The sequence below is a fragment of the Streptomyces sp. NPDC127190 genome, from assembly GCF_042672505.1.
Classification (GTDB): domain Bacteria; phylum Actinomycetota; class Actinomycetes; order Streptomycetales; family Streptomycetaceae; genus Streptomyces.
In genome coordinates this window covers 75562-128163 of sequence record NZ_JBHXVE010000002.1, presented here as the reverse complement: position 1 = coordinate 128163, position 52602 = coordinate 75562, and the positions used below count along the sequence as shown (strand labels likewise).

General features: G+C 71.8%; 40 protein-coding genes and 1 riboswitch. Of the genes, 11 read left to right on the top strand and 29 right to left on the bottom strand.

Annotation, left to right across the window (positions count from 1 at the left end; all coding sequences use genetic code 11):
• Positions 1–207: 207 nt before the first annotated feature.
• The 4 genes from ACFVIU_RS03910 to ACFVIU_RS03895 form a co-directional block, all read right to left on the bottom strand.
• The gene (locus ACFVIU_RS03910) at positions 208–894 is read right to left on the bottom strand and encodes a GntR family transcriptional regulator (RefSeq protein WP_385840447.1); all 687 of its coding nucleotides are present in this window, start codon (positions 892–894) and stop codon (positions 208–210) included.
• A 197-nt stretch (positions 895–1091) separates the two neighbouring features.
• The gene (locus ACFVIU_RS03905) at positions 1092–1835 is read right to left on the bottom strand and encodes a M23 family metallopeptidase (protein ID WP_385840446.1); all 744 of its coding nucleotides are present in this window, start codon (positions 1833–1835) and stop codon (positions 1092–1094) included.
• Between the two features lie 12 nt (positions 1836–1847).
• Positions 1848–2011, bottom strand: a riboswitch (cyclic di-AMP (ydaO/yuaA leader).
• A gap of 260 nt (positions 2012–2271) precedes the next feature.
• Positions 2272–3660 carry a M16 family metallopeptidase gene (locus tag ACFVIU_RS03900; protein WP_385840445.1) on the bottom strand — a complete coding sequence of 463 codons (1389 nt, stop codon included), beginning with the start codon at positions 3658–3660 and terminating at the stop codon, positions 2272–2274.
• Positions 3657–5060, bottom strand: coding sequence for a M16 family metallopeptidase (locus tag ACFVIU_RS03895; protein WP_385840444.1), 1404 nt, complete (start codon positions 5058–5060; stop codon positions 3657–3659). The genes ACFVIU_RS03900 and ACFVIU_RS03895 overlap by 4 nt, the downstream gene beginning before the upstream one ends.
• Before the next feature lie 320 nt (positions 5061–5380).
• Between ACFVIU_RS03895 and ACFVIU_RS03890 the strand changes: the two genes are divergently transcribed.
• On the top strand, positions 5381–7840 hold the full coding sequence (locus ACFVIU_RS03890; RefSeq protein WP_385840443.1) for a DNA topoisomerase (ATP-hydrolyzing) subunit A: 2460 nt from the start codon (positions 5381–5383) through the stop codon (positions 7838–7840).
• Here the strand turns inward: ACFVIU_RS03890 and ACFVIU_RS03885 are convergent.
• Both ACFVIU_RS03885 and ACFVIU_RS03880 read right to left on the bottom strand, forming a co-directional pair.
• A complete protein-coding gene (locus tag ACFVIU_RS03885) occupies positions 7837–8940 on the bottom strand; it encodes a CobW family GTP-binding protein (RefSeq protein ID WP_385840830.1) in 1104 nt (367 codons plus the stop codon). The two genes, ACFVIU_RS03890 and ACFVIU_RS03885, sit on opposite strands and share 4 nt — an antisense overlap.
• A 150-nt stretch (positions 8941–9090) precedes the next feature.
• On the bottom strand, positions 9091–10257 hold the full coding sequence (locus tag ACFVIU_RS03880) for a citrate synthase/methylcitrate synthase (protein ID WP_385840442.1): 1167 nt from the start codon (positions 10255–10257) through the stop codon (positions 9091–9093).
• 113 nt (positions 10258–10370) lie between these two features.
• On the opposite strand from ACFVIU_RS03880, the gene ACFVIU_RS03875 reads away from it, so the two are divergent.
• From ACFVIU_RS03875 to ACFVIU_RS03860, 4 genes are all read left to right on the top strand, one after another.
• Positions 10371–11627 carry a citrate synthase gene (locus ACFVIU_RS03875; protein ID WP_385840441.1) on the top strand — a complete coding sequence of 419 codons (1257 nt, stop codon included), beginning with the start codon at positions 10371–10373 and terminating at the stop codon, positions 11625–11627.
• 87 nt (positions 11628–11714) lie between these two features.
• Positions 11715–12656, top strand: a complete 942-nt coding sequence (locus ACFVIU_RS03870; RefSeq protein ID WP_385840440.1) for a sucrase ferredoxin — start codon at positions 11715–11717, stop codon at positions 12654–12656.
• 83 nt (positions 12657–12739) lie between these two features.
• Positions 12740–14416 (top strand): ATP-binding protein, encoded by a 1677-nt coding sequence (locus tag ACFVIU_RS03865; protein ID WP_385840439.1) that lies wholly within the window; start codon positions 12740–12742, stop codon positions 14414–14416.
• Positions 14416–15096, top strand: coding sequence for a response regulator (locus ACFVIU_RS03860; RefSeq protein ID WP_385840438.1), 681 nt, complete (start codon positions 14416–14418; stop codon positions 15094–15096). The genes ACFVIU_RS03865 and ACFVIU_RS03860 overlap by 1 nt, the downstream gene beginning before the upstream one ends.
• 18 nt (positions 15097–15114) lie before the next feature.
• On the opposite strand, the gene ACFVIU_RS03855 is transcribed toward ACFVIU_RS03860, so the two are convergent.
• The 3 genes from ACFVIU_RS03855 to ACFVIU_RS03845 form a co-directional block, all read right to left on the bottom strand.
• Positions 15115–16158 carry an ABC transporter substrate-binding protein gene (locus ACFVIU_RS03855; protein WP_385840437.1) on the bottom strand — a complete coding sequence of 348 codons (1044 nt, stop codon included), beginning with the start codon at positions 16156–16158 and terminating at the stop codon, positions 15115–15117.
• A 62-nt stretch (positions 16159–16220) separates the two neighbouring features.
• Complete coding sequence (locus ACFVIU_RS03850; RefSeq protein WP_385840436.1) at positions 16221–17084, bottom strand: ABC transporter permease; 864 nt, start codon at positions 17082–17084, stop codon at positions 16221–16223.
• Positions 17074–17889, bottom strand: a complete 816-nt coding sequence (locus tag ACFVIU_RS03845; protein ID WP_385840435.1) for an ABC transporter ATP-binding protein — start codon at positions 17887–17889, stop codon at positions 17074–17076. The genes ACFVIU_RS03850 and ACFVIU_RS03845 overlap by 11 nt, the downstream gene beginning before the upstream one ends.
• Before the next feature lie 159 nt (positions 17890–18048).
• Here ACFVIU_RS03845 and ACFVIU_RS03840 point away from each other — a divergent pair, with 159 nt between their 5' ends.
• Positions 18049–18741, top strand: a complete 693-nt coding sequence (locus ACFVIU_RS03840; protein WP_385840434.1) for a response regulator — start codon at positions 18049–18051, stop codon at positions 18739–18741.
• 34 nt (positions 18742–18775) lie between these two features.
• Here the strand turns inward: ACFVIU_RS03840 and ACFVIU_RS03835 are convergent, their stop codons facing one another.
• The 6 genes from ACFVIU_RS03835 to ACFVIU_RS03810 all read right to left on the bottom strand — a co-directional run bounded on the left by ACFVIU_RS03835 (position 18776) and on the right by ACFVIU_RS03810 (position 25781).
• A complete protein-coding gene (locus tag ACFVIU_RS03835; protein ID WP_385840433.1) occupies positions 18776–20368 on the bottom strand; it encodes a cation acetate symporter in 1593 nt (530 codons plus the stop codon).
• On the bottom strand, positions 20365–20925 hold the full coding sequence (locus tag ACFVIU_RS03830; RefSeq protein ID WP_385840432.1) for a DUF485 domain-containing protein: 561 nt from the start codon (positions 20923–20925) through the stop codon (positions 20365–20367). The genes ACFVIU_RS03835 and ACFVIU_RS03830 overlap by 4 nt, the downstream gene beginning before the upstream one ends.
• A gap of 68 nt (positions 20926–20993) precedes the next feature.
• A complete protein-coding gene (locus tag ACFVIU_RS03825; RefSeq protein ID WP_385840431.1) occupies positions 20994–21683 on the bottom strand; it encodes a response regulator in 690 nt (229 codons plus the stop codon).
• Positions 21680–22831 carry a sensor histidine kinase gene (locus ACFVIU_RS03820; protein ID WP_385840430.1) on the bottom strand — a complete coding sequence of 384 codons (1152 nt, stop codon included), beginning with the start codon at positions 22829–22831 and terminating at the stop codon, positions 21680–21682. The genes ACFVIU_RS03825 and ACFVIU_RS03820 overlap by 4 nt, the downstream gene beginning before the upstream one ends.
• A complete protein-coding gene (locus tag ACFVIU_RS03815) occupies positions 22828–23349 on the bottom strand; it encodes a DUF1453 domain-containing protein (RefSeq protein WP_385840429.1) in 522 nt (173 codons plus the stop codon). The genes ACFVIU_RS03820 and ACFVIU_RS03815 overlap by 4 nt, the downstream gene beginning before the upstream one ends.
• A 308-nt stretch (positions 23350–23657) precedes the next feature.
• Positions 23658–25781 (bottom strand): type IIA DNA topoisomerase subunit B, encoded by a 2124-nt coding sequence (locus ACFVIU_RS03810; protein WP_385840428.1) that lies wholly within the window; start codon positions 25779–25781, stop codon positions 23658–23660.
• A 439-nt stretch (positions 25782–26220) separates the two neighbouring features.
• Here ACFVIU_RS03810 and ACFVIU_RS03805 point away from each other — a divergent pair, with 439 nt between their 5' ends.
• On the top strand, positions 26221–26451 hold the full coding sequence (locus ACFVIU_RS03805) for a hypothetical protein (RefSeq protein WP_171114502.1): 231 nt from the start codon (positions 26221–26223) through the stop codon (positions 26449–26451).
• Positions 26452–26560: 109 nt separating this feature from the next.
• On the opposite strand, the gene ACFVIU_RS03800 is transcribed toward ACFVIU_RS03805, so the two are convergent.
• The 7 genes from ACFVIU_RS03800 to ACFVIU_RS03770 all read right to left on the bottom strand — a co-directional run bounded on the left by ACFVIU_RS03800 (position 26561) and on the right by ACFVIU_RS03770 (position 38996).
• Positions 26561–27421: a serine protease gene (locus ACFVIU_RS03800; RefSeq protein ID WP_385840427.1), complete on the bottom strand. Its 861-nt coding sequence runs from the start codon at positions 27419–27421 to the stop codon at positions 26561–26563.
• 122 nt (positions 27422–27543) lie between these two features.
• Complete coding sequence (locus ACFVIU_RS03795; protein ID WP_385840426.1) at positions 27544–29085, bottom strand: RNA polymerase sigma factor; 1542 nt, start codon at positions 29083–29085, stop codon at positions 27544–27546.
• Between the two features lie 436 nt (positions 29086–29521).
• A complete protein-coding gene (locus ACFVIU_RS03790) occupies positions 29522–30409 on the bottom strand; it encodes a FadR/GntR family transcriptional regulator (protein ID WP_385840425.1) in 888 nt (295 codons plus the stop codon).
• Between the two features lie 163 nt (positions 30410–30572).
• A complete protein-coding gene (locus tag ACFVIU_RS03785; RefSeq protein WP_385840424.1) occupies positions 30573–33482 on the bottom strand; it encodes an ATP-binding cassette domain-containing protein in 2910 nt (969 codons plus the stop codon).
• A 149-nt stretch (positions 33483–33631) separates the two neighbouring features.
• Positions 33632–34390 (bottom strand): NUDIX domain-containing protein, encoded by a 759-nt coding sequence (locus ACFVIU_RS03780; RefSeq protein ID WP_385840423.1) that lies wholly within the window; start codon positions 34388–34390, stop codon positions 33632–33634.
• A 140-nt stretch (positions 34391–34530) separates the two neighbouring features.
• The gene (locus ACFVIU_RS03775) at positions 34531–36480 is read right to left on the bottom strand and encodes a glycogen debranching N-terminal domain-containing protein (protein WP_385840422.1); all 1950 of its coding nucleotides are present in this window, start codon (positions 36478–36480) and stop codon (positions 34531–34533) included.
• An 866-nt stretch (positions 36481–37346) separates the two neighbouring features.
• Complete coding sequence (locus tag ACFVIU_RS03770) at positions 37347–38996, bottom strand: DUF4192 domain-containing protein (protein ID WP_385840421.1); 1650 nt, start codon at positions 38994–38996, stop codon at positions 37347–37349.
• Between the two features lie 143 nt (positions 38997–39139).
• Between ACFVIU_RS03770 and ACFVIU_RS03765 the strand changes: the two genes are divergently transcribed.
• A complete protein-coding gene (locus ACFVIU_RS03765; protein WP_385840419.1) occupies positions 39140–41296 on the top strand; it encodes a RecQ family ATP-dependent DNA helicase in 2157 nt (718 codons plus the stop codon).
• Positions 41297–41563: 267 nt separating this feature from the next.
• Positions 41564–42184, top strand: a complete 621-nt coding sequence (locus ACFVIU_RS03760) for a hypothetical protein (protein WP_385840417.1) — start codon at positions 41564–41566, stop codon at positions 42182–42184.
• A 465-nt stretch (positions 42185–42649) separates the two neighbouring features.
• Here ACFVIU_RS03760 and ACFVIU_RS03755 read toward each other — a convergent pair whose 3' ends face one another.
• From ACFVIU_RS03755 to ACFVIU_RS03735, 5 genes are all read right to left on the bottom strand, one after another.
• Positions 42650–43279, bottom strand: a complete 630-nt coding sequence (locus ACFVIU_RS03755; protein ID WP_385840416.1) for a hypothetical protein — start codon at positions 43277–43279, stop codon at positions 42650–42652.
• A 69-nt stretch (positions 43280–43348) separates the two neighbouring features.
• Positions 43349–44050, bottom strand: a complete 702-nt coding sequence (locus tag ACFVIU_RS03750) for a ribonuclease HII (RefSeq protein WP_385840415.1) — start codon at positions 44048–44050, stop codon at positions 43349–43351.
• A gap of 351 nt (positions 44051–44401) precedes the next feature.
• Positions 44402–45313: an ADP-ribosylglycohydrolase family protein gene (locus ACFVIU_RS03745; RefSeq protein ID WP_385840413.1), complete on the bottom strand. Its 912-nt coding sequence runs from the start codon at positions 45311–45313 to the stop codon at positions 44402–44404.
• A 12-nt stretch (positions 45314–45325) separates the two neighbouring features.
• A complete protein-coding gene (locus tag ACFVIU_RS03740; RefSeq protein ID WP_385840412.1) occupies positions 45326–45985 on the bottom strand; it encodes a histidine phosphatase family protein in 660 nt (219 codons plus the stop codon).
• 107 nt (positions 45986–46092) lie between these two features.
• The gene (locus tag ACFVIU_RS03735; RefSeq protein ID WP_385840411.1) at positions 46093–46698 is read right to left on the bottom strand and encodes a YdbC family protein; all 606 of its coding nucleotides are present in this window, start codon (positions 46696–46698) and stop codon (positions 46093–46095) included.
• Positions 46699–46852: 154 nt separating this feature from the next.
• On the opposite strand from ACFVIU_RS03735, the gene ACFVIU_RS03730 reads away from it, so the two are divergent.
• A complete protein-coding gene (locus ACFVIU_RS03730; RefSeq protein WP_385840410.1) occupies positions 46853–47386 on the top strand; it encodes a TerD family protein in 534 nt (177 codons plus the stop codon).
• Positions 47387–47456: 70 nt separating this feature from the next.
• On the opposite strand, the gene ACFVIU_RS03725 is transcribed toward ACFVIU_RS03730, so the two are convergent.
• Positions 47457–50348, bottom strand: coding sequence for a vitamin B12-dependent ribonucleotide reductase (locus tag ACFVIU_RS03725; protein WP_385840408.1), 2892 nt, complete (start codon positions 50346–50348; stop codon positions 47457–47459).
• A 163-nt stretch (positions 50349–50511) separates the two neighbouring features.
• Positions 50512–51063 carry a transcriptional regulator NrdR gene (nrdR, locus tag ACFVIU_RS03720; RefSeq protein ID WP_385840407.1) on the bottom strand — a complete coding sequence of 184 codons (552 nt, stop codon included), beginning with the start codon at positions 51061–51063 and terminating at the stop codon, positions 50512–50514.
• 564 nt (positions 51064–51627) lie between these two features.
• Between nrdR and lexA the strand changes: the two genes are divergently transcribed.
• The gene (gene lexA, locus ACFVIU_RS03715) at positions 51628–52407 is read left to right on the top strand and encodes a transcriptional repressor LexA (RefSeq protein WP_385840406.1); all 780 of its coding nucleotides are present in this window, start codon (positions 51628–51630) and stop codon (positions 52405–52407) included.
• Positions 52408–52602 lie beyond the last annotated feature (195 nt).

Here is a 52602-nt window from a genome sequence, read left to right as displayed (position 1 = left end):
GCCCCCGCCGGCCCAGGCGGGGCCGCTCGGCCCTCCCCCCCCCCCCCCACCCCGGACACCCCCCCCCCCCACCTCCCCCGCCCCCGCCCCCCCCGCCCCCCGGGCGGCGCGGCTCCTTCGTTTTCCGCGACGATGCGAGCACACCGTAATTCGGGCAGCGGAAATCCACTGCCACCGAATTACTCTTCTTTGTATACGGCGTCCGTGTTAATGCCGCAGGCTCGGCGTGTTTACGGCATGTTGCGAAGTCCTCACACGTTCCGCCGCGGCGGAGAAACGGAGGCGGTGCGCGGCCGTGGTGCGTTCGGTGTGCAGGGCGGTGAGCGCACGCGCGCGCTCGCCGTCGCCACGCGCCACCGCGTCCACGATCGCGCCGTGCTCCGCCCAGGAGTCCACCGGGCTCGGCGTGGCGTCCACCGTGTACATCCAGGCGATCTTGTGCCGCAGCTGGGTGAGCATCGAGGTCAGCGAGGGGCTGCCGGAGGCCTGGGCGAGCGTCTCGTGGAACCAGCCCCCCAGCGAGCGCAGATCCTCGCTGTGACCTCGCCGGGCCCGCTCCTGGCCCAGCCGGACGAGGCCGCGCAGCACCTTCAGATGGGCCTCGGTGCGCCGCTGCGCGGCCCGCGCCGCCCCGAGCGGCTCCAGCAGCATCCGCATCTCCAGCAGGTCGGCGGCCTCCTGCTCGGTCGGCTCGGCCACGCACGCGCCCGCGTGCCGGCGGGTCACCACGAAGCCCTCGGCCTCCAGGGTGCGCAGCGCCTCGCGGACCGGGACCCGGGAAACGCCGTAACGGCGGGCCAGGACATCCTCGGTGAGGCGGCCGCCGCGCTCGTAGACACCCGCGACGATGTCGTCCCGGATGGCCGTGCACACCGAGTGCGCCGGAATACGCATGACCGACCTCCGCCTTAATCCCCGTGAAACGTCGACGATGGACGTGTGTTCCGTGACTCTATTGCAATGAGCCGGAATTTCCGACGGCGGGCCGGAATCCAGGGATATTTTTTGGACAGCGGATCAGGCGGACACTGCGAAAAACGGCGAAAGCCCCGGCCGATGGGCCGGGGCCGCCGATGCCGGGCGAGGCCGGGTCAGACGTTCACACCGTGCGTGCGGAGGTAGGCGACGGGGTCGATGTCGGAGCCGTACTCCGGGGTCGTACGGGCCTCGAAGTGCAGGTGCGGTCCGGTGACGTTGCCGGTCGCGCCGGACAGCCCGATGTGCTGGCCCGGGGTGACCTTCTGACCGACCGTGACGCCGATGGACGACAGATGCCCGTACTGGGTGTACATGCCGTCAGCCATCCGGATCACGATCTGGTTGCCGTACGCGCCGCCCCAGCCGGTGGAGACGACGGTGCCGGAGCCGACCGCGAGCACGGGCGTGCCGGTCGCCGCGTGGAAGTCGATGCCGGTGTGCGAGCCGGAGGACCACAGGGAGCTGCTGGCCTTGTAGCCCGTGGAGACGTAGGAGTGCGCTATCGGCGCGACGAAGGCGTTCAGCCGCGCGCGCTCGGCCGCGCGGGCGGCGCGGGCCGCGGCCACGCGCTCCTGCTGGGCCTTCTGCGCCGCCGCCCGCTCGACCGCCTGCTGCTGCGCGGCCTCCTTCTGGGCGGCCGCCTGCGCGTCGATGTGCCGGGCGACGTCGTCGCTGACGGTGAGGACCGGGGTGAGGCCGGTCTGCTCGACGGAGTTCTCCGTGGCGAGCGCCGGAGAGGCCGCGAGGGTGCCGATGACCCCGGTGGTGGTGAGGGCCGCGACACCGGCCGCCTGAGCGGTGGTGCGCTTGACCCGGCCGGGCTTGCGGTGCTTCCCGGTGGCGCACATGAACGCCATGAAGTGGCTGTTCCTTTCCTTCCCTCTCGCCTACCGGGTTAGCTGACGGGTTCGGAGCAGGAAGGTCTCCTACGGACCCCCTCGCTCACGCGCGGGCGTCCGATTCACCCCAGGGACTGCTGTGGGTCCCCGGCTCCCCTGGCTCGCGCCGTACGGGGACTCGGCGATGGCTGTCCGGTGCCGCGGGCGCGGCGCACTGTCTACCGACGAACAGCCCGGACGACGCTAAGGGGCGGCGAAGTCAAACCCCAAACAGATCACCGTTTTTGTAGTGCATCCCACAGGGCAGACGGGCAACCTCCGTCCCAAACCGGGCATCTGGGGAACACGGTGCAACAGCCGGGAATGCCGTGGGGCCCTGACGGCCCGTAGGTCGTCAGGGCCCCACGCCCGTGCACTGCCGCCGGGCCGTGCCCGGCCGCCGCGCGGCGTTCGGCTACTCGGCCGCCACCACGGTGACTTCGCCGATGCCGAGCGCCTCGACCGGCGCCTTGATCTGCGCAGCGTCACCGACGAGCACGGTCACCAGGCGGTCCACCGGGAAGGCGTTCACGACGGCCGCCGTGGCCTCCACCGTGCCCGTCGCGGCCAGCTGCTGGTACAGCGTGGCCTGGAAGTCGTCGGGCAGGTGCTGCTCGACCTGGTCGGCCAGGGTGCTCGCGACGGCCGCCGCCGTCTCGTACTTCAGCGGCGCCACACCGACCAGGTTCTGCACGGCGACGTCCCGCTCGGCGTCGGTCAGGCCCTCCGCCGCGAGGGTGCGCAGCACCTTCCACAGGTCGTCCAGGGCCGGGCCGGTGTTCGGGGTGTCCACCGAGCCGCTGATCGCGAGCATCGACACGCCCGTGCCGTCCGGAGCCGACCTGAGGACCTGTCCGAAGGCGCGCACGCCGTAGGTGTAGCCCTTCTCCTCACGCAGGACGCGGTCCAGGCGGGAGGTGAGGGTGCCGCCCAGGCAGTAGGTGCCGAGCACCTGCGCGGGCCACACCCGGTCGTGCCGGTCGGAGCCGGCCCGGCCGATGAGCAGCTGGGTCTGGACGGCGCCGGGCCGGTCCACGATCACCACGCGCCCGGTGTCGTCGGCGCTCACCGGCGGCACGGGGCGCGGCTCGCCCGGGGTGCCGGTCCAGGCGCCCAGGGTGTCGCCGAGCAGCGCGTCCAGGTCGACACCGGTGAGGTCGCCGACCACCACCGCGGTGGCCGTACCGGGGCGCACATGGCGGTCGTAGAAAGCGCGCACGGCCGCCGCGTCGATCTTCTCGACGGTCTCCTCGGTGCCCTGTCGCGGCCGGGACATGCGCGAGGTCGCCGGGAACAGCTCCTTGGAGAGTTCCTTGGCGGCGCGCCGGGAGGGGTTGGCCAGCTCGTGCGGGATCTCGTCCAGGCGGTTGCGGACCAGCCGCTCGACCTCGCTCTCGGCGAAGGCGGGCGCGCGCAGCGCGTCGGCGAGCAGGCCGAGGCCCTTGGCCAGACGGGAGGCCGGGACCTCCAGGCTGAGCCGGACACCCGGGTGGTCGGCGTGCGTGTCGAGGGTGGCACCCGCGCGCTCCAGCTCGGCCGCGAACTCCTCGGCGGAGTGCTTGTCGGTGCCCTCGGAGAAGGCCCGCGCCATGATCGTGGCCACGCCGTCCAGGCCGGCCGGCTCGGCGTCCAGCGGCGCGTCCAGCAGCACCTCGACGGCGACGACCTGCTGTCCGGGGCGGTGGCAGCGCAGCACGGTCAGGCCGTTGCCCAGCGTGGCGCGCTCCGGGGCCGGGAACGCCCACGGCCTGGCCTCGCCCGGCTGCGGCTGGGGGTGGAACTCCATGGTGGCGAGCTCGGTCACTTGGCCGTCTCCTCGTTCTCGTTACCGGCCTCTACGGTGGCTTCCTGCTCCGGGTCCTCGCCGCGCCCCGCCTCCTCGGTGTGCTCGGCGGACTCGGCGGACAGCGGCTCGTAGACCAGCACCGCGCGGTTGTCGGGGCGCAGCCGGGCCTTGGCGACCTCCTGGACCTCCTCGGCGGTCACCTCCAGGACGCGCTGGACGGCGGTGAGGGCGAGCTGCGGGTCGCCGAACAGGACGGCGTACCGGCACAGTTCGTCGGCGCGGCCGGCGACCGTGCCGAGCCGGTCCAGCCACTCGCGCTCCAGCTGGGCCTGGGCGCGCTCCATCTCCTCCGGCGTGGGGCCCTCCTCGGCGAACCGGGCCAGCTCCTCGTCGATGGCGGCCTCGATGACCGGCACCTCGACGTCACCGGAGGTCTTCACGTCCAGCCAGCCCAGGGAGGGGGCGCCCGCCAGGCGCAGCAGGCCGAAGCCGGCCGCGACGGCCGTACGGTCGCGGCGCACCAGACGGTTGTACAGCCGGGAGGACTCGCCGCCGCCGAGCACGGTCAGGGCCAGGTCGGCCGCGTCGCACGCGCGCGTGCCGTCGTGCGGGAGGCGGTAGGCGGCCATCAGGGCGCGCGCCGGGACCTCCTCGACGACGACCTCGCGCAGCTGCTCGCCGATGATGTCCGGCAGCGAGCCGTCGCGCGGGGCGGGCTTGCCGTCGTGGGACGGGATCGAACCGAAGTACTTCTCGACCCACGCCAGGGTCTGCTCCGGGTCGATGTCGCCGACCACGGAGAGCACCGCGTTGTTCGGCGCGTAGTAGGTGCGGAAGAACTGGCGGGCGTCCTCCAGGGTGGCCGCGTCCAGGTCCGCCATCGAGCCGATCGGCGTGTGGTGGTAGGGGTGGCCCGCGGGGTAGGAGAGGGCGGTCAGCTTCTCGAAGGCGGTGCCGTAGGGCACGTTGTCGTAGCGCTGACGGCGCTCGTTCTTGACGACGTCGCGCTGGTTCTCCATGGACTCGTCGTCCAGGGCGGCCAGCAGGGAGCCCATGCGGTCGGCCTCCAACCACAGGGCCAGCTCCAGCTGGTGGGCGGGCATGGTCTCGAAGTAGTTGGTGCGCTCGAAGCTGGTGGTGCCGTTGAGCGAGCCGCCGGCGCCCTGCACCAGCTCGAAGTGACCGTTGCCCTTGACCTGCGCCGAACCCTGGAACATCAGGTGCTCGAAAAGGTGAGCCAGGCCGGTACGCCCCTTGACCTCGTGGCGGGAGCCGACGTCGTACCAGAGGCAGACCGCCGCCACGGGGGTCAGGTGGTCCTCGGAGAGCACCACGCGCAGACCGTTGGCCAGGCGGTGCTCGGTCGCTGTCAGGCCCCCGGAGCCTGCCTCGGCTGTGGTCGTGTGACCCATGGGCATGTACGTCCCTTCGCGAGCGGAGGCGGTTGTGGAAACCGCGCTTTTCCTGCCGGTCCTGCCACTGTATGCAAAGCGTGCGGGGGCCCGGCGAAGTTCCCGCGGGACGTACGCCCACAGCGGATCACGTAGCCTGCGACACGCGCGCCGCGCAGCGGCTCACCGGCACCGGCCGGGACCGCACGGACCGGGCCGTGCCCGCGTTGTCGGTGGCACGGTCCACAATGGTCCGCGACAGATCCGTCAACCGCTTCAGCAGCACGAGCGAGCCGAGGGGTGCGCGTCCCGTAGGCGAGCGAACCGATCAGGAGGAGCCGGCAGCGATGGCCCGCCGCAGCACGAAGACCCCGCCGCCCGACGATTCGTACGAGGAGAAGATCCTCGACATCGACGTCGTGGACGAGATGCGTGGCTCCTACCTCGAGTACGCCTACTCGGTCATCTACTCGCGCGCCCTGCCGGACGCCCGTGACGGTCTCAAGCCGGTGCACCGCCGGATCGTGTACCAGATGAACGAGATGGGCGTGCGTCCCGACCGCGGCTATGTGAAGTGCGCCCGCGTGGTCGGCGAGGTCATGGGCAAGCTGCACCCGCACGGCGACGCGTCGATCTACGACGCCCTGGTGCGCATGGCGCAGCCGTTCTCCATGCGCCTGCCGCTCGTCGACGGCCACGGCAACTTCGGCTCGCTGGGCAACGACGACCCGCCGGCCGCCATGCGGTACACCGAGTGCCGGATGGCCGAGGCGACGGGCCTGATGACGGAGTCGATCGACGAGGACACCGTCGACTTCACGCCCAACTACGACGGCCAGGAGCAGGAGCCGGTGGCCCTGCCCGCCGCCTTCCCGAACCTGCTGGTCAACGGCGCCTCCGGCATCGCGGTCGGCATGGCGACGAACATGCCGCCGCACAACCTGCGCGAGGTCATCGCCGCCGCCCGGCATCTGATCAAGTACCCGAACGCGGACCTGGACGCGCTGATGCGGCACGTCCCCGGCCCGGACCTGCCCACCGGCGGCCGGATCGTCGGGCTGGCCGGCATCCGCGACGCGTACGCGACCGGCCGTGGCACCTTCAAGATGCGCGCGACCGTCTCGGTCGAGGCGGTCACCGCCCGCCGCAAGGGCCTGGTGATCACCGAACTGCCCTTCGCGGTCGGCCCCGAGAAGGTCATCGCGAAGATCAAGGACCTGGTCAACGCGAAGAAGATCCAGGGCATCGCGGACGTCAAGGACCTCACCGACCGCGAGCACGGGCTGCGCCTGGTCATCGAGATCAAGAACGGCTTCGTGCCCGAGGCGATCCTGGAGCAGCTGTACAAGCTGACCCCCATGGAGGAGTCCTTCGGCATCAACAACGTCGCCCTGGTGGACGGCCAGCCGCTCACCCTGGGCCTGAAGGAGCTGCTGGAGGTCTACCTCGACCACCGCTTCGACGTGGTCCGCCGGCGCAGCGAGTTCCGCCGCGGCAAGAAGCGGGACCGGCTGCACCTGGTCGAGGGCCTGCTGACCGCGCTCGTCGACATCGACGAGGTCATCCGGCTGATCCGGTCCAGCGACAACTCCGCGCAGGCCAAGGAGCGCCTGATGCAGCGGTTCTCGCTGAGCGAGGTGCAGACGCAGTACATCCTCGACACGCCGCTGCGCCGGCTCACCAAGTACGACCGCATCGAGCTGGAGGCGGAGAAGGACAAGCTCACCGCGGAGATCGCGGAGCTGACCCGGATCCTGGATTCCGACGCGGAGCTGCGCAAGCTGGTCTCGGCCGAACTGGCCGCGGTGGCGAAGAAGTTCGGCACCGACCGGCGTACGGTGCTGCTGGAGTCCGCGGGTGCCCCGACGGCCACGGTGCCGCTCCAGGTGGCCGACGACCCGTGCCGGGTGCTGCTGTCCTCGACGGGTCTGCTGGCCCGTACGTCGACCGCCGAGCCGTTCGCGCAGGAGGAGGGCGCCAGGCGGGTCAAGCACGATGTGATCGTCTCGGCGGTCCCGGCGACCGCGCGGGGCGAGATCGGCGCCGTGACCTCGGCGGGCCGGCTGCTGCGGATCAACGTGGTCGACCTGCCGCAGCTGCCGGACACCGCGGCCGCGCCGAACCTCTCGGGCGGTGCGCCGCTGGCGGAGTTCGTCTCCCTGGAGGACGACGAGACGGTGGTCTGCCTGACCACGCTGGACGAGTCCTCCCCGGGCCTCGCGCTCGGCACCGAGCAGGGTGTGGTCAAGCGGGTGGTGCCCGACTATCCGTCCAACAAGGACGAGTTGGAGGTCATCACGCTCAAGGAGGGTGACCGGATCGTCGGCGCGGTGGAGCTGCGCACCGGCGAGGAGGACCTGGTCTTCATCACGGACGACGCCCAGCTGCTGCGCTTCCAGGCCTCCATCGTCCGTCCGCAGGGCCGCCCGGCGGGCGGTATGGCGGGCGTCAAGCTCACCGAGGGCGCGAAGGTCATCTCCTTCACGGCGGTCGACCCGGCCGCCGACGCGGTGGTGTTCACCGTGGCGGGCTCGCGCGGCACGCTGGACGACTCGGTGCAGACGACGGCCAAGCTGACCCCGTTCGACCAGTTCCCGCGCAAGGGCCGGGCCACGGGTGGCGTGCGCTGCCAGCGGTTCCTGAAGGGCGAGGACTGTCTGGCGCTGGCCTGGGCCGGCCCGGCTCCCGCGCGCGCGGCGCAGAAGAACGGTTCCCCGGCGGAGCTGCCGGAGCTGGACCCGCGCCGCGACGGCTCGGGCACCTCGCTGCCGAAGACGGTGTCGGTGGTGGCGGGGCCGGTGTTCTAGTACGCCTCGGCGCCGGCGTTCTGGTACGCGTCGGCGCCTGGCTCCTCCTCGGAGCCCTGCACATAGCGCAGGACGCCCCACATGCCGTGCTCGTCGGCGTGTGGGGCGTCGTTCACGCACCCCTTAAGCTCCTTGCCGAGGGCGTCCGTCTCGATGCCGGAGCCGATCAGCACGAGCTTGCTGCCCCGGGCGTCCCCGGCCGGCCAGGGCTCGGGGTAGAAGCGCAGGAACCGGCCGACGGCGTGTACGGCGTACCGGTTGCGGGTGTCGTACGGCCCGAAGTCGACATAGCCCTTGATCCGGTACAGCCCGTCGGGCCGGCTGTCCAGGAAGCGCATGAGCCGGCGCGGCTCCATCGGCTGCTCGGAGGCGAAGGACAGGCTGTCGTAGCCGGTGTGGAGATGACCTGCGTGCTCCTCGTCACCGGTGTGTTCGTGCAGGTCGTCGAAGGACAGCTGCCCGATCCGCTCCTCACTGGGCCGGCAGTCGAACAGGAACTCGGGGTCGATGCGCCCATAGGTGGCGGGCACGACGGCGGCACGGTCGGTGAGCGAGCGGACGAGGCCGAGGACGCGGTCGGGATCGGTGGCCCGGTCGAGCTTGTTGACCACGACCAGGTCGGCGAGGGCGAGATGCCGGTCGATCTCGGGGTGCTGCGCGCGCGTGCCGTCGAACTCGGCGGCGTCGACGACCTCGACCAGGCCGCCGTAGACCACCCTGGGGTGCTCGCTGGCCAGCACCATCCGCACGAGTTCCTGGGGCTCGGCGAGCCCGCTCGCCTCGATGACGATCACGTCGATACCGGCCGCGGGCGCGGCGAGCCGGTCCAGGTAGACGTCGAGTTCACTCGCGTCGACGGCACAGCACAGGCAGCCGTTGCCGAGCGAGACGGTCGAGTCGCCGAGCGCGCCCGCGACGGCCATCGCGTCGATCTCGATGGCTCCGAAGTCGTTGACGATCGCCCCGATCCGGCTGCCTCCGCTGCGGTGCAGCAGATGGTTGAGGAGGGTGGTCTTGCCGGAGCCGAGGAAACCGGCGAGAACGACGACCGGGATCTGCTGCGGGCTACGGCTCTGCTCCGGGCTGCGGCTGCTGTCCAGGCTGTACGTGCTGTCCGGACTGTGCGCCAACCTGTTCCCCAACGGGCGACCTCTCTCCTGTCTCCTGCGGACCGGCTGCCGGTCCAGGATAGGAGGGCGGTGGGGCACGTGGGGCCTGTGCACCCGGAAGGGGCCTGAGTACCCTGGGCGTCAGCCTGCGGCGGGGACCGCGACCGGCGGCTCCGGGCCCACATACCGCGCCACCGGGCGGATGATCTTCGGGTCGGCGGCCTGTTCCAGGATGTTGGCGCTCCAGCCCACGACGCGACCCGCCGCGAAGGTGGGGGTGAACATCTCCCGTGGCAGGCCGCACAGCTCCATGACGACGCCGGCGTAGAACTCGACGTTGGTGTGGAGTTCGCGGCCCGGCTTCAGCTCGGCGAGGATCGCCTCGACCCGGTGCTCGACCTCGACGGCGAACTCCACCCGCGGCCCGCCGAAGCCCAGGGCGATCTCGCGGAGCATCCGGGAGCGGGGGTCCTCGGTCCGGTAGACGGCGTGGCCGAAGCCCATGATCCGGTCTCCGGCGAGCACCCGCTCGCGGATCCAGGGGTCGATCCGGTCCGGGGTGCCGATGGCGTCCAGGGTGTCCAGGGCCCGGCTGGGCGCGCCTCCGTGCAACGGTCCGGACAGGGCGCCGACGGCACCGGTCAGGCAGGCCGCCACATCGGCGCCGGTGGACGCGATGACACGGGCGGTGAAGGTTGATGCATTGAATCCGTGGTCAATGGTTGAGATGAGGTATTGCTCGACCGCACGGGCCCGTCGCGGCTTGGGTTCCGTCCCCGTCAACATGTACAGGTAGTTGGCCGCGTACGAGAGGTCCGCCCGCGGGTCTACCGGTTCGAGGCCCTGGCCGAGGCGGTACAGCGCGGTGAGGAGCGTGGGTACGGCCGCGCACGCGACCAGGGTGTCGGCCCGGCGCCGGTCGGCGTCGAGGTCGTAGACAGGCCGGAAGCCGTGTGCCGCGCCCAGCAGGGACAGCGCGGTGCGCAGGCCCGCCAGCGGGCCGGAGAGGCGGCTCGCCGCCGCGATCGCGGGCAGCGCCGCCCCGACCTCGTCGGGCAGCCGGCGCAGTGCCGCGGTCTCGGCCGCGAAGGCGGCGCGGCCCTCGGCGTCCGGGAGCCGGCCGTGGACCAGGAGATGCCAGACGTCCTCGAAGCCGCGGCTCTGCGCGAGTTCGACGGCCGAGTACTGGCGGTAGTGGTAGAAGCCCTCGCGTCCGCGGACGTCACCGATCTCGGTGTCGGTGACGACGACGCCGGCGAGGCCGCGCGGTACGTCGACAAGAGGGGTTGCAGCCCTGTTGATGGCCATGATTCTCCTCCCTGAAGTTGATTCGACTGTCCACGCTTGACGCTTTTTCTGTCAATGTTGATTTAATCAACGTACGACTATCAACCCGTGCAGAGGCGACTACGGTGACCCCCATGCGCGATCACGAAACCGCTCCCGGCCGCGTCGGCCGCCGGCTGACCACCAAGGAGACCGCCGAACTGCTCGGCGTGAAGCCCGAGACGGTGTACGCGTACGTGAGCCGCGGGCTGCTCAGCAGCAGACGCGAACCGGGCGGCCGCGCCAGCACCTTCGAGCCCGCGGAGGTCGAGGCCCTCGCCCGGCGCCACCGGCGGGAGAGCGCGGGCACCCCGGGCTCGGGCGGCGACCTCTCCGTCCGGACCCGGATCACGCTGATCGACCAGGACCGGTACTACTTCCGTGGCGTCGACGCCACGGAGCTGGCCGCACACCACACCTACGAAGAGGTCGCGGAGTGGGTCTGGACGGGCCGGCTCACCCCCGGGGTGGCCTTCTCCGCGCCCGAGGCGACCGTCAGGGTCGCCCGCCGCGCGGTGAACGCCCTGTCCGAGCACGCCTCCCCCATCGACCGGCTGCGGGTGGCGGCGATCGCGGCGGCTGCCGAGGACCCGCTGCGCTTCGACCTCTCCGAGGACGCCGTGCTGAACACCGCGCGGACCCTCATTCCCACGCTCGTCGCCGCGCTGCCGCCGGTGCTGCGCGACCACGCGGACGGCGCCCCGCTGGCCCACCGCCTGTGGAGCCGGCTCACCGGCCACGCCCCCGACGAGGCCTCGCTGCGCGTGCTGGACACCGCGCTCGCCCTGCTCATCGACCACGACCTGGCCGCCTCCACGCTCGCCGTACGGGTCGCCGCCTCCGCCCGGGCGCATGCCTACGCGGCCGTCTCGGCCGGGTTCGGCGTCCTGGAGGGCCCGCTGCACGGCGCCGCGAGCGGGCTCGCCCACCGGCTGCTGCTCGACGTGCTCGACCAGGGCACCGCCGTGCCGGTGATCGCCGACGAGCTGCGCGCCGGCCGCCGCGTCCCCGGTCTCGGCCACCGGCTGTACGCGGGCGAGGACCCGCGCGCGCGGGTGCTGTTCGGCCTTCTGGAGCAGCTCCCGCGCGCGGAGCCGGCCCTGCTCGCGGCCCGCGACATCGTCGCCACCACCGCCCGCCACCGGCCGCTGCACGCCAATGTCGACCTGGCCCTGGCCGTCTTCACCGCCTCCTCCGGCATGCCCGCCACGGCCGGCGAGACGATCTTCGCGGTCGCCCGCACGGCAGGCTGGATCGCGCATGCGCTGGAGGAGTACGGCGAGCGCCCGCTGCGCATGCGCCCCGTCGGTCACTACGTCGGGCACCGCCCGCCGCAGCCCCTGCCGGAGTAGGCGTCTCCGCGCCCGCGGGAGCCGCTCGCGCAGGACACGGGCACGGCCGGAAGTCACCGCGGGGAAAGTCAGGTTAGGCTCACCTGTGTGAGTAGGTGTGCGACCGTCTCCCGGAGCCTTGACGAGCCGGTGTCCGGAACGGCGGCCACGGCGACGACGTGGCTGCTGCTGGAACAGCCGGGCCCGTGGGGTGCCAAAGCACTCACTTCGAGCCATCTGGACCCCGCGCTGGGCCGGGCGCTGGAGGCCGCGGCCGAGGGAACGGGCGTGCGTGTCGCCCTGATCCGGCACCCGGGGCGGCACGCCGACCCCGGCACTCCCCCGGTGCGGCAGGTGTTCGCCGCGCACACCGTCCCGGGTCGGGTGTGGGTGCAGAGCGCCACCACCCGTGATCCGGGCCGGCTGCTCGGCCTCGACTTCCGCGCGCTCGGGGCGGGCGACCACCGTTCCTTCGGAGCGGCGCTCGGCGGACGGCCGTACACCGGCGACCCGCTCGCGCTCGTGTGCACCAATGGCAAGCGCGACCGCTGCTGCGCCCTGCTGGGACGTCCGCTCGCCGCCGAACTGGCCGCCTCGGGTGTCCGCGGGGTCTGGGAGGTCACCCATCTGGGTGGACATCGCTTCGCGCCGACGGTGCTCGTCCTGCCGTACGGCTACGCCTACGGCCGCGCCGAGGCGCACACCGTCAAGGCGGCGCTGCACGGCGCCCGGGACGGGCGCGTGGTCCTCGAGGGGTGTCGCGGGTGCTCCGCCTGGGAGCGGCCCGGCCAGGCGGCCGAGCTGGCCGTCCGGTCGGCGGCGGACGAGTACCGGGCGGGCGTGCTGAGCGTCGTACGGACCGAGGGCACCGCCCCGCACTGGGAGGTCACCGTCGAGCACGCGGACGGGCGCCGGTGGCGGGTCACCGTGGCACAGGGCGCCGCGCTGCCGCCCCGTCCGGAGAGCTGCGGAGCGGCGGTGCTCGGCGCTCCCGCGCGGATGGACGTGATGGCGGTACGCGAACTGCGGCCGACCGCGCTGGCGAGCTGACAGGCCGGCTCTTCCCGGCATGGGGCAGGAGATCCACGCCACACCCTCTGGGTGCGTCGGGGCTTGCCACGTACCGTCGTTCCATGAGCCCCACTCCCCCCGTACGCCGGCTGCGTCTCGGTCTGCCCCGGCGGGTGTTCTCGCAGGTGCTGCTGATGCAGGTGGCGATCGCGGCGGGGGTGGCGGTGCTCGCGACCGGGCTGTTCCTCGCGCCGCTGAGCAAACAGCTCGACCACGAGGCGATGCGCCGCGCGCTGGCCATCGCGCAGACGACCGCCCAGGACCCGCAGATCGCCGCCGGCGTACTGACCACCCCGCCGAGCAGAAACGGTCCTGTGCAGCGGGAGGCCGAGCGGATCCGGCATGCCACGCACGCCGAGTACATCGTGGTGATGGACCACCACGGGGTGCGCTGGTCGCACCCGACCCCGGGGCAGATCGGCCACCACGTCTCCACGAGCCCGCATGACGCCCTGGCCGGCCAGGAGGTCATGGAGATCGACAAGGGCACCCTCGGCCGCTCGGCACGCGGCAAGGTGCCGCTGTACGACGCCCGGCACCGCATCGTCGGCGCCGTGTCGGTCGGCATCGCCTACGACAGCGTCCGAGCCCGGCTGATCAGCGCGATACCGGGGCTGTTCGCCTACGCCGGCGGTGCGCTGGCGGTGGGCGCGCTGGCCGCCTGGCTGATCTCCCGCAGGGTCCAACGGCAGACCCGGGACCTGGCCTTCTCCGACATCTCCGCGCTGCTCGCGGAGCGCGAGGCGATGCTGCACGGCATCCGGGAGGGCGTGGTCGCCCTGGACCGCGGCGGCCGTATCCGGCTGCTGAACGACGAGGCCGGACGGCTGCTGGGCATCGGTGACGAGGCGGTCGGGCGGACCCCCGACGAGGCGCTGGGCGCGGGCCGTACGACGGATGTGCTGGCCGGCCGGGTCACCGGCACCGACCTGGTCACCGTGCGCGGCCAGCGCGTGCTGATCGCCAACCGCATGCCCACCGGCGACGGCGGCGCCGTGGCCACCCTGCGCGACCGCACGGAGCTGGAACAGCTCGGGCGTGAACTCGACTCCACGCGCGGGCTGATCGACGCCCTGCGCGCGCAGGACCACGAGCACGCCAACCGGATGCACACCCTGCTCGGGCTGCTGGAACTCGAGATGTACGACGACGCCGTGGAGTTCGTCGGCGAGGTGGTCGGCGACCACCGGGTCACGGCGGAGCAGGTCACCGAGAAGATCCAGGACCCGCTGCTGGCCGCACTGCTGGTCGGCAAGGCCACCGTGGCCGCCGAGCGCGGTGTCGCCCTCTGGGTGACCGACCGGACCCGGCTGCCGGACCGGCTGATCGATCCGCGGGGCCTGGTCACCGTCGTGGGCAACCTCGTGGACAACGCCCTCGACGCGGTCGCGGGCACCCTGCACGCGCGCGTGGAGGTCGAACTGCGCGCACAGGGCCGGACGGTCGTCCTCCGGGTGCGCGACACGGGCCCCGGCATCCCGCCCGAACAGCGGGAACTCGTCTTCACGGAGGGCTGGTCGACCAAGCAGCCGCCGGCCCACGGCAAGCGGGGCATCGGGCTCTCCCTGGTGCACCGGCTCGCCGAGCGGCAGGGCGGGAGCGCGGTGGTGGGCACGGCGGACGGCGGCGGCGCGGAGTTCACCGTGGTCCTGCCCGAGGCACTGGCCGAACCGGAACTGGCACCCGCGGGGCTCGACGAACCCCTCAAGAGTGCCGCCGTCGCCGAGGAGGAGGCGTGATGATCGAGGTCCTGGTCGTGGACGACGACACCCGGGTCGCCCAGGTGAACGCCGCCTATGTGGAGAAGGTGCCCGGCTTCCATGTGGCCGGCGAGGCGCACAACGCGGCCGAGGCGCTGCGCCAGGTGGAGACACTGCCACGGCTCGACCTGGTGCTCATGGACCACTATCTGCCCGACGAGACCGGTCTCGCGGTCGTCCAGGAGATGCGCCGGCGGGGCCACCAGACCGACGTGATCATGGTGACGGCGGCGCGGGACATGTCCACCGTGCAGGCGGCGATGCGGCACGGGGCGGTGCAGTACCTGGTGAAGCCGTTCGCCTTCGCCGGCCTGCGGGCCAAGCTGGAGGCGTACGCCGGGCTGCGGCGCACCCTCGACCGGGGCGGCGAGGCGGAACAGGCGCAGGTGGACCGGATCTTCGGGGCGCTGTCCGCGCCGGCGGAGCCCGACCTGCCCCCGGGGCACTCCCCCACGACGGCCGATCTGGTGCGCCAGGCGCTGATCCATGCCTCCGGGCCGCTGTCCGCGCAGGAGATCGCCGCGCGGACGGGGGTGAGCCGGCAGACCGCCCAGCGCTATCTCAAGCTCCTGGAGCGCACCGGACGGGCCCGGCTGACCCTCAAGTACGGCGACGCGGGCCGCCCGGAACACCGTTACGTGTGGGCGGCCCGCGTCTGAGCGCGGCTCAGGATCCGACTACTTGGCGGCCTTGACGAACTCGGTCGTGTACGTCTTGCTCAGGTCCACCTTGGCGTTCTGGATGTTCGTGTTGAACGCCTTGAGGACCTTCTCGACGGTCTCGGGGCCGTTCTGGGGCATCACGCCGTCGTCGGTGAACATCGGCAGGGTGCTCTTGATGGCCTGTGCGTAGAGCGTCTTGTTGCCCTGGGAGTAGTCGGCGGGCATCTTGGCGGCGATCTCGTCGGCGCTGTGGGTGGACATCCACTTGAGCGTCTTGACGAATGCATTGGCCAACTTCTGGACGGTGTCCTTGTGTCCGTTCACCCAGTCCGTCTGCATGTACAGACTTGACGACGGATACGGTCCGCCGAGCGCCTCCTGCGACCCCTCGGGGGTGCGCATGTCGATGAGGACCTTGCCCGCCTTCTTGTCCAGGATGGTGGCGACGGTCGGGTCGGTGGTCATACCGCCGTCGATCGCCCCGTTCTGGAGGGCGGCGATGAAGGTCGGACCGGCGCCCACCGCGACCGGGGTGAACTCGCTGACCTTCACGCCGTTCTTCACGGCCAGGTACTTGGTGAGGAAGTCGGTCGAGGAGCCGAGCCCCGTCACGCCCAGCTTGCGGCCCTTGAAGTCCTTGGGGCCCTTCAGCTCGCCGGCCGCCTTGCCGGAGACCACCTCGACCTCGCCGGGCGCGTGGGAGAACTGCACCACGGACTCGACCGACTTGCCCTTCGTCTGGAGGTCGAGGGTGTGGTCGTAGAAGCCGACCGCCCCCTGGACCTGGCCGGAGACGAGCGCGGTCTCGGCCTGGACGCCGGCGGGCTCGCTGAGGAGCTGGACGTTCAGGCCCTCGGCCTTGAAGTAGCCGAGCTGCTGGGTGAGCATCGCCGGCAGGTAGATGACCTTGTCCAGGCCGCCGACCATGATCTTGACGGTCTCGCCCTTGCCGCCGCCGGTGTCGGCCGTGGTGCCGGCCGCGTCGTTGGCGCAGGCGGTGAGCGTGGTGAGGGCGAGCAGGCCGGCGGCCAGCGAGGCGTGTCTGGCGGTCTTGCGCATGCGGTTCACGTCCTTGTGAGAGGGCGGTGCGGGGAGGAGGTGGGGGCGGCGATGGGAGCCGGTCAGTCGCCGGAACGGGCGGGCTTCCAGCGGAAGATGCGGCGCTCGGCGAAGGTCAGCAGTCCCTCGGCGACGAGGGCGACGACCGCGAGGATGACCATGGCGGCGTAGACGCCGGCCGCGTTGAAGGTGTTCTGCGACTGCGAGACGAGCAGGCCGATGCCCTTGGTCGCGCCGATGTACTCGCCGACGATGGCGCCGATGAGCGCGAAGCCGAAGCTGACGTGGAGGCTGGTGAAGATCCAGGAGGTGGCCGACGGGATGACCACCTGAAGGGTCACCCGGCGGTCGCTGGCGCCCAGGATGCGGGCGTTGGCCACCAGGTTGCGGTCCACCTCGCGGGCGCCCTGGAAGGCGTTGAAGAACACCGGGAAGAAGACCAGCACCACGGCGGAGGCGACCTTGGAGGAGGGACCGAGCCCGAACCAGATCAGGAAGATGGGTGCAAGGACGATCCTGGGGATCGAGTTGAGCACCTTGATGTACGGACCAAGGACCTCGGCGAGCAATCTGATCCGCCCGAGCGCAATGCCGAGCAGTACACCCGCGATCACACCGATGACCCAGCCGAGCAGTGCCTCGTAGAGCGTGTACCAGACCTGCTCGCCCAGGGAGCCGAGGGCGGTGCCGTGCATCACCCAGGTCCAGATCTGGTCCCAGATCTTCGTGGGCATCGAGAAGTTGAACGGGTCGATGACCTTCGCCCGGGACAGCCCCTCCCACAGTCCGAGGCCGGCCACCAGGAGCAGCACGCGTACCACGGTGACGAGCGCCTTGCGGCGGCGGGCGGCCTGGGCGCGGGTCTGTGCCCGGTCGGGGACCTTGGCCGTTTCGACGACCGCGGGCTTGAGAACCTCAGGCGACACGGGCGGCACCCCTCTCACGGGTGATGCGGACCTCTTCGCCGAGCGACTCCCAGATCTCGCGGTAGATCTCGATGAACCGCGGCTCCAGCCGCACCGACTCAACCTTGCGCGGCCGGGGCAGGTCGATGGAGAAGACCTGCTTGACGGTCGCGGGCCCAGCGGTCATCACGACGACCTTGTCGGCCAGCGCGATGGACTCCTCCAGGTCGTGGGTGACGAAGACGACGGAGGCGCCCGTGCCCTCCCACAGCTCCAGCAGCTCGTCCGACATCAGCGCCCGGGTCTGCACGTCGAGCGCCGAGAAGGGCTCGTCCATCAGCAGGATCTCGGGGTCGTTGACAAAGGTGGCGGCGAGGGCGACGCGCTTGCGCTGACCGCCGGAGAGCTGGTGCGGATAGCGGTCCTCGAAGCCGGCGAGCCCGACCCGGGCCAGCCAGTCGCGTGCCTTCTCCTTCGCCTCCGCCTTGGGCACCCCGCGGAAGCGCAGGCCTGCCATGACATTGGACAGGACCGTACGCCAGGGGAAGGTGGCGTCCTGCTGGAAGACGAAGCCGACCTTGTCGCCGACGCCGTCGACCGGCTCCCCGGCCACCAGCACCTCGCCTTCGCTGGGCTCCTCCAGACCGCTGACCAGCGTCAGCGTGGTGGACTTGCCGCAGCCGGTCGGGCCTACGACGGCCACGAACTCGCCGCGCTCGACGGTGAGGTCCAGACCGCGCACCGCCGTGTGCAGTCCCCCGGACGGGGTTCTGAAGGTCTTGCTAGCGCCCCGCAGCTCGATGGCGGGGCTGGTGTGTGCGCTCATGGCCCGGGACGGTAGGTGTGAGCGCGGCCACGACAGCAGTCTTGTGAGCACAAGCTGTTCTTTTGCTCGCAAGAACCTGTTGTGCTCATTTTGCTCGCGCTACAACTGCGGAGCACGAAACACGGGCTTAACGCTCGCCGGCCTTGAAGGAGAGGCCTGATGATTGACGTCCTGGTGGTGGACGACGACTTCCGCGTCGCTGAGATAAACGCAAAATACGTGGGGAAGGTTCCCGGCTTCCGGGTGGCCGCCCGCGCGCACAGCGCCGCCCAGGCGCTGGCCGCCGTCGAGCGCGGCGCCATCGACCTGGTCCTGCTCGACCACTACCTGCCGGACGGGACCGGCCTCGAACTCGTCCACCGCATGCGTGAGCAGGGCCACGGCACGGATGTCATCATGATCACGGCGGCCAGTGATGTGGCGACCGTCCAGCAGGCGATGCGGCTGGGCGCCCTGCACTACCTGGTCAAACCGTTCACCTTCGCGGCGCTGCGCACCCGCCTGGACTCCTACGCCGCACTACGCCGCACGGTCGACCGCGTGGGCGGCCGGGGCCTGACCGGCCAGGAGCAGGTGGACCGCATCTTCGGCGCGCTGCGCACCGCCCCCGCCCCCTCCGCGCCCGGCCTGCCCAGCGGCCACTCGGAGCCCACGACAGACCTCATCTGCGGCATCCTGCACCGCGCCGGCCATCCGCTGTCGGCCCACGAGGTCGCCGCCCGCACCGGCCTGAGCCGCTCCACGGCCCAGCGCTACCTCCGCCACCTGGAACAGGCCGGCCGCCTCCGCCTCTCCCTGAAGTACGGCGACACCGGCCGCCCCGAGCACCGCTACGCCTGGGTGGCCCCGTAGACCCGGCGTGGGATCGCCTGGGGTGCTTGGTGAGCTACACGGCTCCGGCCCCGGTCAGCGACCGCACCTCCGTCTCGGCGTACTTGGCCTCGTCGGCGACCTCGTCCGAGGTGATCGTGCCCAGCCAGCCGGCGAGGAAGCCCAGCGGGATGGAGACGAGACCCGGGTTCTGCAACGGGAAGTACTGGAAGTCGACCCCCGGGAAGAGCGAGCCCGGACTGCCGGAGACCACCGGGGAGAGCAGCACCAGCCCGAGCGCCGGGACCAGTCCGCCGTATACGGCCCACACGGCGCCGCGGGTGGTGAAGCCGCGCCAGAACAGCGAGTACAGCAGCACCGGAAGGTTTGCGGACGCGGCGACCGCGAAGGCGAGACCGACCAGGAAGGCGACGTTGAGGTCACGGGCGAGCAGACCGAGCGCGATGGCCACGACGCCGATCGCGACCGCCGCCAGCCGGGCCACCGTCACCTCGCTGCGCCGGGTGCCGCGTGAGCGCCGCAGCGACGCGTACAGGTCATGGGCGACCGAGGCCGAGGAGGCGAGCGTGATGCCGGCGACCACCGCGAGGATCGTGGCGAACGCGACCGCCGCGACGATCGCGAACAGCACCGTGCCACCGGTGGAGCCCGCTCCGCCGCCCAGGTCGCGGGCGAGCAGGGCCACCGCGGTGTTCCCGGCCGGGTTCGACGCGCGCACCGCGTTCGTCCCCACCACCGCCGCGGCCGCGAAGCCGAGGACGATCGTCATCAGGTAGAAGCCGCCGATCAGCCCGATCGACCACACCGCGGAGCGCCGGGCGGCCCGCGCGGTCGGCACGGTGTAGAAGCGGGACAGGATGTGCGGCAGCCCCGCCGTGCCCAGCACCAGCGCGAGTCCCAGGCTGATGAAGTCGAGGCGGGCGGTCCAGCTCCCGCCGTACTTCAGCCCCGGCGCCAGAAAGGCTCTGCCGTGGCCGCTGCGCTGCGCGGCGGCGACCAGCAGCCGGTCCACGTCGCCGTGGAAGCGCAGCAGGACCAGCACGGTCAGGGCGACCGTCCCGCACAGCAGCAGGACCGCCTTCACGATCTGGATCCAGGTGGTGGCCCGCATGCCCCCCAACGACACATAGACGACCATGAGCGCGCCGACCCCGATGACCGTCCATGCCTCGGCCGCCCCGCTGGTCCGCCCCAGCAGCAGCGCCACCAGGCTGCCCGCGCCGACCATCTGCGCCACCAGATACACAACGGACACGGTGACGGAGGCGGTTCCCGCGGCGATCCGCACCGGCCGCTCGCTCATCCGGGCGGCGATCACGTCGGCGAGCGTGAACCGTCCGCAGTTGCGCACCAGTTCGGCGACCAGGAACAGCACGACCAGCCACGCCACCAGGAAGCCCACCACGTACAGCATCCCGTCGTACCCGTACAGCGCGATCAGCCCGGTGACGCCGAGGAAGGAGGCCGCTGACATGTAGTCGCCCGCGATGGCAAAACCATTCTCCATCGGCGAGAACAACCGGCCTCCGGCGTAGAACTCGTCCGCCGACCCCTGCCGCCGCCGGCTCACCCAGGTGGTGATGGCCAGGGTGACGGCCACGAAGCCGCTGAACATCAGCAGCGCCAAGGTCTGGTGATCACCGGTCATGAGGCGCCTCCCCGCGCTCCGCCCTGTGCTTCCCGGGTCAGTTCCTGGGTGTCCCAGCGCAGCTCCAGCGCGGCCCGGTCGCGGCGCAGCCGCGCATGCCGGGCGTAGGCCCAGGTGAGCAGGAATGTGGTGAGGAACTGCCCGAGTCCCGCGAGCAGCGCCACGTTCACCGCTCCCGCCACGGGCCGGGCCATGAGCCCGGGAGCGGTGGTCGCGGCGACCACGTAACCCACGTACCAGGTGAGGAAGGCCACGACTCCCGGCACCACGAACCGCCGGTATCTGCCGCGCACTTCCTGGAAGGCGGCGCTGCGCTGCACTTCGAGGTACACCTCGCGTGCGCGGGCCGCCGTCCCGCTCCCCTCCCCACGGGCCGACGGTACGGCCGCTGCCGGCATCCCGGTGCCGTCCAGCTCACCCCAGCCGGTGGCCAGCGCGTCGTACCAGGGGTCCTCGTACGTCATGTCGCGGGCGGGGACACCCTCGTTCTCCCGGTGCTCGGCCGATCTCCCCTGGCCGTCCCCGGCTCCGCGGGAACCACCGTTGCTTGGCTGCATGCCCAAGTGTGGACAGACCCGGAGGAGTTCCGACTATTCTTCCCCGGCTCTTCACCCCATCAGGTGATTCACCGGGTGGGCGGCCGCACCAGTCCCTTCGCATACGCGTAACGCACCGCCTGCGCCCGGTCCTTGAGACCCGTCTTGGTGAAGAGGTTGTTGATGTGTGTCTTCACGGTCGCGGTCGAGACATGGAGTCTGCGGGCGATCTCCTGGTTGGAGAGGCCCTCGGCGATCAGCGTCAGCACCTCGGTCTCCCGCGCGGTCAGTCCGTCGGGCGCGTCGGCGGTCGCCGGGGCGGGCTCGGGTCCGGGCTGTGACAGCCGCTCCAGCAACCGGGCTTGCACGCTCGGCGAGAGCCCCGCTTCCCCCGACAGCACGCTCTGCACGGCCCGCACGATCTCGTCGCCGCCCGCGTCCTTGGTCAGGTACCCCCGCGCTCCCGCGCGCAGCGCCGGGAACAACGACTCGTCGTCCGCGTAGGTGGTGAGCACCACGACCTGGGTTCCCGGGTACTGGGCCCGGATTCTCCGGGTGGCCTCCACGCCGTCGCAACGCGGCATCCGCAGGTCCATCAGGACGACGTCCGGACCGAGTTCCCCGACCAGCCGCACCGCCTCCTCACCGTCTCCCGCGGCACCGACGACCTCGACCCCGGGCAGCAGCCCGAGCAGCATGACGATGCCCTCCCGGACCACCGTCTGGTCGTCCGCGACCACCACGCGGGCCGGCTTCCTCTCCCCCTCCTGCTCCGTCATACGGGCACCTTCAGCGTCACCATGAACCCCTCCTCGTCCGGCCCCGCGTCCAGCGAGCCGCCCAGCAGTTCCGCGCGCTCGCGCATCCCCAGCAGACCGTACCCACCACCGGCTGCGGTGAGTTCACCCGGCCGGCCGCCCGAGTCCCGGACGTTCAGCCTCACTTCGTGCTCGCCGTAGTCGAGGCGGACCTCCACCTTGGCGCCGTGGGCGTGCTTGCGGACGTTGGTCAGAGCTTCCTGCGCGACCCGGCGCACCGCCTGGGACGCCTCGGCCGTCAGTGCTCTGCGCTCACCCGTGACGGTGACCTCCGCGCCGTCGGTGCCGCTGACCAGCTCGCTCAGGAAGTCCTCGAGCGGAGTCAGTTCGCCGCGCAGCGCGGACAGCGCCTGCCGGGTCTCGGCGAGGCCGTCGCGGGCCATGCCCCGGGCCGCCACCACCCGCTCCAGGATCTGTTCTCGGTCCGCGCCCCGCTCGATCAGCAGCCGGGCCGCCTCCAGGTGCACGAGCTGCGCCGAGAGGCTGTGCGCCAGCACGTCGTGGATCTCCCGGGCGATCCGGGCCCGCTCCGCCAGCGCCGCCGACTCCGCCTCGGCCGCCCGGGCGGCCCGCTCCTGGGCGAGCAGCCGCTGTGCGTTGCCGCGGGCTTCGGCGTCCAGCCGGAGGACGTATCCGGCCAGTCCGAGACCGACCATGGTGGCGGCGGTGGTCAGCCACGCGTCGTTGTTCACCGTGGCGTACGCCTGGAAGGAGATCCAGGTCACCGGCAGCGCGGCGGCCATCGGGAGCCGCTCCAGCGACACGACACCGCAGCCGCACCAGATGACCAGCGCCGGGACCCGGAAGCCGGCGACCTGGGCGACGACCGCCAGCGCCACCAGGAGCAGAGCCAGGACCACCGACGGCACAAGCCGGTGCTCGAGGGTGGTGCGGAAGAACGCCACGGCGGCGGCAGCGGCCACGATGACCACCGCGACGGCCGCCACGGTGCCCCAGCCGTGGACCTGACCGCTGGTGAAGGCGCTCCAGAGCAGCAGGCCCAGTGCGAGCCCGCGCGAACCCCAGCCGAGCACCCTCCGGGGCCTGCTGATGCCGGCGTGGCCGAGCGCCTCGCGCGATGGCCAGCGGGTCCAGACGTTCCCCGTCACACGCGCTCCTTCCCGGCCGACCACACACCGTCACCGTACGCCGGGACAGGGCGGGCCACCGGGCCCAGGGACTGCGCCCGCCAGGCCAGGACCGCCCCGCGGACCAGCAGGGTGGCGGCGAAGCCGAGCATCAGGACCGAGCTGTCCTGGTGCAGACCGAGCGCGGTCCCGACGGCGAAGAGACCGATGCGCAGGGCGATGCCCACGCCCCACACGGCGGCGCTCGCCGTGGAGCTCTTGGCCCATACGACGCCGTCCGGCGCCGTCCAGACACGGCTGGTCCAGGCCCAGCCGGCGCCGATGGCCACGCCGAGGAGCAGCTCCACGACGAGCAGCGCGCCGGATTCGATCCGATGGTGGGGGTCGAGGATGCCGGAGTGGCTCAGCGAGAGCGCGGCGAGGACGAGGGGCACTATCCACCAGCGCCGGTCGGTGTCGATCGCGCGGGCACGGAACTGCCGCACGATCACCAGGGCGACCACGGCCACGATCACCAATGCGTTGGCGAGCCCGGACATCAGATCCTCCGTGAGCGAGAAGAGCGGTGCCGGAAGCGAGCGCCGCCGACCCTTCGAAGCTACGGAAATGCGCTGGTCGGCAGATCGGCGCACGGGTGGATCACGGGTGGATTCCCGCAGCGCCGTGTCTCCACCCCCGGGTGGAGACGCCCGGGCTGCGGGCGCCGGACCACCCCAGCGGAGGCGGGGGAAAGCAGACGTCCGCGAGCCGGGGCGCAGCCGAATCCTCGATCAGCTGCGCCCGGTCGGCTCGCGGTCGTCGTCCCGGTCGGGCCCGTCGGGCGGATCCCGGTCGGCTCCGCCCGCGACTACGCGTCGATGCGGGACCGGTCCAGCGTCGCCGCGGAGCTGGAGATGAACTCCTTGCGCGGCGCCACATCGTTGCCCATGAGCAGGTCGAAGACCTGTTCGGCGGCCTCCAGGTCGGAGAGGTTGATGCGGCGCAGGGTGCGGTGACGCGGGTCCATCGTGGTCTCGGCCAGCTGGTCGGCGTCCATCTCGCCCAGACCCTTGTAGCGCTGGATGGAGTCCTTGTACCGGATGCCCTTGCTCTGGAACTCCATGAGCTTGTCGCGCAGCTCCCGGTCCGAGTACGTGTAGACGTACTTGTCCTGGCCCTTCTTCGGCTGGACGATCTCGATGCGGTGCAGCGGAGGCACCGCGGCGAAGACCCGGCCGGCCTCGACCATCGGCCGCATGTAGCGCTGGAACAGCGTGAGCAGCAGGCACCGGATGTGGGAGCCGTCCACATCGGCGTCGGTCATCATGATGATCTTGCCGTAGCGCGCCTGGTCGATGTCGAAGGTACGGCCGGAGCCTGCCCCTATGACCTGGATGATCGCGCCGCACTCGGCGTTCTTCAGCATGTCCGTCACCGACGAGCGCTGGACATTGAGGATCTTGCCGCGGATCGGCAGCAGGGCCTGGAACTCCGAGTTGCGGGCCAGCTTGGCGGTGCCCAGCGCGGAGTCGCCCTCGACGATGAACAGCTCGCTGCGGTCGACGTCGTCGCTGCGACAGTCGGCGAGCTTGGCCGGCAGGGACGAGGACTCCAGGGCGGTCTTGCGCCGCTGGGCGTCCTTGTGCTGGCGGGCGGCGACACGGGTACGGGCGGCGGCGACCACCTTCTCCATGACGACCCGGGACTGGGCGGCGGCATCCCGCTTGGTGGCGGTCAGGAACGCCTTCAGCTCCCTGGACACCACGTTGTTCACGATGCGGCGGGCCGCGGAGGTGCCGAGGACCTCCTTGGTCTGCCCCTCGAACTGGGGCTCGGCCAAACGCACGGTGACGACCGCGGTCAGACCCTCCAGGGCGTCGTCCTTGACGATGTTGTCCTCGGCCACGCGCAGCAGCTTCTTCGCGCGCAGCACGTCGTTCAGCGTCTGGGTGAGGGCCTGCTCGAAACCGGCCACGTGGGTGCCGCCCTTGGGGGTGGCGATGATGTTCACGAAGGACCGGACGGTGGTGTCGTACCCCGTGCCCCAGCGCATCGCGACGTCGACACCCAGCTCGCGGGTGACCTCGGTGGGGGTCATCTGGCCGTGCTCGTCCAGGACCGGGACGGTCTCCTTGAAGGTGCCCTGGCCCGAGAAGCGGAGGACGTCGCAGATCGGCTTGTCGGCCGCGAGGTACTCACAGAACTCGCTGATGCCGCCGTCGAAGCGGAAGGATTCCTCGCCCTTGCTGCCCCCCTCGCCCAGGCCGAACTCGTCACGGACGACGATGGTCAGGCCGGGCACGAGGAACGCGGTCTGCCGGGCACGCTGGTGCAGGTTCTCCAGGGAGAGCTTGGCGTCCCTGAGGAAGATCTGCCGGTCGGCCCAGTACCGCACGCGCGTGCCGGTGCGGGTCTTGGGGATCTTCTTGGCCTTGCGCAGTCCGCTCTTGGCCTCGAACTTCGCATCGGCGCCGTCCGCCGCGAAGGCGCCCGGCACACCGCGCCGGAAGCTGATCGCGTGCGTGTGGCCACCGCGGTCCACCTCGACGTCGAGCCGGGCGGACAGGGCGTTGACCACGGAGGCGCCGACGCCGTGCAGACCGCCGGAGGCGGCGTAGGAACCGCCGCCGAACTTGCCGCCCGCGTGGAGCTTGGTCATGACGACCTCCACGCCGGACAGCCCGGTCTTCGGCTCCACGTCCACGGGGATACCGCGGCCGTTGTCCCGCACCTCCACGGACCCGTCGTCGTGGAGGATCACCTCGATGTGGTCGCAGTATCCGCCGAGGGCCTCGTCCACGGAGTTGTCGATGATCTCCCACAGGCAGTGCATCAGCCCGCGGCTGTCGGTCGATCCGATGTACATACCCGGGCGCTTGCGCACGGCCTCGAGGCCCTCGAGGACGAGCAGGTGCCGCGCGGTGTAGTTGGAACCGTCCCGGTCTGCTCCTGTCAGCAGCGCTGTGGACGGGACGGACGTCTCGGCGGTCACGCGGTTCGCTCCTCGCTGAATTTCAGGTGGGCCCCTTCTGGGTAAGGGGGTGGCTTCGGTTGCCGCTCAGAGGGTACCGAGGCCTGGTAGAGCCGGTGTAACGCCACCCTCGTCGAGAACTCAGACTAGTCCAGCCTCGCATGCATGTTCGATCCCTCGTTGGAGTGAAGTACATATCACGTTCCCTGGGAGGCATGAACCAATTAGGCTCCGGGCACGTCCTCATGAACAACCGGCAACCCGGCCGGGAGGACCGAGACCAAGACCGCGCGAAACCGTAAGCACACAAGAGACGCACTACGGCACATTCGCCGCCAACCGGCAGCAGACAGTCGACCCGGAAAGATTTTTTCGAGAAAGAGCCCCGAGCGGGAACGTTTTCGGGCTGGTTGGATGTTGACCCTGGTACGACAGCTCGTCGAGCTAGAGAAGAGGCGACGTGACTACTGTTCTGACCCCCGCGAGCCCGCTGACGGCCGCTGATCGATGCGACCGCTGCGGCGCCCAGGCGTACCTGCGCGTCGTCTTGCTCAGCGGCGGAGAGCTGCTCTTCTGCGCCCACCACGGTCGCAAGTTCGAGCCGGAACTCAAGAAGATCGCCGCTGAGATACAGGACGAGACGGAGCGGCTCACGGCTGTGCCGAACACCGCTTCCGAAGAAGAGCGCTGAATCTCGCATACACGACGAGCCAGCCCCGGCCCAGGCCGGTGAACGGGCGGCCGCTCCCCTCTGGGAGCGGCCGCCCGTGCTCGTGTCTCCGGATCGCCCTCAGCGGCCCTCAGGAGCGCGTGCGGGGCCGCTGCGGGCTTCCTGGGGCTGGTTCCAGCGCTCGTACGACCTCGGAGACGCGCGTGTAGACGCCGGGACTGCCCGGTTGCCCACAGCCACTCCCCCACGACACGAGCCCGATCAGCCGCCCCCCGGCCACCAGCGGGCCGCCGCTGTCGCCCTGACAGGCGTCCGGGCCCCCGGCGGGCTCTCCGGCGCAGAGCATGGTGCCGGCGCGGTAGGTGCCCTGCGGGCCGCCCGGGTAGGCGCGCGCGCAGAGATCGTCGGCGAGCACGCGCACCCGTGCGGCGTGGAGATGGCTCGCGTAGGCGCCCGTACCGGTCGTGTCGCCCCAGCCGGAGACCAGTGCCTCCGTGCCCGGCGTGTAGGCGGGGTCGCCGGGTCCCGCCATGGCGACGACCGCGCTCTGCGGCAGCGGCTCGACAAGCGTCAGCAGGGCGAAGTCGCCGGAGCTGGCCTCGGCGTCGTACCGCGGGTTGACCTGCACGTTTCGGACGGCGATCTCCTGGCCCTCGCTCGACAGCAGATCCGTGCGGCCCGCGATGACCTTGAGATCGCGCGCGCGGTGCGGCGGCTCCCCGAGGACGTCGTCGGCGAGGCAGTGGGCAGCGGTCAGCACCGTCGTAGGGGCGATCGGCACACCGCCGCAGAACTGACCCGCCCGCGTACCGCCGAACCGGTCACGGCTGGACAGCGCCACGGTCCACGGGGCCTGGGAGACCTCTATCGGGAACCCCCCGACCACGACGCTGTCGGCGGCCACCGGGGCCGCGCCGACCAGGGGTATGACGGTCAGGGCGGCCGCCAGGGCCACCGGCCGGATCAGTGCGCGGGCAACGGAACGGCGCATGCATGCTCCTCACTCCGTGGTTCCGATGGAACACCCAGAGTCAGTCAGGGCGGCTCCGTGCGCAGCACGAAGGCCCGGCTCCCGCGGGGGGAACCGGGCCTTCGCCGTCGTACGGCCGCGACCTAGTCGAGGTAGTCGCGCAGCACCTGGGAACGCGAGGGGTGGCGCAGCTTCGACATGGTCTTGGACTCGATCTGGCGGATGCGCTCACGCGTCACGCCGTACACCTTGCCGATCTCGTCGAGGGTCTTCGGCTGACCGTCGGTGAGACCGAAACGCATGGAGACGACGCCGGCCTCGCGCTCGGACAGGGTGTCCAGAACCGAGTGCAGCTGCTCCTGGAGGAGCGTGAAGCTGACGGCGTCGGCGGGCACGACGGCCTCGGAGTCCTCGATGAGGTCACCGAACTCGCTGTCCCCGTCCTCGCCGAGCGGGGTGTGCAGCGAGATGGGCTCGCGGCCGTACTTCTGGACCTCGATGACCTTCTCCGGGGTCATGTCGAGCTCCTTGGCCAGCTCCTCCGGGGTGGGCTCGCGGCCCAGGTCCTGGAGCATCTGGCGCTGCACGCGCGCGAGCTTGTTGATGACCTCGACCATGTGCACCGGGATACGGATGGTGCGGGCCTGGTCGGCCATGGCGCGGGTGATCGCCTGACGGATCCACCAGGTGGCGTACGTGGAGAACTTGTAGCCCTTGGTGTAGTCGAACTTCTCGACCGCGCGGATCAGACCGAGGTTGCCCTCCTGGATGAGGTCCAGGAAGAGCATGCCGCGGCCGGTGTAGCGCTTGGCCAGGGAGACCACCAGACGGAGGTTGGCCTCCAGGAGGTGGTTCTTGGCGCGGCGGCCGTCCTCGGCGATGATCTCCAGCTCGCGCTTCAGCTTCGGGGCGAGCTTGTCGGCGTTGGCCAGCTTGTCCTCGGCGAACAGACCCGCCTCGATGCGCTTGGCCAGCTCGACCTCCTGCTCGGCGTTGAGCAGGGGGACCTTGCCGATCTGCTTCAGGTAGTCCTTGACCGGGTCGGCGGTGGCGCCGGCGGCGGCGACCTGCTGGGCGGGCGCGTCGTCCTCGTCCTCGTCGGACAGCACGAAGCCCGCGCTCTCGGCACCCTCGGGCTCGTCGCCGACCTTGGTGTCCTCGAGGACCTCTTCCTCGAGAAGCTCGACGTCGTCCTTCTTGGCGCTGGTCTTCTTGGCGGCCGTCTTCTTCGCGACGGCCTTCTTGGCGACCGTCTTCTTTGCGGTCGTCTTCTTTGCGGCGGCCTTCTTGGCGGGTGCGGCTTCCTCGGCGGAATCGGCTGCGGACGCGGCGACGGGCGCCGCGGGGGCGGCCGTGGTGGCGGTGGCCTTGCGGGTGGTCACCGTCTTCGCCGCGACCGTCTTGGTGGCGGTGCGCTTCGCCGGGCTCTTCGCTGCGACGCTCTTTCGGGTGCGCTTGGGCTCTGCTGCACTGACCATCAGCGTCACACCCTCTTCCTCAAGAATCTGGTTGAGGTGGCGCAGTACGTTCTTCCACTGAGTGGCCGGAATCTGGTCAGCTTCGAAGGCCCGACGGACATCGTCGCCGGCGATCTGCCCCTCAGCCTTTCCCCGCTCAATGAGCGCCATGACAGAGACGGACTCGGCGATCTCCGGCGGGAGCGTACGGGATGTGCTGGCCGACACGAACAACCTCTCGGAACGTTGGAAAACGGCTTCCGGCACCGTCCACTTCGGACGGGAGCCGACCACCGGCCTGGGGATGGGCCGACGGGGCGGGCGGGTACCGGGGAAGATGCACAGCGCCTGGCATGGCGTCCGTATTCCCTCCGCGGCTGTCACCTCTTAGGTCATCGCGCTGCCCCCACGAGCGTTACGCCCAATCTGCGTGGCCCGAGTCACACCCCGTAAGCGGTCAAAAGTGGTCGTACATGCACAGATGAGATCACGCAGGGTGTAGCCGCCGATCACACCCGCCGGCGCGGCGGCCCGTCATGGCGCCGGACCCCACCGGATTCCAGGATCCGGGGGGTCCGGCGACGGCCGACGCTCGGCCGGCGCCGCCATGAGACCCATCGAGGACACCGCACACCGGCGACCGCACCGCCCCGCGCGTCGCGGATCAGTGCTCGCGAGGGGCGGGAACCACGCGCTCCACCTCGGGGTGCACCGTGAGCAGCTGGCGCATGGCCGCCTCCGCCGCAGCGCCGTCCCCGGTGCCGAGCGCGTCGACGATCCGTGCGTGCTGCGCGAGGGACGCCTCGTTCGGCCGCTCACAGCCCGTGACGGGGCCACCCGAGACCTGGAGGGCGGCCGAGACGATGCCGGAGAGGTGCTCCAGCATGCGGTTGCCCGCGATCTGGATGAGCAGCCCGTGGAACTCGGTGTCGGCGCGCGAATACGTCAGCGCGTCCCCCTGCGCCATGGCGTGGCTCATGATCTCGACCATGTCGCAGAGCCGCTGCTGCACCTCCTCGCGGCCGTGCCCGGCGGCGAGGCGGGCGGCGAGCGGCTCGATGGTCCAGCGCAGCTCGCTCAGCTCGCGGCGCTGGTCGTCGCGCTGCGGCCCGAAGGCCCGCCACTCGATGATGTCCGGATCGAGGAGGTTCCAGTCACTGACCGGGCGTACTCGTGTGCCGACGTTCGGCCGGGCGCTGACCAGGCCCTTGGCCTCCAGTACACGGAGGGACTCGCGGACGACGGTGCGGGAGACCTCGAAGCGCTGGCCGATCTCCTCGGGCACCAGCGGGCGGTCCGCGCCCAGATCGCCGGAGACGATCATCTGTCCGAGCTGCTGGACGAGTTGGCCGTGCAGGCCGCGGCCACGGCTGCCCGCGGCCCGCCTGCCGACCCGGCCCAGCTCGGGGTCGCCTCCGTCCCAGGCGGGCACTCCGACGCGGTCGGCCACCGGGGCCTCCGCGTAGGGGTAACGGTCGAGTTCGCCCGGGCCGGCCAGGCCGGAATCTGCGGAACGGGCGGCGGTCATCATGGTGTGCGCAAGGGTACTCACGGATCCTTTGTCGGCGCTGCCTCCAACTCCCTTGAGGTCTTTGGTGAAAAGCACACGAAAGGGTGATCGCTCACCCCGTCGCAATTGACGCCTTATCGGAAAGAAATGGGCTTTCTGCGAGGGATTTGCGTACACAGTGAAACCAAACGAGGACGGACGGTCGTCATCGGAACCTGGTGCGCAGTGTCGTGAACAGATACGCGCACAGCAGCGCGGTCAGCGACAACGCCAGTGCGCCGCCCACGGGTTGCGCGAGGATCCGCACGGCGCCGAGGAGGTACCGGTCCCCGCCGAACGGCCACTGCAACAGGAGCACCTCGCGCATGCGCGCCGGGAAGCCGGCGGCCATCCGCACGGCCGGACCCCGCAACACCTGGTGCACCAACGGCACGACAACGACGGGCACGGCGAGGACCGTGGCCAGACCGGCCGTGGTGGACCGGAACACGCCGGCCGCCAGCACGCCGGCCCAGGCGCAGCCGATGACCAGGCAGAACCAGCCGGCGGTCAGCGACAGCCAGTCTCCGGGAACCTGCGTCAGCTCCCGTCCGTAGACGATGTAGAGCACTTCGGCGTCGCAGCCCAGGGTGAGAAAGGCCAGCAGGGCGGCGGTGACTCCGGAGACGAGGAGTTTCGCGGCCAGCAGCCCCAGCCGGCGGGGCACCGTGCCGCGGTCCGCCGCCAGCGCCGGGTGGCGGAACTCGTCCCCGAAGGCCAGCGCCCCGAGCAACCCGGCGCCGAGCGCCGCGGGCGCCAGCGGCAGCTCCCGCGGCCATGCCGCGAACAGCCGCTCCTGCGGGGTGTGCCCGAGCCTGGCCAGGAGTACGGCGGTGAGCGCGGACACCACCAGCACGGCACCGCAGGTGAGGAAGCCGGTGCCGATACCGGCGGCACGCCGGATCTCGTAGCGCAGGGGCCGGAGCGGACTGGGGGCGGGGCGGACGGAGATGGGGGGCGGAAGGGTGGAGAGCGCGTCGAGGGCGCGGACCCCGCCGGGCTGGGCTCCGCCACGGGTCGCGGACTGCCGGGGGCCGGATGCCCCGGCCTCGGGCAGAGGGGTACGGGTGGAGGGGATGCCCTTGCCGCCGGTCCGCGGCCTCGGACCCGCCGACGCGCGATCATGGCCGGGCTGCGATGGCGTGGCCGCGGGAGTGCGGTCACCACCGGACTGCGCCCCCGCCCCGGTGGCGGTCGGACCGGCCTGCGGCTCCGATTCCGCCCGGGCACGTCGACCGTCGGTCTGCGTCTCCGGGCCCGACGCGGCGCGGTTGCCAGTCTGCGCCTCCCGGCCCGACGCAGCACGGTTGCCGCCGGTCTGCGCTTCCACGCCAGAGGCGGCGCGGTTGGCTCCGGACTGCGGCTCCGGATCCAGGGCGGCGCACCCGACCTGCCCGAGCGGTTCGGGCACCGCGGCGGCACTCTCCCCGCCGGTCCGCGGCTCCGGACCCTCGACTGTCGGCCCGGCAGCGCCCGGCGACCGTGAGGGGAAGGAAGGGTGCCTGCCTCCGGCCTCCGGCGCCTGCTCCATGGCCCCCGGGCTGCCGTCGGCCTTCGGTGCCTGGTCCACCGCGGCGGTCCGGTTATCGCCCTGCGGCTCGGGGGCCGTGGGCCGGATGAGGTGCGCGGTGGCGGTCACGGCAGCGGCCGGGACGGTACCAACCCCGGCGAGCACCTCCGCGGACACCGTCGGTACCCCCTCCGCGCTCAGCCTGCCCTCGCTGCTCGGTACGGCCGTGACACAGGCCGCGCCGTCCGGCTCGGCTTCCCTGCCGAGGGCTCCGGCGAGCCCTGCCCGCTCCTCGCCGTCGCTCGGTGCGCGCTCCCCCGGCCGAGTGGCGGACGCGGTTCGCCCCGCCTCGGCCGAGGAGAGACCGGCCACGGTCCGGTCCTGCTGGTGTGACGCGGCGACGGCGGCCGGGTCCGCCACCGAGAAGCCGAACACGATCTGTCCCCGCTCCGCCGGCGGGCGGACCGCCGGGGCCTGCTCCCGCTCCTCCACGGTTGCGGCGGGCGGCGCGTCCCCCTGCTCCGCGGGGCCGGACTCCGCCGCGCCCGCCCGTCCGACCGCCGCCGGAGCACCCGGCTCCGGCGCGCCCGGCACGGCCTGCTGCCGCTCGCCGGCCCGTCGCGTCCGGTCCTGCTCCTGCTTCGCGCCGCCCTCGGCGACCGCGACCGCCGCCACCCCTGCCCCCGCCCCTGGGCCCATGTCACCGACTTCATCGGCGAGTTGGTGGACGAGGATGCCGTGGCGGAATGCCATCTCACCGACGTCGGCGGTCGTACTGCCGTACACCGACAGGCGGTTGCCGCCTTCGTGCACGACCTCCACGGACCGGCGGGAGGTCCGGGCCTCCTTGGTGATAAGCGCGGCGAGGCGGGTGGCGTGCGGGCTGCGCACGGCCACGCGCGGGCGCAGCCGGGTGCGGGCGAACTCCCTGGCGTCCTGGTCGGCGACGAGCCGGCCCCCGTCGAGCGTGACGACCCGGTCGGTCGTGCGCGCGGCCTCCTTGGGGTCGGCCGTGGTGAGCAGGACGGTGCCGCCCTGGTCGGCATGGGCCCGCAACATGCTGTGCAGCCACTGGGCCTCGCGGGCCGAGAGGCCGTCGGACGGCTCGTCCAGGACGAGTGTGTGCGGGTCGGGCAGCAGGGCGCCGGCCAGCCCGAGCCTGCGGTCCATACCGCGGGACAGGCTGCCGAGGCGTTCCTCGCGCAGGCTGACGAGGCCGACCACTTCGAGGACCTCGTCGGCTCGCCGCGCGGGCACTCCGGACGCGGCGCACAGCATGCGCAGATGGCCGCGGACCGAGCGGGCCGGATGCCCGGGCACATCGCCGAGCAGCACGCCGACTTCCCGCGACGGGTGGGCGATCCGGTGCAGGGGCCGGCCTCTGAAGTAGGTGATGCCGCGGCCGGGTTGCAGTTCGAGCATCAGTCTGAGCACCGTCGACTTGCCGGAGCCGGAGGCTCCGAGGAGCGCGGTGACCTGTCCGGCGCGCGCTTCGAAGGAGACGTCGTCGACGACGGGCGGGTGCGCCTTGCGGGGGGCGCTGGTCAGTCCGAAGGCCTGGATCACCCGAAGCAAGATAGCGCGCTATGCCCGATTTTCCTGGTATGGGGCGATCTCTCGACGGGTGCCGTGCGACCGGGCCGCTTCATGTCCACCGTTCGACGCAACCGGCAGCCGGCAACCGACCCGGCACGCGCGGCCGGCCGCCGTCACCCTCAGACCTCGGGACGCAGCATCGGCGGGTTGAGCAGGGTCGCACCGCCGGCGCGGAAGAGCTGGGCCGGCCGGCCGCCCTGCCGGGTGGTCGTACCCCCCGTGGGGACGAGGAACCCGGGTGTACCGGTGACCTTGCGGTGGAAGTTGCGCGGATCGAGGGCCACGCCCCAGACCGCCTCGTAGACCCGGCGCAGCTCGCCGACCGTGAATTCGGGCGGGCAGAACGCGGTGGCCAGCGACGAGTACTCGATCTTGGAGCGGGCCCGCTCGACCCCGTCGGCGAGGATCTGGGCGTGGTCGAAGGCGAGCGGCGCGACGGGCTCTCCGTCACGGCCGTAACCGCCCTGCTGGAGCAGTTCCTCGACCGGTGCCCAGCGTGCGTTGCTGGCGTCGCCTCCCGCGCGCGGTGCGGGCAGGTCGGGCGCGAGCGCGAGGTGCGCGACGCTGACCACACGCATCCGCGGGTCCCGCTTCGGGTCGCCGTAGGTGGCGAGCTGCTCCAGGTGGGCCCCGTTGTCCTGGGCCGGGGCGGCGGGACCGTGAGCGCACAGCCCGGTCTCTTCCGCCAGTTCCCGCGCCGCCGCCTGGGAGAGGTCCTCGTCCGCCCGTACGAAGCCGCCGGGCAGGGCCCACCGCCCCTGGAACGGGGCCTCGCCCCTGCGTACCGCCAGCGCGCACAGGGCATGGCGGCGTACGGTCAGCACGACCAGGTCCACGGTCACGGCGAAGGGCGGAAAGGCTGACGGGTCGTAGGGCATGCCGTGATCATAGTCGTCTTCCTGACGATAAACACACCCTTCGGTGGTGGTTCCGCCGGGTTCCGGTATGAGGTGCAGGGTGGTCTTCTGTTCTCGGGTCGGCTCTCGTCGTACGAGGTGAGGGTCAGGTCGGTGGGTGATCACGCTCCTAGTTGGAGTCCGTCCGCCGCCTCCTCGACCATGGCGAGTCCCAGCCGGCTGATCCGTACGGCGAATGGCGCGCCCGCGACCCGGAGGCCCGCCAGACTGAGTTCGCCGAGCGGAGCGCTGCGCATCGGGCGCAGGGTGACGGTCCGGGCCGGGGTGTCGGGGCGGACACCGGCGTAGGCGGTGAGCATGAGGATCACGGCGGCCGCTGCGGTGGCCGCCGGCCGGCAGGCGGCCGGGTGCGCGACGGGTGCGCTCCCGGCGGTGCGCTGTTCACCGGCGAACATCTCGGGCAGCCGGTGGTCGAAGTGTTCGGCGGCGTCCAGCAGTCCCTTGAGAAGTCCGCCGGCCTCCTTCTCGTAGCCGGCGGCGGCCAGTCCGGCGACCGCGACGGCGGTCTCCTGCACCCGCACGGCCCCGGTCCGGTGGCCGAAGGGATTGTGTCCCGGTTCCTTGGCGCCGAGCCCCTGCAGCCCCCAGCCCGCGTCCAGGGCGGGGCTGCCGAGCAACCGGGCGAGGTGTTCGGTCTGCGCCTTGTCGAGCAGGCCGGGGGCGAGCCGGCCCGAACCGAGCAGGCCGGTGTCGAGGAGGTGTACGGCGGCGGAGCCCAGGTGGGGAGCGGGGCGGCCGTCCGGGGCCAGGGCGGCGGCCGGGCGTCCGCCGCCGTGGTCGTCGACCCAGAACCCGGCCCGGAACACTGTGCGCAGGGCCTCGGCCCACTGCCGTAACTCCGCGGCGCCGGGTCTGTCGTACGCGTCGAGGAGATCGGCGCCGAGTAGGGCCGCGCGATGGGCGTGTGCCTGGGTCTCGCAGCGGATCGGGCCCGCGGGCTGCGGGTCGGGCAGGTAGGGGCCGTCGCCCGCGGCGGTGCGCAGCCAGGTCAGACAGCGTTCGGCCGCGGGCAGCAGTTCTCTCGTCTCCTGTTCGGGAAGCCCCCAGCGGCGGGCCTCGGCGAGCAGGGCGGGGAAGAGGAGCGTGGCCTCCGTGCCTGTGCAGCTCGGCGGCAGGAACGGCCCCGCGTCCCGCCGGGGCCCGGGGATCAGCCCGGCCTGTGGGCCCGGCCCGGTGAGCTGGGTGCGGGCCAGGGCGCGCAGAGTGCCCGCGGCGAGCCGGGTGCCGAGGGGCAGGGCCATGCGGGCTGCGGCGAGGGCCTCGGCGGGTGCCATGCCGCAGCGCCAGGGGGCGCCCGCGGCGAGATGGGTGTCGGCGGGGTGTGCGGGGTCCCGCAGGAGCAGGGCTCTGAGGTCGGCGATCGCCGTGTGCAGCAACGAGCCCGCCCGAGGGTCGTCGCCCGCCGCGCGTGCCTCGGCGAGCGGGCTGGTCGCGGCCTGCCCCGCGGCCCGCAGCGGGCCCGCGCCGTCGGGTCGCACCCGGAGTTCCACGGTGGCCGTGGCGCCCGGGGGCAGGTCCAGTTCCCAGCGCAGCAGGCCGGCCGAGGCCAGGGCGTCGGCGGGCGGCGGGGCGCTCGTGACGCAAGCGGCGACACCGCCCGAGGCCCAGCGCAGGCCCGAGTCGTGGACGCTGGCGGGGAGCTCGGGGCCTGCCCTGCCGGAGGCGATGGCCCCGAGGTCGGCGAGGTCCGTGCCGAGGGCGACCTCGACGGGCAGCCGCAGAGGGCGCAGGGCGGCGTTGCGCAGCGTGATCCGTTCGGTGCCGTCCGCGTGGCGCGTCCGCTCCACCACGACGTCCGGGTCGGGACCGGCTGCCGGGGAGACCCGGAGCGTTCCCAGGAAACGGGCGCTGTCGGCACCGGCCATCCTGGCCTGCACCGCGAGCGGCTCGCGGCCGGCCACGCGGACCTGGCACCGGGAGAGCAGCCGCCTTCCGCCTCGGTAGAACCCGTCCAGACCCCGGCCGTCCAACTGGCCCGACTCACCGGAGACGGCGAGGCCGGGCAGGGCGACGCAGATCAGCGCGGTGTGTGTGGGCGGCAGCGCGGGCACCGCGCGGGTGCCCGGTGCGGGGTGGGCCGACGGGGCTTGGGCGGGCTTGCGGAGTCCGCCGGGGGGTGTGGGCCCGGGCCCGGTGTGTGCTGCCCGGCTGTCGGAGCGGGGTCCCGGCCACGGTTGCGGGGGCGGCCGGAGCGGGGCGCCGCTGCTCTGCGGAGCGGTGGTCTCCGGCGCGGTGCCGGCACCGTCCGCGGGGAATGGCGCCCGCCTGCCCGGAGGCGGGCGTCCGTCGTCGGCGGAGGGCCGCGTCGGCTGCTGGTGCATGAGTTGGCTTCTTCTGCGCTCGGTCCGCTGCGGACGTGCCGGGCGGCCGGTGGGACGCCCCGGGGGACAAGGGTCGTACGGCGGCAGAGGCCGTCCAGGCGTTCCGCCACTCAGGTGAACGGCAGGGGACTCGTCCGGGTCACGGCTCGGGCGAAGGAAGCCGGCCGCATGGCGGGGTGCGGGGAGCACACAGGCAGCGCGGCACGAGGGGAGCACGGAGGCGCTGAGCCGGTGCGCGCGGGCGACCGATGGGGCGCCCGGGAGCCGGGGGTTGCACGCGACCAGCAGAGCGTCCAAGAAGCGGCGGGGGGCGATCAGCAGAGCGCCCAAGAAGCGGCGGCTGCGGGAGGTCTGTGGCGAGGTGACGCCCCGACGGCACGGCAGCACCGTCGGCAGGGTCTCCGGCATATGGGGGTTGTGCCCGGCCGACAGGATCCTCGGGACGCGCAGGCTTCGGACGGCCGACAGGAGCCCAGAGGCGCGGGCTCCGCCGGCGGCCGACAGGAGCCCAGGGGCTGGGGCTGCGCCGACGGCCTGCCCGTGCGGGCCGGCCTTCCTCAGCGTGCTCCGGATTCCGTCCTTGCCCCACCGGACCCTCATCCGTCCCCCTCCGGCGTGCGGCGGCCATCGCCGTCCGCCGAGGGGGCGATGTCGGTCGTGCCCTCGCTCCTGCCCACCGCACGCGTGTGTGTACCGCCGAGACGCCGGGTGCCGAGGCGCGAGGGCGCGGTCGGAGACGGCCGGGGGTGGGTGCCGGCCGGGCGGCGGCCGTCCGCCTCCCGGGACCGGTGGAGGCCGTCACCGCTGCCGGTGGCTCGAGCGCGGCGCCGTCGGACGGTGCCCGGTGCGCCGGCCTGCCCCTTCCGGTCGGCCCCGCCTCGTCCGCCCTGGGCGGCGGCCGGAGCGATCGGTCCCGTCAGTTCTGCCGGGCCGTTGGCCAGGTCCGGCTCGGCACCCGTGTCGGCGGCCCGGATGTCCGCCCCGGACGCGGTGTCCTCGGGCGCCGGCGGCTCCAGGCGGGCCCGGTCCATGGCCGGCTCGGGCTCCGCGCCGTCGGCCGGTGTGTGCTCCTGGCGTTCGGCGCGCAGGCAGCGGCGGACGGACTCGGGGTCGAGGCCTTCGTTGCAGGCCTGGTGCAGCAGGCGGGCGAAGAGATAGTCGGGGTCCGCGCCCAGTGCCATGGCCAGGGCTTCGCGTGCCTCCAGTTCGTCGCCCGTCGACCAGGCGACCCAGCCGGCGAGGGTCAGCGGAGCGGCGGCGTGCTCGCCGTACGGGCCGACACAGCGGCGGGCGAGGGCGCGCCAGAGCCGCAGGGCCGGGGCCGCCTCCTCGCCCTCCATCCACGCGGCCGCCTTGTCGCGGGTGGTGCGGTCCTGGAGGCCGAGGATCAGCGTCGCCGCCTCGTCGTCCGAGAGCAGGTCGTCGTCGCGCAGGTCCGCCGGGTGGATACCGGACACGGGTGTGGCCGAGGCGTAGCGGTGGATGATCCGTTCGGCCAGGGCGAGGGTCTGCGCGGCGACGGCCGGGCGGGTCGCTTCGTCGAGGATGCGGGGGACGAGGGTCAGGCCGGCCGCGTCCAGGGCGATCTCCTGCTCCAGGGCGGCGCTGCTCTGCCAGGGTTGCAGCCGGGCATGCAACTCCTTGAGAGTGCCGCGCACTTGGATGCCGGCGTAGGTGGCGGCCGCCGCGAGGACGGAGGTGCCGGGGAGGCCCATCGGCGAGCCGTCCTCGGGGCAGCAGCCCGGGATCGGGCAGCAGTACGACCAGAAGCGGCCGTCGGAGATGCAAAGCGCCTCGGCGACGGGCACGTCGAGGTCTCCGCACGCGGTACGCATGAGGTCGGCCAGCTTCCCGAGTCGTCGCTTGACGTCCCGGCCCGACTCGCCGGGGCCCGGTTCCTGGCAGACATAGGCCACCATCTGCTCGGGCCTGGCGCCTCGCCGCTCGCTGCCGGTGACCAGGCCGTGGGCGAGCTGCCGGGCCGCCGCCGGCCAGTCGGCCTCGTCGGCGGGGATGCCGAGCCTGGCCCGGCCGCCGAGCGTGCCGCGGCCGCCGCGGTCGTGCAGGGCGACCAGCACCATGCTGTCCTCCGGGCGGTAGCCGAGGAGGTAGGGGAGGGCGTCGGCCAGTTCGGCCGGGGTGCGCAGGGTGACCTGTGTCTCGTGCGTGGAGGGTCCGGCCAGCGGCTCGGAGCCCGGGATGTCGCTGTTTCCGAGGGGTCCGGTGGTTTCGCCGTGATTCGTCATGCGCCGACAATCTCGCGGATCTTGAGATTCCGCTTGGGCCTGTGGATAAGTCGAATCAGGGACACGACAAGCGCCGGGCGGTTGTCCACAGCCGTGACCGGGCCTGGTGGCTGATTGTCGGTGGCATCGGGTTGCATGGAGCCATGGACGACCTGGAACTGCGCGCCGAAGCCGATGCCATCCTCGCCGAACTCGTCGGGGACCCGGGAGGCTCGGCGCGGCTGCGGGAAGATCAGTGGCAGGCGGTGGCGGCCCTGGTGAAGGAGCACCGGCGAGCCCTGGTGGTGCAGCGCACCGGCTGGGGCAAGTCCGCGGTGTACTTCGTCGCCACCGCCCTGCTGCGCCGGCGCGGCAGCGGCCCGACCGTGATCGTCTCGCCCCTGCTGGCCCTGATGCGCAACCAGGTCGACTCGGCCGCCCGCGCCGGGATCCGGGCACGCACCATCAACTCGGCCAACCCGGAGGAGTGGGGCTCCATCCACGCGGAGGTCGAGCGCGGTGACGTGGACGTTCTGCTGGTGAGCCCGGAGCGCCTGAACAACCCCGAGTTCCGCGACCAGGTCCTGCCCAAGCTGTCCGCGGCGACCGGGCTGCTGGTGGTGGACGAGGCCCACTGCATCTCCGACTGGGGCCACGACTTCCGGCCCGACTACCGGCGGCTGCGGACGATGCTGAATGAACTCCCGCCGGGCGTCCCCGTGCTGGCCACGACCGCCACGGCCAACGCACGCGTCACCGCGGACGTCGCCGACCAGCTCGGCACGGGCGGTACGTCGGGCGCCCTGGTGCTGCGCGGACCGCTGGACCGGGAGAGTCTGAGTCTCGGTGTGCTGCGGCTGCCGGACGCGGCACACCGGATGGCGTGGCTGGCCGACCACCTGGACGAGCTGCCGGGCTCCGGCATCATCTACACCCTGACCGTCGCGGCCGCCGAGGAGGTCACGGCCTTCCTGCGGCAGCGCGGGCACACGGTCGCCTCGTACACCGGCAGGACGGAGAACGCCGAACGGCAGCAGGCCGAGGAGGACCTGCTCGCCAACCGGGTCAAGGCGCTCGTCGCCACCTCCGCACTCGGCATGGGCTTCGACAAGCCCGACCTCGGTTTCGTGGTGCACCTGGGCTCGCCCGCCTCCCCCATCGCCTACTACCAGCAGATCGGCCGGGCCGGCCGCGGTGTCGAGCACGCCGAGGTGCTGTTGCTGCCGGGCAAGGAGGACGAGGCGATCTGGGAGTACTTCGCGTCGCTCGCCTTTCCCCCCGAGGACCTGGTCCGGCGCACCCTGGACGTCCTCGCCCGGGCGGACGGAACCATGTCGCTGCCTGCTCTGGAACCCCTGGTCGAGCTGCGTCGTTCCCGTCTGGAGACGATGCTGAAGGTGCTCGACGTGGACGGAGCGGTGCGCCGCGTCAAGGGCGGCTGGACCGCGACCGGACAGCCCTGGTCGTACGACGCGGAGCGTTACGCCTGGGTGGCCCGGCAGCGCGCGGCCGAGCAGCAGGCGATGCGCGAGTACGCCACCACGACCGGGTGCCGGATGGAGTTCCTTCAGCGTCAGCTGGACGACGAGGGCGCCAAGCCCTGCGGTCGCTGCGACAACTGCGCCGGGCCGCGCTTCACCGTCGACACGTCCGCCGTGGCCCTGGACGCCGCGCGCAGCGACCTGGGCCGCGCCGGGGTGGAGGTGGAGCCCCGCCGGATGTGGCCGACCGGGCTGCCGGCCATCGGCATCGACCTCAAGGGCCGTATCCCGGCCGGCGAACAGGCCGCGCCGGGCCGGGCTCTCGGCCGCCTCTCGGACATCGGCTGGGGCAATCGGCTGCGTCCTCTGTTCGCGCCTCAGGCGGCGGACGCTCCCGTACCGGACGACGTGGCACGAGCCGTGGTCGGCGTCCTCGCGGACTGGGCCAAGGGCCCCGGCGGCTGGGCGTCCGGGGCCCCGCACGCCCAGGAACGTCCGGTGGGTGTGGTCACCGTCGACTCGCGCAGCCGTCCCCTGCTGATCCGTTCCCTCGGGGCCCGGATCGCCGAGATCGGGCGGCTGCCGCTGCTCGGCTCCGTGGAGTACGCCGAGGACGCGCCGCGGGTGCCACGCAGCAACAGCGCACAGCGGTTGAAGGCCCTCGACGGGGCGCTTACGGTGCCGCCCGGCCTGGCGTCGGCCCTGGCCTCGGCGCAGGGTCCGGTGCTGCTGGTCGACGACTTCACAGAGACGGGCTGGACCCTCACGGTCGCGGCGCGCCAGCTGCGCAGATCCGGTGCGCGCGCGGTGTTGCCGCTGGTCCTCGCGGTCCAAGGCTGACCCCGCGACAGTCGGCGGCGACCTGAGGTGCTGTGCCGAGGCGCCTCAGGCGTCGTCAGCCGGCTCTGTGGGTAGGGATATAAGCCCCGCACCATCAGATAACAGACGGTGGCCCCAATTGCTCGTTGCCGCATCCACGTTCGACAGGAAGAATTGAGATCCGCTCCCTGCACGGTTCGTCCGTGGTCCGGTTGGGCTTCGCTGCGGCGCGGGCTCCCCCGAATCCGACCTCGCCCCCAGTGTGGGCGCGTAGCCGAAGGGAGGAACGTGACCTTCGGATTCGCCTCGTCCTCGGCGGCCTCGTTGACGACGTCAGCGTCCGCCGCCTCCGCCAGTCGCCTGCTCGAGCCGGCCGAGTGGGCCGCCGCCGGAATCCCCCTGCTGCGCAACCCCCGTGAGGTCGTCAGCGGGTTGCACGCCCGCCATCACCCGCAGCCGTCCACGGCGATCGTGGCCGTGCTGGATCCGGATGAACGGCTGTGTGCCAGCGCTTCGTTCACCCGCCGTACCGCGCCGGCCGACGGGTGGATGTTCCGCAACGCGCTGCTCGCCCAGCTGCGCCGGATCATCCCGCACGACCTGCGCCGCCGGGCGCCGGTGCGCACCGCCGTCCTGCTCTACTGCCGTGAGGGCGAAGGACATTGGACGGAGGAGGACGGGGCCTGGATGTGGGGGCTGCGCGACGCCTGCACGCTGCACGGGCTGCGCTGCGGTGCCTACATCACGCTGACCCAGGACGGATGGCAGGTGCTCGGTGAGGGGCGCGGTGGCCGCCGTCCCCACGCCCACTCCGCGCCGGAGCCCTTCGCCACGTCGGAGGCTCCGCCGTCCGCACCGCGCACCGGCGGCCCGATGTCCGAGGTGCTGCGCCGCGCGGCGGCCCGCTGAGGGACACCGCACCGGGCTCCGGGCGGCCGTACGGGACCAGGAGGTCCTGCGGAAGGGCGGGGTGGCCGGGTCGTGAGCCCGCCGCCGTGCACAGCCACCCGGTACGGGCGTCCGGCCCGGCCGGCATCGGCATCGGCATCGGCATCGGCATCGGCATCGGCATCGGCATCGGCATCGGCATCGGCACACCGTGCCCCGCGGCTTCGCCGCTCGCAGCCGGGCGGGGTGAACCGACCGACACACAGGGGCCGGACGTGCCGCCCCGGGCCGCGCGGACCGGCACAGCACGTGTCAGTGCCGTACCCGGGCTCCGCACGACCACCCGGGCGTATCGCCGGGATCCGCGGGCGGACCCGCCGGAGCGGAGCAGCCGCCCGGCGTCCGGGCACGCGGCAAGCCGCACCGTGCGTATACCGCCGGGGCGGCCCCTGCGGCACCCCGGCACCCCGGGGTGCCGGGAGCGGCTCAGACGCCGGCGCCCAGCACCGAGTTGATCTGCTGCGGGTCACCGCAGACGATCAGCAGCGCACCGGCCCGGGCGTGGGCCAGCGGAAGCGCGGTGGCAGCTGCGGAGGCGGGGCCTCCGTTGACCGCCACGACGACCACGGGGCGGGAGGCGGCACGGGCGGCGTGGGCGCCGTCCGCGTAGAAGACGTCGTCACCGGCGTCGTGCTGCGCCCAGTAGGACGCCTCACCGAAGGACAGCTCGTGCTCGGCCCACGGGTGCTGGGCACCGGTGGTGAGCACGAGGACGTCGCCAGGCGCGCGACCCGAGTCCAGCAGCAGGTCCACCGCCTCGTCGGCGGCGTCGAGCGCACCCTCGGCCGAGGCCGGGATCAGCTGGATCTGCGGGGCCGCAGCGGCGGCGGGAGCGGCCGGACCGGACGGGCCCGGATTGGCCGGAGCCACGTCACGCGGAGTGCGCTGCACCGGCGGCGTCGGCCGCAGGGGGCCGGGACGACCGGGGCGGGCCGGAGCCGCGGGGCGGGGGCCGGGTACGGGGCGGGGGGTCGGCGCGGTGCGGCCACTGGCCGGCGTGGCGCGGGGACCCTGGGCACTCTCGTGAATCTGAGGCTCCTCGGGAATGAGAGGCATGAGCTGATATTTATCAAACGTTGGTGCGGCGCGGATGGCCGGGTGGCACATCAGTGCGAGCGGAACCGGTCAGAAATCGAAGCCGAGCTGACCTGCGATTTCCGGAACGCTTCCGTCCGCCCAGTTGCGGGCCTTCTTGAGGTGCCGCCACTGAGGCAACGCATCAAGATACGCCCACGACAAGCGGTGGTGCGGGGTGGGCCCCCGCTCCTCCAGTGCGGCCTTGTGCACGGGCGACGGATACCCGGCGTTGTCCGCAAATCCGAAGTCTGCATGGTCGATACCCAGTTCGGCCATCATTTTGTCGCGCTGAACCTTGGCGATCACCGACGCCGCAGCGACGGCCACGCAGGACCGATCGCCCTTGATCACCGTACGCACCCGCCAGGGGGCACCGAGATAGTCGTGCTTCCCGTCGAGGATGACGGCCTCGGGGCGGACCGGCAGGGCGTCCAGGGCACGGACCGCCGCGAGCCGCAGGGCAGCTGTCATCCCCAGGTCGTCGATCTCCTCCGGGGAGGCATGCCCCAGCGCATAGGCCGTCACCCAGGTCCGGAGGATCTCGGCGAGTTCCGTGCGCCGCTTGAGCGTCAGCAGCTTGGAGTCGGTCAGGCCCTCGGGCGGCCGGCGAAGTCCGGTGATCGCCGCGCAGACGGTGACAGGCCCGGCCCAGGCGCCGCGCCCCACCTCGTCGACACCGGCAATGACCTTGGCTCCGGTCGTGGCGCGAAGAGAGCGCTCGACGGTGTGAGTAGGAGGTTCGTACGGCATGGCGCCCTTAGCGTACGCCGCCGGGATCGGCCCGCGACACCCCGGTCTCCCCACCGGTTCCGAGAGGGCCGGAGCGGACTCCGGGAACGCTCGGAACGGCAGCGGAAGGGGCGTCGGCCCGCCGGTCACACCCGTGCGGTCGCGCGTCAGCGCATTCGCTGGTGCACACATTTAGACGGCGTGCCGTCACGGCCGTAGCGGCGACAGGAAACCGCCTGCCGCGCGCCTCGGAGGGGCCAAATACGCTTACCGCACAGGGACTTAGTCAGGGCACCCTGGACGCGCCCCCCAACCGCCCCCTAGCGCAGTCCACTCCCACTCATCGCATTCGTGAATCCGCATGTCCGGAGTTCACCCGTCGGAGCCCGTCGGTACCCAGTCCGGGAGTGCCTCGGTCCGCTCCGTCCATTCGGCCGGCGGCGCTCCGGCCTTGGTCGCACCGAGGATGCCGCCCATGATCGCGCAGGTGGTGTCCACGTCCCCGCCCACCTGAGCGGTCGTCCAGAACGCCGTCTCGAAGTCGCCGAGGTGCCGCGCCGCGGACCAGAGGGCGAAGGGAACGGTGTCGTGCGCGCTGGTACGCCGTCCACAGCCGAGCACGGCCGCGACGGTGGCCGCGTCGCCGTAGTCCAGCATGTCCCGGGCACGGCGCAGCCCCTGGCCGACCGCGCTCTTGGGCACCAGGGCGACGACTCCGTCGAGGAGCGCCTCCGGGGTGGGCGGGCCGTCCGGCGAACCGGCCAGCGCGGCGGCCGCGGCCACCGCCATGGCCCCGACCACGGCCTCACGGTGCTGGTGCGTGGGATACGCGGAGATCTCCGCCTGGTGGACGGCCTGCTCGGGGTCGTCCGCGTACCAGGCGCCCAGGGGGGCGATCCGCATGGCCGCCCCGTTGCCCCAGGAGCCGTGGCCGTGGAAGAGCCCAGCGGCCAGCTCCCGCCAGTCCTCGCCCTCGCGGACCAGCCGGAGCAGCCGGTTGACCGCAGGGCCGTAGCCCCGGTCGAAGTCATGGTGCTCGGCGAACGAGCGGGCCAGCGCGTCCTGGTCGATGCGGTGGTGAGCGGCGAGGACGGCCACCACCGAGCAGGCCATCTCGGTGTCGTCCGTCCACTGCCAGGGACCCGCGGGCAGCTCGTGCCGCTTCAGCAGGGAGTGGTTCGCCGGAACGAAGAACTGGGAGCCCAGGGCGTCCCCCACGGCCAGGCCGCGCAGGCTCGCCAGGGCGCGCTCCAGGCGCCCGAGGGTAGAGAGGTCAGCGGTCATCGCTCTGCCACTTTATCCGCCAATCCAGTAGGGCACCGGCTCGCGCCAGCGTTGAAACGGCCGATCAAGGGTGTACCTGCCGTCGTCTCCCAGAACGAGCATGCGCATCTCGGCGTTCCCGGGGTTCGACAGCGACTCGAATTCGGAGACGGTCCAGTGGAACCAGCGCATGCAGAACAGCCGCATCGCGAGCCCGTGCGTCACCAGGAGCACGTTCGGCGGATGGTCGGGGGCCTCGAAGCTGCGGAACAGGCTCTCCAGGAAGCCGCCGACCCGGTCGTACACGTCGGCACCGGACTCTCCCTGCGGGAAGCGGAAGAAGAAGTGGCCGTACGCGTCGCGGTAGGCCTTCTGCAAGCGCACGTCGTCGCGGTCCTGCCAGTTGCCCCAGTCCTGCTCGCGCAGTCTGGGCTCCTCGCGGACGCGTATCAGCTGCGGGTCGAGGTGGAAGGCGCGGAGCGTCTCGTGGGTACGGCGGTACGGGGAGACGTACACGCTGACGCGTTCCCGGCCGAAGAGTTCGCGGAGCGTCTTGCCGGTCTCCTCGGCCTGTCTCCAGCCGCGCTCGGTCAGGGCGAGCGCGTGGTCGGGCTCCCGCTCGTACACGGAGTCGTCAATGTTGCCCGTTGACTCGCCGTGCCGGACAAGGACGATGCGCCGTGGTCGTGCCATGCCAAAACCCTAGATCGAACGGCGCATGGTCGAGCACTCGTACGGGGTCCATACGGCGTAGGTCACACCGACGCAGCGTTGGATTTTCCAACCTCCGGGGTGGCTGCTCAGACCGTCCAGGTCGGCTCCAGGTCCACGATGTCACCCGAGAGGGCGGCGATGTCCGCCTCGGTCTGGGCCCGCAGGGCGAGGCGCTCCACGCGTTCGGTGCGGTACTTGCCGTGCTCGGCGGCCGACCGCCACATCGACAGGATCAGGAACTCATGCTCGGGCGCCTCGGCGAACATGCCGCGGATCATGCCGGGGGAACCGGCCATCGCCGGGTTCCAGACCTTCTCCTGCATGAGGGTGAAGTGCTCGACGCGCTCCTCGTGCACCCGGCACAGGGCCACCCGGATCAGGTCGGTGTCGGTGAAGCGCGGCTCGAAGCCCGTCTTCACGTCGAAGCGGTACTCGAAGAGTTTGGTCTGGGCGTCCTTGAACGTGCCGGACTGGGCGGCCGCGAGCCGGTCGTGCGAGCGGGCCATGAAGGAGTCGTAGAAGGCACGGCTCTCCCAGAAGGCGAAGATGTGCGCGACCCCCGGCCGCTGCCGGCTCCACCCTCCGCCCTGTCCCCTGAAACCCGGCTCCCCCGGAAGCCCCGCCCATTTCCGCTGCCCCCGCTCGAAGCCGCGGCGGTCCACCACGGTGCAGCGAATCCACTTGACCAGCACCGCGCCATCGTAAGGCCACCGGGCGTGGCGTCGGTCACGCTCCGGCGGAGATCGCCCGCGCGTGCGCCCCCGCGCGCGTGGCACGATGGACAAGCAGCCCTGGCTTCACGGGAGTTGGGGGACGAGGGAGCCCGCAGGGGGAAGGGGAGGCCTGGTGACCGGCTTCAGCAAGGGAATCCGCAAGGTCGAGGTCGGGGTGAAGTGGGATCCCAGTCCCGCGGGTCAGCCGCCCACCGATCTGGACATCATCGCCGCGACGTTCGTCTCGGGCGACGCCTACGGGCCACCGGCCTATCTGGTGCACTTCGACAGCCGCTCACCGGACGGCACCATATTCCTGGACCGGGACAGCACGGACGGCAGGGGCTTCGGCTGGGACGAGGTCATGACCCTCGAACTCGACCGCCTGGACGGCCGGTACGCGCGCGCGGTGGTCGGTGTCGTCATCCAGCAGCGCTACGGACGCCGGACGTTCGCCGAGGTCCTTAACCCCGCCCTGCGTGTCCGGGAGGGCTACACGGTACTGGCGGCGGACGACTTCGGGTCGGTTGCCGACGCGACGGCAGCCACGATCGCCGAGTTCGTACGGGACGAGTCCGGTGACTGGGCCTTCCGGCCCGGGGTGCACGGCTTCGACGAGGACCCGGCTGCCTTCACCCGGGTGATGGGCCGGGCGCACCAGCCCTGACGCCGAGGCCGCGCACGGGTAAGGGGCGCCGGCCATGGCCGGCGCCCCTTACTTCAGGAACGGCGTGTCATCAGCTGCAACCGCTGGTCGAGCCGCAGCCCTCGCAGATGTAGCAGGAACCGGCCCGCTGCATCTTCGTACCGCAGGAGAAGCAGAGCGGGGCGTCGGCCTGGATGCCCAGCTGCATCTCCACCAGTTCGGCGCTGGTGTGCGCCTGCTTCGGGGCGGGCTGGGCCGCCTCGGTCTCGGCCTTCGGCGTGGCGACCGCCTTCAGCTCCTGGGTCCGCGGCGCCGACTGGGCCAGGCCCTCGACGTCGACCTCGTCGTCGGCCGGCTCGTAGGAACCGGTCTCCAGGTGACGCTGACGCTCCTCGGCGGAGTGGATGCCGAGCGCGGAGCGGGTCTCGAAGGGCAGGAAGTCCAGCGCCAGGCGGCGGAAGATGTAGTCGACGATCGACTGCGCCATCCGCACGTCCGGGTCGTCCGTCATACCGGCCGGCTCGAAGCGCATGTTGGTGAACTTCGAGACGTACGTCTCCAGCGGCACGCCGTACTGGAGGCCGACGGAGACGGCGATGGAGAAGGCGTCCATCATGCCCGCGAGGGTGGAACCCTGCTTGGACATCTTCAGGAAGACCTCGCCGAGACCGTCGTCCGGGTACGAATTGGCGGTCATGTAGCCCTCGGCACCGCCGACCGTGAAGGACGTGGTGATCCCCGGGCGGCCCTTCGGGAGGCGCTTGCGCACCGGGCGGTACTCGACGACCTTCTCGACCTTGGGCTCGACGGCCGCGGGCTGCTCGGCCTTCTTCTCCTCGGTCTCCTTCTTCTTGGCCGAGAGCGGCTGGCCGACCTTGCAGTTGTCGCGGTAGATCGCGAGCGCCTTGACGCCGAGCTTCCAGGCCTCGAAGTAGATCTCCTCGACCTCCTCGACGGTCGCCGTCTCCGGCATGTTGACCGTCTTGGAGATGGCGCCGGAGATCCACGGCTGGATCGCGGCCATCATGCGGACGTGGCCCATCGGGGAGATGGCGCGCTCGCCCATGGCGCAGTCGAACACCTCGTAGTGCTCGTGCTTGAGGCCGGGGGCGTCGATCACATTGCCGTTCTCGGCGATGTGGGCGACGATCGCCTCGATCTGCTCCTCCTGGTAGCCCAGGCGGCGCAGGGCCTGCGGCACGGTGCCGTTGACGATCTGCATCGAGCCGCCGCCGACCAGCTTCTTGAACTTCACCAGAGCCAGGTCGGGCTCGACACCGGTGGTGTCGCAGGACATCGCGAGACCGATGGTGCCGGTCGGGGCGAGGACGGACGCCTGGGAGTTACGGAAACCGTTCTTCTCACCGAGACGGACGACGTCCTGCCAGGCCTCCGTGGCGGCGGCCCACACCGGGGTGTCCAGGTCGTCCATGCGGACGGCCGTGCCGTTGGCGTCGGCGTGCTGCTGCATGACGCGCTTGTGGGCGTCGGCGTTGCGGGCGTAGCCGTCGTACGGACCGACGACCGCGGCCAGCTCCGCGGAACGGCGGTAGGCCGTGCCCGTCATCAGGGAGGTGATGGCGCCGGCCAGGGCGCGGCCGCCGTCGGAGTCGTACGCGTGGCCGGTGGCCATCAGCAGGGCGCCGAGGTTGGCGTAGCCGATGCCGAGCTGACGGAACGCGCGCGTGTTCTCGCCGATCTTCTGGGTCGGGAAGTCCGCGAAGCAGATCGAGATGTCCATCGCGGTGATGACCAGCTCGACGACCTTCTGGAAGCGCTCGGTCTCGAAGGACTGGTGGCCCTTGCCGTCGTCCTTCAGGAACTTCATCAGGTTCAGCGAGGCCAGGTTGCAGGACGTGTTGTCCAGGTGCATGTACTCGCTGCACGGGTTCGACGCGGTGATCCGGCCGGACTCGGGGCAGGTGTGCCAGTTGTTGATGGTGTCGTCGTACTGGATGCCGGGGTCGGCGCAGGCCCAGGCGGCCTCGGCGATCTTACGGAAGAGCGCCTTGGCGTCGACCTCCTCGATGACCTCGCCGGTCATGCGGGCGCGCAGGCCGAAGCCGGTGCCGTTCTCGACCGCCTTCATGAACTCGTCGTTCACACGGACCGAGTTGTTGGCGTTCTGGTACTGGACGGACGTGATGTCGTCGCCGCCCAGGTCCATGTCGAAGCCCGCGTCGCGCAGGACGCGGATCTTCTCCTCCTCCTTGACCTTGGTCTCGATGAAGTCCTCGATGTCGGGGTGGTCGACGTCGAGCACGACCATCTTGGCGGCACGGCGGGTGGCGCCACCGGACTTGATGGTGCCGGCGGAGGCGTCGGCGCCGCGCATGAAGGAGACGGGACCGGAGGCGTTGCCGCCGGAGGAGAGCAGCTCCTTGGAGGAGCGGATGCGGGAGAGGTTCAGGCCGGCGCCGGAGCCGCCCTTGAAGATCATGCCCTCTTCCTTGTACCAGTCGAGGATCGACTCCATGGAGTCGTCGACGGACAGGATGAAGCAGGCGGAGACCTGCTGGGGCTGCGGGGTGCCGACGTTGAACCAGACCGGGCTGTTGAAGCTGAAGATCTGGTGCAGGAGGGCGTACGCCAGCTCGTGCTCGAAGATCTCGGCGTCGGCGGGCGAGGCGAAGTACTTGTAGTCCTCACCGGCCTTGCGGTACGTCTTCACGATGCGGTTGATCAGCTGCTTGAGGCTGACCTCGCGCTGCGGAGTGCCGACGGCACCGCGGAAGTACTTGCTGGTGACGATGTTGACCGCGTTCACCGACCAGAAGTCGGGGAACTCGACGCCACGCTGCTCGAAGTTGACCGAGCCGTCGCGCCAGTTGGTCATGACGACGTCACGACGCTCCCACGAGACCTCGTCGTACGGGTGTACGCCGGGGGTGGTGTGGATGCGCTCGATGTGCAGTCCCTTGCTACCCGCCTTGGTGCCCTTGGCTCGGGAACCTCGCGCCGGACCGCTCGCCGTCTCTGTCATGCCGCCTCCCTGTACGGGCAAAAACGCCCTGAAGTGCCCCGTTTGTTCCCGTGGCACGGTGTTCTGTCTGTGTTGCGGGCACCCTCAGCTGCCACCCGCAACAGGTCTTCGGTCGCCGCCTCGCGGCCGGAACCCGGGTCTCCCCCGGCTTCCGGCCCGCCGGTCAGTCGGCGGCGTGCGCGGGCACGGGAACCGAAGTGGTCCCCGCGGGCCCGCGATCGTCTTCCTGGCTCCCCGTGTCCGCGTCTTCCTCGTCCGCGGCGGGTCCTCGCGTCGCCTCCCTCAGCTCCGCGATGGCGGCCTCGAAGTCATCGAGCGAGTCGAACGCCCGGTAGACCGAGGCGAACCGCAGATAGGCGACGAGGTCCAGCTCCTGCAACGGGCCGAGTATGGCCAGCCCCACATCGTGGGTGGTCAGCTCGGCGCTCCCGGTGGCCCGCACCGCCTCCTCGACCCGCTGGCCGAGCTGGGCGAGCGCGTCCTCGGTGACAGGCCGTCCCTGGCATGCCTTGCGCACACCATTGATGATCTTGGTGCGACTGAAAGGCTCGGTGACTCCGGACCGCTTGACCACCATGAGCGAGCACGTCTCCACGGTCGTGAAACGACGGGAGCAGTCGGGGCACTGGCGGCGCCTGCGGATCGACGTGCCGTCGTCGGTCGTACGGCTGTCGACCACGCGGCTGTCGGGGTGCCTGCAGAAGGGGCAGTGCATGTTCTCCAACCCTCCTCACAGCAGACTCAAGAGCCCCACTGGACCCAAAGGCCCCGCGAAGCAGCCCTAAGCATAGGCGATCGCGGGCCCGACTCAGACCGGGGGGACCACAATTTGTGGGCCGCGGTAGCCATCCAACCACTAGATGTGGGGATCAACTCATTCAGCGAGGCCGGCGCGCGTGTCGCGGTGAAGCGGCCGGTCGCGGCTGCCGGCGGCGGCGCGCCGGACACGCGGACGCAGAGCCGTGCCGCTGTGGCGCTTGCGGAGATAGCGTGGGCGCCGCACGGAGGAGCCGTAGGACTCCGGCACAGAAGAGGGCCCGGATCCGGGCGGACCGGAGTCCGGATGGCAGACTGGGGAAGCGGCCCACGAGGTCACCCACCCCGGCGGTGAAGAGTACAACAATGCACGCTTTTGTCCGCCAGACACCGCGTTGGCCATTACACCCAGACACATGATCACGTCAGGTGAAACGCACTTTTTCACTCGAACGTGTGTTTGGCGCAACCTTTCGAAAGCATCTACCGTTGTGCAGCAGGGAGACCATCGAGAGGGGCCGACGTGACCACGACCGCAGACAGTGCCACCATCACCGCCCAGGACCGCTCCCAGGGCCGAGTCGAGCCGGTACACGCGATGAACGAAGCCATGAATCCCGAGGTGCACAAGCGCTCTCTGCCGGGCCGACCTCCAGGCATCCGGGCGGACAGCTCGGGGCTCACCGACCGGCAGCGCCGGGTGATCGAGGTCATCAGGGACTCCGTGCAGCGTCGAGGCTACCCGCCGTCGATGCGTGAGATCGGCCAGGCCGTGGGGCTCTCCAGCACCTCCTCGGTCGCGCACCAGCTGATGGCGCTCGAGCGAAAGGGCTTCCTGCGCCGCGACCCGCACCGCCCGCGCGCGTACGAGGTGCGCGGTTCGGACCAGGCCGTCACCGTGCAGCCCACGGACACCGCCGGCAAGCCCGCCGCGTCGTACGTCCCGCTGGTCGGCCGTATCGCGGCCGGTGGCCCGATCCTCGCGGAGGAGTCCGTCGAGGACGTCTTCCCTCTCCCCCGCCAGCTCGTCGGTGACGGCGAACTGTTCGTCCTCAAGGTCGTCGGCGACTCCATGATCGAAGCCGCCATCTGCGACGGCGACTGGGTCACGGTCCGCCGTCAGCCGGTCGCCGAGAACGGCGACATCGTGGCCGCCATGCTCGACGGCGAGGCCACCGTGAAGCGCTTCAAGCGCGAGGACGGCCATGTCTGGCTCCTCCCGCACAACTCGGCCTACGAGCCGATCCCCGGTGACGACGCGACCATCCTCGGCAAGGTCGTCGCCGTGCTGCGCCGCGTGTGACAGCCGCGGCGGGCGGGCCGGCCGGCTCGCTCCCTGACCGGGCCCCGGGACCCCTGCGCCGGTTCCGGGGTCCTGCGTTTCACCCCACCCGACGGGCCGGTCACGCACCTCTCCGGGGGTGGGGGGGGGGGGGCGCCGGGGGCGGCGCGCCCCCCCCCCCCCCCCCCCCCCCCCCCCCCCCCCCGCGCGGCGCCC

Coding starts and splice junctions, on each gene's coding strand:
- ACFVIU_RS03910 (WP_385840447.1), bottom strand. CDS start 894: ATGCGTATTCCGGCGCACTCGGTGTGCACGGCCATCCGGGACGACATC.
- ACFVIU_RS03905 (WP_385840446.1), bottom strand. CDS start 1,835: ATGGCGTTCATGTGCGCCACCGGGAAGCACCGCAAGCCCGGCCGGGTC.
- ACFVIU_RS03895 (WP_385840444.1), bottom strand. CDS start 5,060: ATGCCCATGGGTCACACGACCACAGCCGAGGCAGGCTCCGGGGGCCTG.
- ACFVIU_RS03890 (WP_385840443.1), top strand. CDS start 5,381: ATGGCCCGCCGCAGCACGAAGACCCCGCCGCCCGACGATTCGTACGAG.
- ACFVIU_RS03880 (WP_385840442.1), bottom strand. CDS start 10,257: ATGGCCATCAACAGGGCTGCAACCCCTCTTGTCGACGTACCGCGCGGC.
- ACFVIU_RS03875 (WP_385840441.1), top strand. CDS start 10,371: ATGCGCGATCACGAAACCGCTCCCGGCCGCGTCGGCCGCCGGCTGACC.
- ACFVIU_RS03865 (WP_385840439.1), top strand. CDS start 12,740: ATGAGCCCCACTCCCCCCGTACGCCGGCTGCGTCTCGGTCTGCCCCGG.
- ACFVIU_RS03860 (WP_385840438.1), top strand. CDS start 14,416: ATGATCGAGGTCCTGGTCGTGGACGACGACACCCGGGTCGCCCAGGTG.
- ACFVIU_RS03855 (WP_385840437.1), bottom strand. CDS start 16,158: ATGCGCAAGACCGCCAGACACGCCTCGCTGGCCGCCGGCCTGCTCGCC.
- ACFVIU_RS03845 (WP_385840435.1), bottom strand. CDS start 17,889: ATGAGCGCACACACCAGCCCCGCCATCGAGCTGCGGGGCGCTAGCAAG.
- ACFVIU_RS03840 (WP_385840434.1), top strand. CDS start 18,049: ATGATTGACGTCCTGGTGGTGGACGACGACTTCCGCGTCGCTGAGATA.
- ACFVIU_RS03835 (WP_385840433.1), bottom strand. CDS start 20,368: ATGACCGGTGATCACCAGACCTTGGCGCTGCTGATGTTCAGCGGCTTC.
- ACFVIU_RS03830 (WP_385840432.1), bottom strand. CDS start 20,925: ATGCAGCCAAGCAACGGTGGTTCCCGCGGAGCCGGGGACGGCCAGGGG.
- ACFVIU_RS03825 (WP_385840431.1), bottom strand. CDS start 21,683: ATGACGGAGCAGGAGGGGGAGAGGAAGCCGGCCCGCGTGGTGGTCGCG.
- ACFVIU_RS03815 (WP_385840429.1), bottom strand. CDS start 23,349: ATGTCCGGGCTCGCCAACGCATTGGTGATCGTGGCCGTGGTCGCCCTG.
- ACFVIU_RS03800 (WP_385840427.1), bottom strand. CDS start 27,421: ATGCGCCGTTCCGTTGCCCGCGCACTGATCCGGCCGGTGGCCCTGGCG.
- ACFVIU_RS03780 (WP_385840423.1), bottom strand. CDS start 34,390: ATGCCCTACGACCCGTCAGCCTTTCCGCCCTTCGCCGTGACCGTGGAC.
- ACFVIU_RS03770 (WP_385840421.1), bottom strand. CDS start 38,996: ATGACGAATCACGGCGAAACCACCGGACCCCTCGGAAACAGCGACATC.
- ACFVIU_RS03765 (WP_385840419.1), top strand. CDS start 39,140: ATGGACGACCTGGAACTGCGCGCCGAAGCCGATGCCATCCTCGCCGAA.
- ACFVIU_RS03755 (WP_385840416.1), bottom strand. CDS start 43,279: ATGCCTCTCATTCCCGAGGAGCCTCAGATTCACGAGAGTGCCCAGGGT.
- ACFVIU_RS03750 (WP_385840415.1), bottom strand. CDS start 44,050: ATGCCGTACGAACCTCCTACTCACACCGTCGAGCGCTCTCTTCGCGCC.
- ACFVIU_RS03745 (WP_385840413.1), bottom strand. CDS start 45,313: ATGACCGCTGACCTCTCTACCCTCGGGCGCCTGGAGCGCGCCCTGGCG.
- ACFVIU_RS03740 (WP_385840412.1), bottom strand. CDS start 45,985: ATGGCACGACCACGGCGCATCGTCCTTGTCCGGCACGGCGAGTCAACG.
- ACFVIU_RS03725 (WP_385840408.1), bottom strand. CDS start 50,348: ATGACAGAGACGGCGAGCGGTCCGGCGCGAGGTTCCCGAGCCAAGGGC.
- nrdR (WP_385840407.1), bottom strand. CDS start 51,063: ATGCACTGCCCCTTCTGCAGGCACCCCGACAGCCGCGTGGTCGACAGC.